Here is a 56082-nt window from a genome sequence, read left to right on the forward strand (position 1 = left end):
TAAAATGACGACCAGGTAGTGTTACCCATGTCTCTAGACATGTGTTACCTATGTCTCTGTGCTATACAATACCGACATCCACGAGAAAAAACTGGCCGAGGATGCGCTGCAGGACGCCAACCGGCGCAAGGACGAGTTCCTGGCGATGCTGGCCCACGAACTGCGCAATCCGCTGGCGCCGATCAGCGCCGCCGCCCAGGTGCTGCGCATCGCCCCCGGCGACGCCGCCAAGGTGCGCAGCTTCGCCGAAGTGATCGGGCGCCAGGTCAACCATATGACTTCGCTGGTGAACGACCTGCTGGACGTGTCGCGGGTCACGCGCGGCATGGTGCAGTACGAGAAGGCGGAAATCGACCTGCGCGGCGCGATTCTGAGCGCGGCCGAGCAGGTGCATCCGCTGGTCGAGGCGCGCCGCCACCTGCTGTCATTGACGCTGGGGCCCGATGAAACCAAGGTGCAGGTGCTGGGCGACCGCGCGCGCCTGATCCAGGTGTTCGCGAATCTGCTGACGAATGCCGCCAAGTACACGGCCGCGGGCGGGCGCATCGGCGTGGCGCTGGAACTGGACGACGCGCACGCGCGCGTGACCGTCAGCGACAACGGCAGCGGCATCGACGCCGCCCTGCTGCCGCATGTGTTCGACCTGTTCACCCAGGGCGCACGCACGCCGGACCGGGCCCAGGGCGGCCTCGGGCTGGGCCTGGCGCTGGCCCGCACCATCGTGCTCGCGCATGGCGGCCGGATCCAGGCCCTGAGCGAAGGCGCCGGCCGCGGCAGCCGCTTCGCGGTCGAACTGCCGCTGGCCGCAAGCGCCGCCGCGGACGAGGATGGCGGGCCGGATGGCGCGGGCGCGGCGCCGGGCAGCCCGCTGTCGCTGATGCTGGTCGACGACAACATCGACGCCGTCACCATGCTGGCCGCGCTGCTGGCCGCCGCCGGCCACAGGGTCGAAAGCTTCAGCGATCCGCGCAGCGCGCTGGCCGCGGCGCCGGCGGCCGCGCCGGATGTTTTCATCCTCGACATCGGCATGCCCGGCATGGACGGCTACGAGCTGGCGCGCCGCCTGCGCGCCCAGCCGGCCTGCCGCGGCGCCCTGTTCATCGCCCTGACCGGCTATGGCCAGCAGGGCGACCGCGAACTGACGCGCCAGGCCGGCTTCGACCACCATTTCGTGAAACCGGTGGATGCGGGGCAGCTGCTGGCGGCGCTGCGCCGGCGGGCGCCGCGCCGGCGCTGAGGATCAGGCCGGGCCGCGCGCGACGGCGCGCACCTGCCTGGTGCGCGGCAGCAGGGCCCGCTCTATATGTTCGAGGGCCAGCTGCGGAAGCGCGGCGCCGCACATGAAGATGTCGACGGCGGCGAAGCCGGCTTCCGGCCAGGTGTGGATCGAGATATGCGATTCGGCCAGCAGCAGCACCCCGGTCACGCCCTGCTCCGGGCCGAAGGCGTGGAAGTGACCGTGCAGGATGCGCGCGCCGGCCGCCCCGGCGGCGCCGCGCAACAGGGCTTCGATGCCGGCGGCGTCCTGCAGCGGGCCCGCCGGGATGCCGTGCAGGTCGGCCAGCAGATGGGTCCCCGCGGCCTGGAAAACGCCGCTCATTTGTGCCCGCCGCCGCCGGAATACCCGCCGCCATAGCTGCCGTAGCCGCCATGCGAGCCCGAACTCCAGCTGCTGCCGCCGCGGCCCGAGCCGCTGGCGGTATTGATCATGCTGACCCAGCAGGCGAAGGTGGTGACAAGGGTCACGAACAGCGCATAGAGAAAGTACTTATTCATTCTTGATGAACCGGGGCGGCAGCACGAGGGCCAGCAGGCCGATGAGGAGCCAGGGAGCGGCGCCGCTGAAGTCGACGACCAGCGGCACGATGTTCAGGCAGCACAGCCAGATCAGGAATTTGCCGGATTGCGCGCCCACCGTGGCGCCGGCGCCGGCCGGCGCCAGCGGCGACGGGACCGCCCTGGCGTCGAGCCCGAACCAGGCCCGCACCTGGTCGGCGCTGACGCGCGTCGAGCGCGACCAGGTGAATTCCTCGGCGCTCAGTTCGGCCGCCAGCCGGGTCTGGCCCTGCTGGTATTCCGAAACGCGCACGCTGTCGCCGGCCGCCACCTTCCAGTTGAAGGCGCCGAGCGCCAGCTCGACCCTCGCCGTGTAGTCGTACAAATGGGTGTAGGCGGCGCCGTCCAGGCGCACCGACGACGAACCGGCCGCCGCCGGCCAGTCGTCCATCACGTCGGCGCGCCACCAGCCCTCATCCGTCTCGACCAGCCAGGAGAAGCCGGCGCGCGGATTGAACAGCAGGTATTCGCTCCATTGGTTGCCTTCGTCGTCGGCGCGCAGCATGGCGCCCAGCACCTGGACCTGGCGGCCGACGATGGTGGCGCCGCTGCCGAGCGGGATGGTGAAGCGGTGCCGGGCGGCGGCGGCGTCGCCCGCCTTCAGCACCTGCACGGCGGGCGTGGCGGCGTCCAGCTCCGAACGGCAGTTCTGGCAGATCACGTTGGCGGTGACGCCGGGAACGTAGTTGATCGAGGTGCCGCACTGGGGACAAGACAGCGACGATGCCTTGCCGCGGTACTTGCCGGCGCTGGCCATGATCGCCTCGTCGTCGCGCAGCAGCTGGCAGCCCATCTGCTCGAGGGTGACGGCACTGCCGCCATACAGCACGGGCTTGTCGCCGTCCGAATAATCGAGGGTGACGAAGGCGCGGCCCTGGCGCAGGTCGGCGACCCGCGCTTCCCAGCCTTCGCCGACCCGGAACGGCAGCTCGCCCTGGCCGCCGATGCAGCGCGCGATGCGCTTCTCGGCGGCGGTGAAGCTGCCTGCCTCCAGCTCGACTTCGCGGCCGGGCCGGATCATCTCGAAGCCGGGATAAGACCCTTCCAGCGGCCGCTCGGTGGTGATCACGTACAGCCCCGACGAATCGCCCAGCCAGCCGTTGGAACCGTCGTCGAACAGCAGGAACCATTCGTTCCAGATACCGCTTGCGTAGCGCAGCTGGATCCGGCCGACCACCGTGAACGTGCGGCCGCCGGCGCTGCCCGACGTGCCGATCTGGATCGGCGAATAGTCTTCCAGCACCTCGGACATCTTGCCCAGGTCGCGCACCGAGCCGGCATCCTTGACCACGGTGGCGCGGCAGAACTCGCACACCGCCATCACGGAGGCGTGCGACCTGAAGGCGAGCGGCGCGCCGCAGCTGGGACAGGCGATGGTCTGCAAAGCGGTTTGCATGCGTCCTGGCTTAGCCGATCAGCTTTTTCAGCAGTTCGGCCTTGGTGCCGTCGTAGTCGGCCTGCGAGATCAGGCCCTTGTCGAGCAGGCCCTTGAGCTTGCCGAGGCGGTCCTCGATCGACTCGCCGGCCGGCGCGGCCGGCGCGGCCGGCGGTGCGAACGCCCCGCTCAGCCCCTGGGCCATGGCCTGGCCGACCGCCATCCCGGCGCCCACGCCGGCGCCGATGCCGGCCACGCCGCCCTCGTTCTGCGCCGCCAGCGGAATGCTGCTGGCCACCTGGAACTGGGTGTAGGCGCCCATCTGGCCTTGCGACAGGGTGCTCTTCATGCCGGCCGAGATCCGCTCGTCCAGCGCGGCCTGCAGTTCTTCCGGCAGGCTGACGCTGGCGACGTTGAACTCGTCCAGCTCGATGCCGTAGCGCGCGAAGGCATTACTCAGGTCGCCGCGCACCTGCTGCGCCATCAGCGCCTGGTTGGCGGCCATGTCGAGGAAGGCCACCTGCGAAGAACCCAGCGAGGTCGCCATCGTCGCCAGCATGATGCCGCGCAGCTGGTCCTCGACCTGCTCGCGGGTATAGGCCTCGCGCGTGCCGCTGATCTCGGTGAAGAAGCGGCGCGGGTCCTGGACCCGGTAGGAGAACATGCCGAAGGCGCGCACACGGACCATGTCGAAGTCCTTGTCGCGGATCGTGATCGGCTGCGGCGTGCCCCACTTGCGCCCGGTCTGCACGCGGGTGCTGAAGAAGTAGACGTCCGACTTGAACGGGGAATCGAACAGCTTGTCCCAGTTCATCAGGTTGGTAAGAACCGGCAGCGTGCGGGTGTTCAGGGTAAAGGTGCCGGGCGTGAAGACGTCGGCGATCCGGCCTTCGTTGACGAACACCGCCACCTGCGACTCGCGCACCACCAGCTGGGCGCCGTTCTGGATTTCGAAATCCTGCATCGGGAAGCGCCAGGCGAGCACGCCCTCGCTGTCCTCGTTCCACTGGATGACGTCAATAAACTGCTTCTTGATGAATGAGCCGAGAGACATGACAACTTCCTCCTTAGGATATGCAACCCGCATTCACGATACCGATCGACAGCGAGATCGCGCCCAGCAAACCGCCGAAGGCGCAGTTGTTCGCTTCGATCTGGTCCTTGGCCATGCGCAGCAGGCGGGTGGCGATGACATACACGAGCAGCTGCACGACCAGGGCGCCGAAGGCCCAGCCCGCGAACTGGTAATAATCCATGGTGTGCACCAGGCTGGAGGCGATGGTCGCCGAAAAGCCCAGCAGGCTGCCGCCCAGCGACAGCGCGGCCGCCGCATTGCCCTGGCGGACCAGCAGCACTTCGTCATACGGCGTGACGCGCGTGTACACCACAAAAAATGCCAAAACCAGTGCGACAGCCGTAAAAAGATGCAGCAGATAGTTTAGGATGGCGGGCAAACTATTCTCCCAAGAAATAGTCAAAGAGACAAAAAGCATCTTAGCGCAAAGAGCGGTAATGACCAAAAAAATTCTGATCCTGTCGGTATTCGTTGTCGCTTCCTGCGGCCTGGCCTACGAACTGATCGCCGGCGCCCTGTCCAGCTACCTGCTGGGCGACTCCATCCTCCAGTTTTCGACCATTATCGGCTGCTATCTGTTCGCGATGGGCGTCGGCGCCCACTTCTCGAAGTACGTGAAGGACGAGGCCGTGCTGGAACGCTTCATCGACATCGAACTGGCCGTCGGCCTGATCGGCGGCGTGTCGGCGGCCATGCTGTTCATGACTTTCTCGTGGATGGCCGCACCCTTCCGCACCCTGCTCTACGTGCTGGTGTTCCTGATCGGGATGCTGGTCGGGATGGAAGTGCCGCTGGTGATGCGGGCCCTGAACGCGCGCCAGACCGAGTTCTCGGAACTGGTGAGCCGGGTGCTGACCTTCGACTACCTGGGCGCGCTGGCGGTGTCGCTGTTGTTCCCGCTGGTGCTGGCGCCGCAACTGGGCCTGGTACGCACCGGCTTCCTGTTCGGGATGCTGAATATCGGCGTGGCCTGCTGGACCCTGCACACCTTCCGCAGGGAGCTGACGAATGTGCTGGGCCGCGCGCTGCGCGCCGGCGCCGTGCTGTTCGTGCTGGCGCTGGGCTTCGGCCTGTCCGAGCGCATGGTGGCCTGGGGCGAGCACGGCCTGTTCGGCGACGAAGTCGTCTACTCGACCAGCACGCCCTACCAGCGCCTGGTGATCACGCGCTGGAAGGACGACCTGCGCCTCTACATCAACGGCAACCTGCAGTTCTCCTCGCGCGACGAATACCGCTACCACGAGGCGCTGGTGCACCCGGCTCTCGCCAGCCTGCCGTGGGCGCGCAGCGTGCTGGTGCTGGGCGGCGGCGACGGCCTGGCCCTGCGCGAGATCCTGCGCTACCCGAACATCCGGCAGGTCACCCTGGTCGACCTCGACCCCGCGATGACGCGCGCCTTCACCACCCGCCCGGAACTGGCGGCGCTGAACAAGCATTCCTTCTCCGACCCGCGCGTCAAGGTCGTCAATGCCGACGCCGCGATCTGGCTGCAGCAAAGCGGGGGCATGTTCGACGCCGCCATCGTCGACTTCCCGGACCCGTCCAGCTTCGCCCTCGGCAAGCTGTATTCGGTGCCCTTCTACGGCATGCTGAAGAAGCACGTGGCGGAGAACGGCCTGATCGTCGTGCAGTCGACCTCCCCCTTCTTCGCCCCGCACGCCTACTGGACCATCGACGCCACCCTGCGCGAAGTCGGCCTGCACACCCAGCCCTACCACGCCTACGTCCCTTCGTTCGGCGAATGGGGCTTCATCCTTGCGTCGCCGCGCGAGGGCTACACGCCGCCGGCCGGCTACGGCCTGCCGATGCGCTTCCTCAACGCGGACACCACGCGCGAGATGTTCGCCTTCCCGCCCGACATGCAGCGCCAGAGCATGGCGCCGAACCGCCTGAATACCCAGTCGCTGGTGCGCGAGTTCGAGCACGACTGGCGCAACGTGATCCGCTGATGGACCGCCGCAGCTTCATCCGCACCGCCGGCGCCGCCGGGCTGGCCGCCGGCGCCGGCGCCCTCGGCTTCGCGCGCTGGCAGGAGATCCCCTCGACCCTCGACTACGTCGGCCGCGCCGAGGGCCACTACCTGCGCGACCGCCATGCGGTGCCGCCGCCTTCGCGCATCATCGACACCGACGTCGCCATCCTCGGCTCCGGCATCGCCGGCCTGTCCGCGGCCTGGAAGCTGGCGCGCGCCGGCCACAAGGATTTCCTGATGGTCGACGGGCCGCAACCGGACGGCAACGCGGCGGGCGGCCGCTTTCATACCGATGCCGGCGAGCTGGCCTACCCGACCGGCGCCCACTACCTGCCGCTGCCCTCGCCCGAATCGACCCATGTGCGCGAGATCCTGGCCGACCTCGGCATCATCCAGCGCGATCCGTTTGCCGAGCAGCCAACCTACGACGAGCGCTTCATCCTGCACGGGCCGGAAGAGCGGCTGCTGTTCAATGGCGCCTGGCAGGACGGCTTCCTGCCCACCGATGGCGTGGCGGCCTGGGAGCTGGCCGAGCACAAGCGCTTCTTCGCCGAAGTCGAGCGCCTGCGCGCCTTGCGCGGCGCGGACGGGCGGCGCATCTTCGTGTTCCCGACCGCGATGTCGTCCGAGGACCCGGCATGGCAGCGGCTCGACGGCATCACCCTGAAGCAATGGCTGGACCGCGAAGGCTACCGCGCGCCGACCCTGCACTGGTACCTGAACTACTGCTGCCGCGACGACTACGGCACCCGCTACGACAAGGTCTCGGCCTGGGCCGGCCTGCACTACTACTGCAGCCGCTGGGGCAAGGCCGCGAATGCCGGCAACGGCGCCTGGCTGACCTGGCCGGGCGGGCTGGCGCCGCTGGCGCGGGCGATGGCCACGCGCTCGGGCGTGAAGCGCCATGCCGGCACCGTGGTGAAGGTCAAGCGCAACGGGAACAAGGTCGAGGCGCTGTGCTTCACGCTGGAGAACGGCGTGGCGCGCAGCTACCTGGTGCGGGCGCGCAAGGCCATCGTCGCGATGCCGCTCTACGTCGCCTCACGCGTCGTCGAGGACATGGCCGGCTACGGCTTCGACGCGCGCCGCGATACGCCCGCCTACGCACCCTGGATCGTCGCCAACTTCCTGATGAAGGATTTCCCGCGCGAGCTGCCGCATGCGCCGCTGTCCTGGGACAACGTGGTCTACCAGGAACCCGGCCTGGGCTATGTGGTGTCGACCCACCAGGACATCCGCGTCGCGCCGCCCGCGAAGACCGTGTTCTCGGCCTACCTGGCGCTGTCCGACCGCACGCCGGCTGATGCGCGCAAATGGATGATGCGGGCAAGCCCGGACGAACTGGTGGAAGCCGCCGGACGCGACCTGAAGACGGCCTACGGCTGGACCTTCGCGCCCTGCGTCGAACGGGTCGAGATCACCCTGCGCGGCCATGCGATGGCGGCGCCGATGCCGGGCTTTCGCAGCAATGCCGGCGCACGCGCCCTGCGCGAGGCCGATGGACCCATCCTGTTCGCGCATGCCGACCTGTCGGGCTTCTCGGTGTTCGAGGAAGCCGCCTGGTGGGGCATCCTGGCGGCCGGGCGGGCGCTGGCCTGAACCAGCCTAGCTGCGGTCGACGATCTTCGTGATCCCGCCCGCGCCGAAACTGAACTCGGAGCGGCCGTTCATTTCGAGCAGCGTCCCCGCCGGCGGGCCGTCCGGGACGCCGGCCGCCAGCTTGCCGCGCCAGGCGATGTCCGCGACCACGGTCTCGCCGTCCAGCGCCAGTCCGGTCACCCGCTGCTCGCGTTCCGAAAACATGGCCTTCGACTGCTCGGCCAGCGCGCGGAAGGCGTCGATGCCGCTGGTCTCCGCGGTCAATTGGCCTCCCGCGAAGTTCTCGAAGCGGACCGCCGGGTCGAGCTGGGCCAGCATGGCCTCGATCTCGAACGCGTTGTAGGCCGCCAGGTAGCGGGCGATCAGGTCCTTCTGCCACTGTTCGATCATGGGTCCTCCCGATTAGAACTGCCACATCACGGCCGAGGCGTCGTCGGCCTGCTTGACGGCCAGGCCGGCGCCGCCGGACGCCTGCTCGTGCGCCCGTAATTCGGCCAGCAGGGCAGCCGGTCCGCGCTCCGCGCAAGCCCGCAGCAGGCTGGCGTCGGTGTACAGGCCATAGGCATCCACCAGCCGGTAAAAACCATCGGTCATCACCAGCAGCGTCGCGCCCTGTTCGGCACGCGCCGCGTAACGGCGCGCGCCGAACGGACCGGCCGGCGCCAGGCACAGGCTTTGCGGCGGCACGGCCGTGTTCTGTTCCTCGCGGCGGCGCCTGAGCATGGGCAACAGGCGTTCGCGCCGCGCCGCCGGATCGTCCACGCCTTCGCGAACCAGCGCGGCGATGGCGTCCTGCACCACGGCTTCCTGCGGATTGGTCCACGGGTCCAGGTCCTGCACGCTGCCATCGGGGCGCCGCAGCAGCGCCTTGCAGTCGCCGAGACAGTAGACGATCAGCTCCGACGCGGCGCCCAGCGGCATGATGCGCACCCAGGTCATGGCCGCGATCGGCCAGGCATGCACCGGCACGGCCAGGCCGCCGGTGCGGTCCTCGAATTCGGCGCGCACCGCGTCCACCGCACCGCGCACCGCCTGCTCCTGCGATGCACGCGCCGCCAGCGAGCTGCCGAAGGCGGCGATGAAACGCCGCACGAACCAGGCGACGTCGCCGCCCTCGCTGCCGATGTAGTCCCGCTGCGCCACCGAACTGGCGCCGTCCAGCACCACGATGTCCGCCAGGCCACCCCGCTCGAATACCACGGCATGATCCTCGTTGGTATGCCCTGCGGCGCCAGAGGATACGGATGTCCAACTCATTCCTTGCACTCCCAAATCATTGCCTTAACTATAAAGCAATTTCCACTTGGAATGTTAAAGGATGGTGAGGACTAGCCGGCGCCGGTGCGGCGCGGTGCCGTGCTCCCACAGGCAGATGCCCAGCCCCGGACCCTGCGACCGCCTCGGCGGCGGCGGGCGTGATGTCCGTGGTGCCGCGCCCGGCGGTCGCGAATGCGAGGATGGTCTGGCAAGTCATGGCGTCTCAGCTTATCATCGGCGCGTCGACGCCGCCAACGCGGCCTTCACCGCCCGGAGCCTTGCCATGCACATGCACATGACGCTGACGCAGTCGCTGTTCGCCGCCGCCCTGCTGGCCGGTCCGGCATCCACGCCCGCCGGGCCGGCGCCCGCCGCCGTGGTGGCGATCCGCTACGATCTCGACGAGATCTCGGCCGAACGCATCCAGGAAGCCGTGGCCGAGCCGCTGGCACGCAGCCTGCGCGACGTCGCGCGCATGAAAAACATGGTCACCACGGCGACCCATCGGCTGGCCGAAGCGGAACTGGTCTTCGAGGACGGGGCCACCGAGGCCGATCTCGCCGATATCGTCTACCGGCTCGACCGCCTGCGCCTCGACGCCGGCATCGCCATCGAGCGCCGCTCGGTCGCGCTCAAGCCTTGTCGACTTTCATGCTCAGACGGAAGCCGCGCACCGTGAGATAGCTGCCGTCGGCCTGCTTTTCGTTACGGCCGATGGCCAGCGTCATGGACTCCCCCAGTTTCGCCAGCATGCGCGGCGACGCCGCCGGCTTGCCGTCGCAGACCAGCTGCATCTGCACGCTGACGGTGGCGCCCGCGCCTTCCGTCAGCGCCAGATCGGCTTCGCAGTCGTGCCCCTCGCCGTCGCGCAGGCCGGCCAGGCGCTGCGTGCCCGCGGTCAGGACTTCCTGGTGCCGCGCCGGGCCGCCGTCGATGCTGAGGTCCATCGCCAGCCGGTACTGGCCGCTGCCGGCAACCGTTGCCGCCTTGCCGGTGGCCGCCCAGGCCAGGCTCGCGCCGGCCACGGTGAGGCCGGCCAGCGCCGCGGCGACGGCGATGCGCGCGCGGCGCGGGGAAACGTGGTCCTGCAAATGCATGATGCGCTCCTTGATGGGTGAGATGGCCTGCATGGTGCAGCCGACCGGCAGGCTGGCGGTCGCGATCGTCTTGAGTAAAGCATTCGCGTAGGCGCGCGGCGCATGCAGGCCGCTGCCCAGCACCGCGCTGTCGCAGGCCAGCTCCTGGTCCGCCAGGAAGCGCCGGCGCGCGGGGCCGGCCAGCGGATGGAACCAGAACAGGCAGGACAGGAGCGCCGCCAGCGCGTTCCACCACAGGTCGCCGCGGCGCGCGTGGACACGCTCGTGGGCCAGCACCGCGGCCTGCTCGGCGGCGTCGTAGCGCCGTGCGAAATCGGCTGGCAGCACGATGCGCGCACCGAACAGGCCAACCAGCAGCGGCCCCGCGTCCGGGCGCATGCTCAGCCAGGCGCCGCCCGGGCCGGGCCGCAGCGGGCCGAGGGCGCGCAGCAAGGCGCGCTGGCGCAGCATCTGCGCGGCGGCGCCGCCGATGGCGCCGGCCAGCCAGACGAGCAGGACGGCAGGGACGCAGGCGGTGCGGGCCGCCGGCAACGCCGCGGCCACGGTCAAGGCATCGTTCGCGGCCGGCGCCATGACGAGGGCCGTCGCCGGCGCCGCCACTTCGTGCGGCGGCCAGCAGCACAGCGCCAGCCCTAGCGGCAGCGCCAGCCACAGCGCGTAGACGGCGCCGGCGCCGAGCCGCGCGCGCAGGAATCGCCGCAGCGCCATCGGCAGCCCGGCCAGCAGCGTGAACACGAGGGTGGCCACGCCCAGGCGCAGCACCAGGCCGGCAAGGACGTCGGGACTCATTGTTCGAGTCCGTCGATCAGCTTGCGCAGCTCGGCCAGGTCTTCCTTGCTCAGTGCATGGCGTGCGCTGAAGTGGGCGACCAGGGGCGCGACCCGCCCGCCGAACAGGCGCTCCAGCACCGAGCGGCTCTGGGCGTCGACCCAGTCGGCGCGCTGCAGCACCGGCGAGTACAGATAACGCCGGCCCTCGTACTCCGCGCGGATCACGCCCTTTTTCAGCAGCCGGCTCAGGAAGGTCTTGATGGTCGCCTCCTGCCACTGGGCGCTGCCGGCCAGCGCGGCGACGATCTCCTCGGCGCTGCGCGGCGCGGCGGCCCACAGGACTTCCATCACGAGGGATTCGGCGTCGGTGATCGGCGGCTGCTGCGGCATGCTTGCTCCGTTTACGTTTGTAATCGAAATTGATGATTACACGCGTAATCGCCGTTGTCAAGCAGGCCGGGACGCCCCGCTCAGTCGCGCTGCAGCTGTGCCAGCAGTCCGCGCGCCTGCTCGGCCTGTGCGAAGCGCATGTCGCCGGCCGCCAGGGCTTCCAGTTCCTTGCGCGCGCCGGCGCGGTCGCCGGTTTTCGCCATCGCCGCCGCCAGGTGATAGCGGATGTCGCGCGCCTTGGGCGCCAGCGCATTGGCCTTCTGCAGCAGCATCAGTCCGCGCGCGCCGTCCGCCTTGGCGGCGCCCTTCTCGACCAGGATCCAGGCCAGGGTGTCCATCACGTCCGGCTGATCGCCGGCTTGTTCGTAGGCGGCTTCCGCGGTCGCCTGCGCGCGCGCGTCGCCCAGCTCCTGGTAGGCCAGCGCCAGGTTATTGAGCGCAACGGCATTGCCTGGCTGCCGCTTCAGCAACGCTTCGAGGCGCGCCGCCGCCTGCCTGAAGTCGCCCTCGGCCATGCAGGTCTGGGCCTTGTAGGCCTGGGCGCGGACGTCGTCCGGATGCGCCGCCAGCCAGCGATCGAAGCGCTGCACCGCCTCAATGCGGCGGCCGGCCTGGCGCAGCGCGTCGTCGATCTTGATCGCCAGCTCGTTGACGGGGCTGAGCTTGAAGGCGCGCTCGTACAGCGCCAGCGCCTGTGCCGCCTGGCGCTTGGACATCAGGATGTCGCCCTGCAGCTGGTAGCCGGCCGCCGCTTCCGGGTGCTTGCGCTGCAGCTGCTCGGCCACGATCAAGGCGATATCGCGCGAGCCTTTGCGCACATAGAGTTCGGCCAGCGCCACCTGGGCGGCGGGGAAGTCGGGCTGGATCGCCAGCGCGCCCTTCAGCGACTCCTCGGCCTGCACCGGCTGGTTCAGCAGCAGCGACAGCGCCGCCACCTGCATCTGCGCCTGCGCCGAGCGCGGCAGCGCGAAGGACAGCTTGCGGTAGGTCTCCAGCGCCTCGGCGCGTTCGCCGTTCGCCAGCTGGCTCTTGCCCAGCAGGTCGAGCAGGTCCGGATTGTCCGGGTGCCCCACCTGCAGGGTGCGCGCCAGCTTGAGGGCCTTTTCCGGCTCGCTCACGCGCAGGTACTGGCCGATCAGGTTGACGGCGGGGCCGACCGCGTTCGGATCGACGGCCGCGGCCTGCTCCAGCCAGCGCGTGGCTTCCTCGGGCTTGCGGGCGGCGTCGGCCAGCGAGGCCAGCATCGTCAGCGCCGGCACGCTGGCCTTGTTCGTCGCCAGGAAGTCGAGCATCTGCCGGCGCGCCTGCTCCGGCTGTTTTTCGTCCAGCGCCAGCTGGGCCAGGTCGGCCGCCGCCGCAAAATACGTCGGGTCGATCGCCAGCGCCTGCCGCAGCGCCGCGCGCGCCTTGTCCGGCTCGCGGCGCGCGATCGCCACCAGGCCTTTCAGTTCGTGGGCCACCGCGTTTTCCGGCTGCACGCGCTCGAGCGCCTGCACCGCCTGGCCGGCGGCGTCGAAGTGCCGCAGGCGCAGCTCGGTGCGGATCAGCGCCACCGCCGCTTCCGCCGAATCGCGGTCCAGCGAGATCGCCGCCTGCAGTTCACGGATTGCGCGCGCGGTGTCGCCATTTTCCAGGCGCGACAGGCCGAGCGAGGTGCGCAGGCTGCTCGAGCCGGGATCGAGGGCGCTGGCCTTTTCGAACAGCTCGGTGGCCTGGTTGAAGTCACGCGAGCGCATCGACGATTCGCCAGCCAGCGCCAGCAGCTGCGCATCCTTGTAGCCGCTGGCCTCGGGGTTGATCAGCATCGGCTCGAGCGCTTCGCGCGCTTCGCGGCTGTGGCCACTGCCCAGCAGGCTGGCGGCCAGCATCTTGCGCGCGTACAGGTTGCCGGGCGTGCGTTCGAGGTAATGGCGGAAATGGTGTTCGGCCAGGTACCAGGAGCCGAGCCGCATGTTGACCACGCCCGCCAGCAGCACGCTGGGCATGTGTTCGGGCGCCACCCGCAGCACCTTCAGCAGCGAGTCGTGCGCCTCCTGCACGCGGCCGCGCGAAAAGTCGAGCAGCGCCTGGGTATAGATCACCAGCACGCTCCCCGGCGCCAGCTTGAGCGCGGAATCCAGCTCGGCCTGGGCCATCTGGAAGCGCTCCAGGCCGATCGCCGTGTAGGCCTTCTCGACGTGGGCCGAACGGTGCTGGGGCTGCAGCGCCAGCACCTTGTCATAGATGTCGAAGGCCTGCGCGCCCTTGCTTTCCGCACGCAGCAGCTCGGCTTCGAACATCAGCGCATCGATCTGCTCCGGATCGTGCGCCAGGATGCGCGCGGGCCAGGCGTGCGCCGCCGCCGGGTCGCCGTTCAGGAACGCGACGCGGCCCATGCCGATCATCGCCGCGCTGTCGTTCGGGCGCAGCTGCAAGGCCTTTTCGTACAGGGCGCGCGCGCGGTCCTGCTTGTCGAGGGCCAGCCAGGCGTCGGCGCGCGGCGCCAGCAGCGCGCCGCGGGCGTCCTCGTCGGCGCCGGTCTGGTCCAGCGCCTTCTGGTATTCGGCCTGCAGGTTCAGCGACCTGGCCAGCAGCGCCAGCGCGGCTTCCTTCGGATAGCCTTGCTGCAGCGCCAGGCGCGCTTCCTTCTCCGCGCTCAGGCCGTCGCCCAGTTCATGGTAGGTGGCGGCCAGCAGATAGCGGGTCTCGGCGTTGCGCGGCTCCTTTTCGAGTGCGTTCTTCAGCGTGATCACGGCGCTGTGCTGGTCGCCGCGCTGGCGGAAGGTCTCGGCCCTGGCGCGCAGCTCGGCGCCGGATTCGCCCTGGCAGGCGGACAGCAGCACCGGCAACAGCAAGGCGGCCAGCAAGGCGGGCATCGAAGCAAGGCGTCGGGATGGTTTGACGGAAGCAGGCATGGCCGATAAGCGCCGCGATTGGCGCTCGAAATCAAAAGCGTATTGTCGGGGCGGCATCCTCGGGCAGGCAAGCAAAATTTCCGGGATGAATCTGCGTAACCACGGATGGGGAACCGCGTCCGGTGACGGAAAACTTTACAGTTGCGTACATCGGACAACTTAACCGTCGGCCAAGTGCCTGATTTACAAGTAAAGTTAATCTGTGGCATGATTAATGCTTGAGTAAAGATAAACACCAGGTTAACGGGGGATCCGTGAAAAAAACACTCAAGTTTGTCCTTGGCGCCATCGCGCTGTTCGCTGCCATGAGCGCCCGTGCGGGCGGCATCAGCGACACGGGCGTCAATGCCTACTGGGGCTCGGATAGCCACGGCTATGGCGACGTGATCGGCGGCAGCACCTATGACATCCAGGGCGCCACCATCACCCGCGTCGGCAACGTGCTGACCATCGCGATCGCCACCAGCTTCGCCGGCCACGCCGGCATGGACGCGAATATCACGCAGAACGGCATCGGCTACGGCGACCTGTTCCTGGCCCAGACCTGGAACCCCTTCGGCACCGACGCCAACCACGTCAACGACAATGACAACAACGGCACCCTGTGGTCCTACGGCTTCGCGCTGGACAACCGCTACAGCAATACCGGCGGCAGCTTCACGCTGTACCAGTTGAACGGCAAGACCAACGACGCCAACGTCATCGATTCCGAAAAGTTCATGAGTTGCAGCCTGGGCAGCGCCTGCTACTACCGCAACGGCCAGGCCACCGCGGTCAACACCAGCAAGTACAACACGAACGTGAAGAATACCGGCATGACCGGCAACTGGACCGTCACCGCGAACAAGGAAATCAAGTTCACGCTCACCCTGGCCTCCACCTCCGACCTGCTGAAATACAGCTCGCTGGCCATGCACTGGGGCGAGACCTGCCAGAACGACGTGATCGAGGGCCAGGTCAGCCTGGTTCCGGTGCCGGGCGTCCTGCCGCTGACCGGCCTCGGGCTCGTGATGCTCGGCCTGTCGCGCCGCCGCCGCCGCGTGCAAGCCGCTTAAATCCTCCTCTTACGCGGGGCCGCCGACGATGCGGTCCCTGCCGCCGTGCTTCGCCTCGTACAGGCGCCGGTCCACCGTCTCGATGAAAGCGCGCACATTGTCGTGCACGCCGGGGACGACCGTGCCCACGCCCATGCTGCAGCTCACCCACTCCGACACCGCTGATCCGCCATGCGGGATCGCGGCCTGCGCCAGCAGCTTGCGGCAGCGCCGCGCCACTTCTTGCGCCGCCAGCACGCCGGTGGCCGGCAGCAGCAGCGCGAACTCTTCCCCGCCCAGGCGCGCGCACAGGTCGCGCGTGCGCGAGGCCGATGCGTCGAGCACCCTGGCCACCTGGCGCAGGCAGGCGTCGCCCTGCGGGTGGCCGTGGCGGTCGTTGTAGGCCTTGAAGAAGTCGATGTCGAGCAGCACCAGCGACAGCGGCTGGGCCGTGACGCGGGCCTTGGTCCATTCCATCTCGAGGATGGTGTCGAACATGCGGCGGTTGGCCACCATGGTCAGGGCGTCCTGGTAGGACAGCGCTTCCAGCTCCTTCTGCAGCTGCAGGATCTTGTCCTCGGCCTTCTTGCGCTCGCTGATGTCGAACATGAAGCCGACCAGCGCCTGCGGGCTGCCGTCGGGATTGCGGACCACGTGCACGACGTCGCGGATCCAGACCATCTCGCCGTCGGCCGTCAGCGCGCGGTAGTCGGCTTCGTGGTCGGCGCCCTGCATCGACTGGGCCACGCAGAAATCCACCGTCTTCTGGCGGTCTTCCTCGTGGATGCGCGAAGCCCAGTCGCCGACCGTCTTCCAGCTGTCCTGGCGCCAGCCCAGCACCTGCTCGATCTGCGGGCCGATGTAGGCGAACTCCATCGTCGCCCACTCGATCTTCCAGGGGATCGCCCTGGTGGATTCGAGAAGGGTGCGGTAGACGTCCGGATCGTTGGAAAAGGCGTTCATGCCGCCGCCTCTTTCAGGGCGCCGGCGTCCAGTTCGGCCAGCGAGGTCGCCAGCGGCGGCAGCTTGTACACCTGGTACTGCTGCATGTACAGATTGCCGGCGCGGACCAGGTTGGCGTCGGCCAGCACATCGGTGAAGTTCGGCATTGTCGGCTCACAAACGAATCGGAGCCGACGATGTTACCGGAATTGCATTGACGAAAGTTAAATGGCGTAAAGATGTATCCGAACCACAACGTTCAATATCTCAGGGCCGCAGACCGTAGCGCTCGATGAAAACCTTGACGCCGTCCGGATGGGCGGCCAGCCAGCGCTCGTACTCGGGCCGGTAGGCTTCCTTGTAGAGCAGGATGAAGATGGCCGGCTCGAGCTCGCCGTCGCGCGCCATTCCCTGCATGGTCAGCAGGGCCGGGTCGGTCATCGGCGCCGCGCCGTTCGCGACGGTCTCGTCGGCGACCGTCATCGCCAGCCGCCAGGCCTGGCGCTCGATCTCGAAAGGACTGGCTCTGGCGCCGTCCTTGGGCTTGCGCGCATTGACTTCCGCCATCGCCAGCGCCAGGCGGATCGCATTGTCCGCCGTGCCCGAGGCTTTCTGCAGATCGCCGTCGATGCTGATGGTGGCCTTGCCGTCGGCGCCGATGCCGACGCTGGCGCCGCGCCGCAGCGCCAAGGGCTTCAGCGGCTTGCCGGCACGGGCGCGCAGGGCGGCCAGCTTGTTCCAGCTCGGCAGCTGGGCGGGATCGGCGGCGATGCCGTTCAGCAGCGCGCCTTCCGCGGCGGCCTGCTTGCCCTGTTCGTACAGCGCGTCGGACAGGAAACGCCAGGCCTGGCCATTGCGCGCTTCGATCTCGGTGGCGCGCACGAACATGGCTTCCGCCCTGGCCCAGTCGTGCTGCATGTACCAGCAATCGCCCGCGCCCACCCAGGAACCCGAGTACAGCGGATCCAGCTTCATGGCCTGCTCGTATTTCTCCAGCGCCGCCGCGAATTTGCGCTGGGCGAACAGCTGCTCGGCCTCGCCCAGCGGCGCAGCCGCCGCCTGGTTCGGCAAACGCAGCGGCGACGGCGTCGCATCGGCCAGCATGCGCAGCACTTCCAGCGCCAACGGATCGTCGGCGGCAAGCTGTAGCGCGGCGCGCGCCAGGCCCTCGGCCTGCTTGCGTATGGCCGGCGCCTGCTCGGGCTTGACCGCATCGACGATCAGCAGGTAGGCATGGGCAGCGGAGGACAGGGGCGCCGAGGCCTTGGGCGCCGCCGCGGACGCGGCCTTGAACTTGGCCATGGCTTCCTGCAGCTTTCCTTGCACGGCCAGCGCACGGCCCTCGCCGACCAGGCTGGCGCAGGCGCCGCTGCAGGCGGCGTCGGCTTCGGCGTGGGCGAGCGGCAGGGCCAGCGCGATCGCGGCCGCCATCAGGATCTTGCGTAGCATGGTGCGGGGGCTTACTGTTGCAGGCGCGGTCCGGAAACCTTGCGGAAATCCGCCAGGTGCGAGGAAGGAATGAGGTTGATCTCGGCCGAATGAAAATGCTCGCACAGCGGACGCAGGGCGCCGGCTTCCGGTTTCCAGCAGGCGGCCTGCTCGCCGTCTTCGTAGATGTCGACGGTCCAGCCGGCGCCGCCGATGGTTTGCACGATGCCGCTGACCCCGCCCTCGAAAGAAGCCGGCAGGTCGAAGGCGACCCGCAGCACGGTCGCATCCGGCAGGCGCGGATACGGCGTCGTATAAAAATCGTAGAGCTCGGCCATCGGCCAGAACAGCGCCAGCACCTGCTTCAGGACGGCCTGGCTGTTGGCGGCGCCCCGCCCGGTGACGACGATGCGCACGCCGAGGCGCAGCCATTCGTCGCTTGCCGTTTCAAAGCGCTCCAGGGTTTCGACGTTCAGCATGGCAGTGCACTCCGGTAGATTGACGCTCGTCATACTACCCGGAGTGCAAGCCCAGATGCTCACAAAAAATCACAAGCCGGCGATTCTCTTGCCGCCGGTTGTAGCTACGCCACGGAAGGCAATTTTGGCAACAGCTTGTCGAGTGTGACCGGATAGTCACGAACGCGCACGCCGGTGGCGTTGTAGATCGCGTTGGCGACCGCCGCGCCGACGCCGCAGATCCCCAGTTCGCCCACGCCCTTGGCCTTCATCGGCGAGGAGATCGGGTCGGTCTCGTCGAGGAAGACCACCTCCTGGTGCGGGATGTCCGCATGCACCGGCACCTCGTACATGGCCAGGTCGTGGTTGATGAAACAACCGATGCGCTTGTCGACCACCAGTTCTTCCATCAGGGCCGCGCCCACCCCCATGGTCATCGCGCCGATCACCTGGCTGCGCGCCGACTTCGGGTTCAGGATGCGGCCGGCCGCGCACACCGCCAGCATGCGCCGCACGCGGGTTTCGCCGGTGACGGCATCGACCCCAACCTCGACGAAGTGGGCGCCGAAGGTCGATTGCTGGTATTTTTTATCGAGGTCGCCGTATTCCATCTTGTCCTCGGCATTCAGCTCGCCGCCTTCGGCCGCCTGGCGCAAGGGAAGCGAGCGACCGCCGCCCGTCACCATGCCGTTCGCGAAGTCCGCACTGGCCGGGTCCAGGCCCAGCTTCGTGGCCACCATTTCGCGCAGCTTGACGCAGGCCGCGTACACGCCGGCGGTCGAGCTGTTGCCGCCCCACTGGCCGCCCGAACCGGCGGACACCGGATAGTTCGAATCGCCGAGGCGCACCACGACCTGCTCGAGCGGCAGCCCCATCATCTCGGCCGCGGTCTGGGCGATGATGGTGTAGGTGCCGGTGCCGATATCGGTCATGTCGGTTTCGACGCTCACCCGGCCGTCGCGCTCCAGGCGCACCCGCGCCGCCGACTTCATCACGAGATTGTTGCGGAAGGCCGCCGCCATGCCGTAGCCGATCAGCCAGCGTCCTTCGCGCATCTGGCCGGGTACCGGATTGCGCTTGTTCCAGCCGAAGCGCTCGGCGCCCTGGCGCAGGCAGTCGACCAGGCGTCGCTGCGAGAATTTGCGCTCGCGCTTTTCCGGGTCGACGCTGGTGTCGTTCACGATGCGGAACATCACCGGGTCCATCTTGAGCTTCTCCGCCATCTCGTCGATCGCGATCTCGAGCGCCATCAAGCCCGGCGCCTCGCCCGGCGCGCGCATCGCGTTCCCTTCCGGCAGGTCGAGTTTCGCCAGGCGCAGCGCGGTATAGCGGTTCGGCCCCGCGTACAGCAGGCGGGTCTGCTGCACCGCGGTTTCCGGCTTGCCGTCCGGGAGGTCGCCGGACCAGCTTTCGTGGGCGATGGCCTCGATCCGCCCTTCGCGCGTGCAGCCGATGCGGATGCGCTGGATGGTGGCCGGGCGGTGCGTCGTATTGTTGAACATCAGGGCCCGCTGCAGCGCCACCTTGACCGGCCGTTTGGCCTGGCGTGCACCCAGCGCCGCCAGCAGCGCCTCGGAACGGAGGAACAGCTTGCCGCCGAAGCCGCCGCCGATGTAGGGCGAGAGCAGATGCACGTTCTCCTCGGGGATGCCGAGGGTCTTCGCCATGTCCTTCTTCCCCCAGTTGATCATCTGGTTGGCGGTGAAGATGGTCAGCTTATCGCCTTCCCACTTCGCGATCGAGGCATGCGGCTCCATCATCGCGTGCGACTGGTCGGGCGTGCTGTAGACGGCGTCGAGCTTGACCGGCGCCGAGGCCCAGGCAGGTTCGAACCTGCCGATTTTCGACTCCGGCTTCTCTTCCTTCTTCGCGATCGGCGCGCCGTCCTTGGCTTTCGCCAGGTCGTATTCCCCTTTGGCTTTCGCGTATTCGACCTTGACCAGGCCGGCCGCGGCGCGCGCCTGCTCGAAGGTTTCGGCCACCACCAGCGCCACGGCCTGGTGGTAGTGCTCGATTTCGGGCCCGCCCAACAAGACGGCGGTATTCATCTTGCCCTTGCCCAGCTTGCCCGCCGTCTCCGCGGTGACGATGGTGATCACGCCGGGCGCGCGTCTGGCGGCGGACAAATCCATGGACACGATGCGGCCCTTGGCGATCGCGCTGCCGACCACCCAGCCGTAGGCCGCGTGCGGGATCGCCTCGTTCTGTTCGTAGGCATAGGGTGCGGTGCCGGTGGTCTTCAGCGGGCCGTCGATGCGGTCGGTGGGGCGGCCGACGACCTTCAGCTGGTCGATCGGATTGGCGCCGGCGGGGGTGGTGAATTTCATCCTCAAGCCCTCCTGGCTTCGAGCAGCAGGCTGTCCAGCGTGCGCTGCACGAGCGTTGTCTTGAATGCGTTGTCGTGGTTGACGCGGGCGTTCGCCAGCAGCTGGTCGGTCACGGCCTTGCCGCCGCGCGGCAGCAGCTGCTCGGCGGCCGGCACGCGCCAGGGCTTGTGGGCGACCCCGCCCAGCGCCACGCGCCCGCCGCCATCGGGCTGGATCACCGCGGCCACCGACACCAGCGCAAAGGCATACGAGGAACGGTCGCGCACCTTCTGGTAGAAGTGCCGTCCGCCCAGCGGCTTCGGCAGGGTCACGGCGGTGATCAGTTCGCCCGGCGCCAGCGCGTGCTCGATGTGCGGCGTGTCGCCCGGCAGGCGGTGGAAATCGGCGATCGGGATCACGCGCCGGCTGCCGTCGGCCTTGACGGTTTCGACCTGCGCGTCCAGCACCCGCATCGCGACCGCCATGTCGCTGGGGTGGGTGGCGATGCAGGCCTCGCTGGTGCCGACGATCGCGTGATGGCGGTTGAAGCCGCCGATGGCCGAGCAGCCGCTGCCCGGCGCGCGCTTGTTGCAGGCCAGGTTCGTGTCGTAGAAGTAGGGGCAGCGGGTGCGCTGCAGCAGGTTGCCGGCGGTGGTGGCCTTGTTGCGCAACTGCGGCGAGGCGCCCGCCAGCAGGGCCCGCGACAGCACGGCGTAGTCGCGCCGCACGCGCGGATCGGCCGCCAGGTCGGTGTTGCGCACCAGCGCGCCCACGCGCAGGCCGCCATCCTCCGCCGGTTCGATCCGGTCCATGCCGATGCCGTTCACGTCGACCAGGTGCGGCGGCGTTTCGATCTCCAGCTTCATCAGGTCGAGCAGGTTGGTGCCGCCGGCGATGAAGCGCGCGTGCGGCGTGGCGATGGCCGCGGCCGCCGCTTCGGCCGGCGTCTTCACGCGCTGGTAGGTAAAGGCTTTCATGCCTTGCCCCCTTCCGCGCCGGCGATGCCGGCGACGTCGGCAATCGCTTCGATGATGTTCGAGTAAGCGCCGCAGCGGCAGATATTCCCGCTCATGCGCTCGCGCATCTCCATCGGCGAGAGCAGCGGACGCGCGTTCAGGTCGCCCGTCACGTGGCTGGGAATGCCGCGCCGGACCTCGTCCAGCATCGCCGTCGCCGAGCAGATCTGGCCCGGCGTGCAATAGCCGCACTGGTAGCCGTCGTGCTTCACGAAGGCGGCCTGCAGGGGATGCAGCTTGTCCGGCGTGCCGAGCCCTTCGATGGTCGTGATGTCGGCGCCCTCGTGCATCAGCGCCAGGCTGAGGCAGGAATTGATGCGCCGGCCGTCGGCGATCACGGTGCAGGCCCCGCACTGGCCCTGGTCGCAGCCCTTCTTGGTGCCGGTCAGGTGCAGGTGCTCGCGCAAGAGGTCGAGCAGCGTGGTGCGGGTGTCGACTTCCTTGTCGTAGCGCTGGCCGTTGACGCGCAGCGCCACCCGCGACAGCACCGGCGCCGGCGTCCTTGCGTCCTTCGGCGCGCCGCCAGGGGTCTGGGCGCCGGCCGCGCCGGGCAAGGCCGCCGCCGTTGCCGACAAGGCGCCCGCGATCAGCAGATCGCGCCGCGCCGCATTGATATCTGGATGGTCGTCCATGGTTTTGCTTCCTTTCCTCTTGGGTCGCGCCGCCATCTTAAGACGATTTGACGAATTTGCCGCACACGGTTCAGAAACTGCCGCCTCGCTGCACCAGCGGTGCGCAAAGACCTGCGTCATTTCCGGTAGAATTGCTCGTTTGACCACGACCGGACGCCCATCACGATGACCCACCGCGACGCTTTCCTCGCCAACGGCGGCGACGCCGGCGCACGCACGCTTGCGCAGGACTGGCGCGCCCACCCGCTCGGCCCCGTGCAGGACTGGCCGGCCGCGCTGCGCATGTCGCTCGGCATGGTGCTCGGCTCGTCCTTCCCCTCCTTCATTGCCTGGGGCGAAGAGCTGTTCGTCTTTTACAACGACGCCTACGCGCCCATGCTGGGCAACAAGGAGGGCGCGATCGGCCGTCCCCTGCCCCAGCTATGGTCCGAGGTCTGGGACACCATGGCGCCGCTGGCGCGCCGCGTGCTGGACGGCGAGGCCCTGTTCTTCGAGAACTTCCAGCTCACGGTCGAGCGCAAGGGCTTCCCGTAACAGGCCTGGTTCACCTTCTCGTACAGCCCTCTGCGCGACGAAACCGGCGCGGTGCTCGGCCTGCTGTGCACCGTGATCGAAGCGACCGACAAGGTGCTGGCCCTGGCGCGCCACAAGGAAGCCGAGGAGCGCTACGCCCTCAGTCTGGAAGCGTCCGGCAATATCGGCACCTGGGCCTATGAGCTCGACACCGGCGCCACTTTCGTCGACGAACAGTTCGCGCGCCTGTTCCAGGTCGACGCCGCGCTGGCCCGCGCCGGCACCGACCTGGCGCGCTTCACCGGCATGATCCACCCGGACGACCGGCCGCGCGTGGTGGCGGCGATCGAGCGGGCCATCGTCACCGACACCCTGTACGACATCGAATACCGGATCCCCCAGCTGTCGCGCGAGGACATCTGGGTCAACGCGCGCGGCAAGGTGTTCCGCGACGTCGCCAGCGGCAGGCGCCGCTTTGCCGGGGTGGCGGTCGACATCACGGAGCGCAAGAATAACGAGCTGGCGCGCCAGGAGAGCGAACGGATCGCCTCCGAGGCGCTGCTGCGCGAACTCGAGAACCGCCGCCGCCTGGACGTGCTGCTGGACGCGGCACCGGTCGGCATCGTCTACGTCGATGCGAAAGGCAATCTGCTGCTGGCGAACCAGACCAATCGCAGCATCTGGGGCGACCACCCCGCCCCCGGCAAAACCTTGGGCTACGACGAGTGGAAAGGCTGGTGGCCGGCCGGCACGCCAAAGGCCGGCCAGCCGATCGGCGCGGCCGACTGGCCGATCTCGCGCGTGCTGCTCGGCGAAGACGTCGGCGGCGGCGTCGCCGAGATCGAACCCTTCGGCGCGCCCGGGACCCGGCGCACGATCCTGATCCGCACCGCCGCGATCCGGAACGGAGACGGCGTGATCGTCGGCGCGGTCGCCGCCAACCTGGACATCAGCGCCCAGGTGGCGGCCGAGCGCGCGATGAAGGACAGCGAGGCCAGGTTCCGCTCGGTCGCCAACGTGATTCCGCAGATGGTATGGTCGGCGCCCGCCAGCGGCGGCAACGACTACCTCAACACGCGCTGGCCGGAATTCACCGGTCTGCCGCTGGAACGCTTCGCCGGCTACGGCTGGAAGGAATACATCCACCCGGATGATCTGCCGGCGCTGGTGACTGCCTGGCAGCGCAGCAGCGACGGCGGCGCCCCCTTCGAAGTCGAGCATCGCCTGATCCACCACTCCGGCCAGTACCGCTGGGTGCTGAACCGCGCCGAACCCATGGCTGGCGACGACGGCGCCGTGGTGCGCTGGATGGGCACCCTGACCGACATCCACGACAAGAAGCGCAGCGAGGAAGAGCTGAAGGCGGCGGCGCGCCGCAAGGACGAGTTCCTGGCGATGCTGGCGCACGAGCTGCGCAATCCGCTGGCGCCGATCAGCAGCGCGGCCCAGCTGCTGGGCCACGTGGCCGCCGACGAGAACAAGGTGCGCCAGGCCAGCGACATCATCCTGCGCCAGGTGCGTCACCTGACCGGCCTGGTGGACGACCTGCTGGACGTCTCGCGCGTGACCCGCGGCCTGGTGGAGCTGCAGCGCGAGCGGGTCGACCTGAAGGCGGTGATGGCCAGCGCGGTCGAGCAGGCGCGCCCGCTGGTGGAGGCGCGCCGCCACCACCTGGACCTGGCGCTGGATGCCGCCCCGGCCTGGGTCGACGGCGACCGCATCCGCCTGGTGCAGGTGGTCGCCAACCTGCTCAACAACGCCGCCAAGTACACCCCGCAGGGCGGCGCGCTCGCGCTGTCGCTGGAAGTGGCCGGCGGCCAGGCAAGCATCGCGGTGCGCGACAACGGCATCGGCATCGGTCCCGAACTGCTGCCCCAGGTGTTCGAGCTGTTCACCCAGGCCGAGCGCACCCCGGACCGCGCCCAGGGCGGACTGGGACTGGGCCTGGCGCTGGTGAAATCCCTGGTTGGCCTGCATGGCGGCAGCGTGCAGGCGGAGAGCGGCGGGCCGGGCATGGGCAGCACCTTCCGCATCCGGCTGCCGCTGGCGCAGGCGGGGCGCGCGGCCGCGGCCGGCGATGGCGCCGCGGAAGCGCTGTACGCGCAGCACGAACGCAGCATCCTGATCGTCGACGACAATGCCGACGCCGCCGAGTCGCTGGCCGAGATCCTGCGCGCCCTCGGCAACCAGGTCGCGGTGGCCCATGATCCGCGCCAGGCGCTGGCCTTGGCGGAACACGACTGGCCCGAGGTCTTCATCCTCGACATCGGCCTGCCGGACATCGACGGCTACGCGCTGGCGCGCCGGCTGCGCGCAATGGCCGAAGGACAGCCCGCCCGGCGGCCGGCCCTGTACCTGGCCCTGACCGGCTACGGCCAGGCGCACGACAAGGTGTTGTCGAAGGCGGCCGGCTTCGACCGCCACTTCGTCAAGCCGGTGGACCTGGAGGCGCTGCTGGCGGCGCTGTCGGAAGCGCCGGGCCGGTAGGGTGGGCACGGGGTGCCCGCCCTACTACTAAAAATTCAGCGCGGACGGCCGAGCGCCTGCAGGACCTTCAGCACATCCCCGTGCGCCGCCGCCCAGCCGCTCTGCGCCAGCAGCGGCGCGCACTGCGCGCAGGGCTCGAAGGGATTGCAGGCGTGGTCGATCTCGACATAGCGCGCGCCCGTCACCAGCTTGGCGGCGCGCGCGTCGGTGCGGCCGGAGGCCGGCTCGCCATCCTTGGACAGCCAGCGCTCGAAGGGCTCGAGCGCGACCCCGTTGGGCACGTACCAGCGCTTGCGGGTGGGATTCCAGCGAGCGCCGAGCTCGCGGGCCTGGTCTTTTTCCGCGTACGGAACATTCAGAAACGTCATGCCGCCATCATACCATCCAGGCGCGCCAGGACGGCCTCGAGGTCTTCCAGCCTGTAGGGCTTGGCGACGATCCAGAACGGGAAACCGATGGCGTCGCGGTCCGGGGCGCCGTAGCCGGAGGCGAAGGCCACCCGCAGCGCCGGCTGCGCCTCGACCGCCAGCTGCGCCAGGTCGACGCCGGACTTGCCGGCCAGGTCGATGTCGGTGAACAGCAGGTCGAAGCGGCATTCCTGCAGCAGGCCGGCGGCGGCGTCGAGGGTCGTGGCGCCGCTCACCTCGTGGCCCAGGGCTTCGAACAGGCTGCAGGTCATCTTCATCAGGTCCGGATTGTCTTCCGCCACCAGGATGCGGCGCCGGACCGGTCCGGGCTTCACCGCGCCCGCGGGCGGGGCGGCCGGGATGCCGCGGTTGGCCAGCAGGTGCCGCACCTTGCGCGCCAGCTGGTCGCGGCCGTAGGGCTTGGACAGCAGCTCGACGCCCGGATCGAGGCGGCCGCCGTGCACGATCGCGTTCTGCGTGTAGCCCGAGGTGAACAGCACCGCCAGCCCCGGCAGGTGGGCCTTGGCCTGGCGCGCCAGTTCCGGACTGCGCAGCGGTCCCGGCATCACGACGTCGGTGAACAGCAGGTCGATCGGCATGCCGCTCTGGACGATCACCAGGGCCGCGGTGGCATTGTCCGCCTTCAGCACGCGGTAGCCCAGGCTGCCCAGCATCTCGACCACGGTGCGCTGCACGGCCGGGTCGTCCTCGACCACCAGCACCGTCTCGATGCCGCCTTCGGCCGGGCCGCCGGTCAGGCGGGTCACGCTGGTTTCAAGCTCGAAGCTGCGCGGGAAGTAGAGCTTGACGGTGGTGCCGTGGCCGACTTCGGAGTAGATGCGGAAGTGGCCGCCGGTCTGCTTGACGAAGCCGTAGGCCATCGACAGGCCCAGGCCCGTGCCCACGCCTTCCGGCTTGGTCGTGAAGAAGGGTTCGCAGGCGCGCTCCAGCACCTCTTTGCTCATGCCGCTGCCGGTGTCCGACACCGCGATCAGCACGTACTGGCCGGGCGTGATGTCCGGCTCGGCCGCCACGTAGGAATCGTCGAGCAGCGCATTGCCGATCTCGATGGTCAGGCGGCCGCCGCCCGGCATCGCGTCGCGCGCATTGATGGCCAGGTTCAGGATCACGTTTTCGAGCTGGTTGGGGTCGACCACGGTATTCCACAGGCCGCCGCCGCGCACGGTCTCGATCTGGATGGTCTCGCCCAGCGCGCGCCGCAGCAGGTCGTCCATGTCGCTGACGATGCGGCCCGGGTTCACCACCACCGGCTGCAGCGGCTGGCGCCGCGCGAAGGCCAGCAGCTGCGAGGACAGCTTGCCGCCGCGCTCGACCGCCTGCAGGGCCGTCTCCAGCAGCTGGCGGCTGTCGGCGCCGGAGGTCCGGCGCTGCAGCAGCTCGAGGTTGCCGCCGACCACCTGCAGGATGTTGTTGAAATCGTGCGCCACGCCGCCGGTCAGCTTGCCGATCGCTTCCAGCTTCTGCGAGCGCTGCAGCGCATGCTGGGCCGCCGACAGCTCTTCCGTGCGGGCGCTGACCAGCGACTCCAGTTCCAGCTGGTGCCGCGCCAGCTCGTCCTGGGCCTGTTTCTGTTCCGTCACGTCGCTGCCCTGCACGAAGATGCCGATCACCGCGCCCATCGGATCCAGCACCGGCTGGTAGATGAAGTCCAGGTGACGGGTGGCCGTGGCGCCGTCCGGGCCGCTGCGCAGCTCGACCGGCACGGCGCGCCCGATGAAGGCTTTGCCGGTGCGGTAGACCTCATCCAGCAGGGCCGGGAAACCCTGCGCCTCCACTTCGGGCAAGGCGATGCGGATCGGCTTGCCGATCAGTTCGCGGCCGCCGGTCAGGGTGCGGTAGGCGGCATTCGCCAGCTCGAACACGTGATCGGGGCTGCGCATCACGCAAATGAAGCCGGGCGCCTGTTCGAACAGGCGCTGCAGGTGCATCTTGTCGCCCTGCAGTTCGTTGGCCAGCTTGAGGGCCGAATGCGCTTCGGCCAGGGCCGCGGTGCGCTGCTCGACCATGCGCTCGAGCTCTTCCTGCTTGCGGCGCAGGCTTTCGGCCGCCAGCACGCGCTCGGTGACGTCGTTCCCCTGCGAGAAGATGCCGACCACGGCCCCGCTTTCGTCGACGATGGGCTGGTAGACGAAGTCGATGTAGCGCAGCACCGCCTCGCCGCCGCTGGCCGGGATCACCCCCAGCGGCAGGGCGGTGCCGACGAAGGCCTGGCCGCTGGCGAACACCTGGTCGAGCAGCTCGAAGAACTGCTGGCCTTCCAGCTCCGGCAGCGCCTCGCGCACCGGCTTGCCGATGATGTCCTTGAAGCCGGCCAGGCGGTGGTGGGCGTGGTTCTGCAGCTCGTAGACGTGCTGCGGCCCACGGAAAAAACAGACAAAGCCCGGCGCCTGTTCGAACAGGCGCAGCAGCTCCCGGTAGGGGCGGCTGATCTTTGCCTGTTCGAGGGCGGATTCGGTGGCCAGGGTCGGGGAATGCGGGGCAGTCGGGAGAGGGCTCATGTGAACTGCAAAATGGATAGACCCTCAATGTTACCTTTTTGCAGTCCCCCTCACAACCAGCTGTCGTACTCGCAACACACTCAGCGCTGCATGCCCCAGCGCCGCACCGTCAGGCGTTCGAGCGCGTCGAACACGATGTGCTCGAACAGCAGGCCGATCACGATCACCGTCGCCAGCCCGGCAAAGACCTTGTCGGTGAACAGCTCGTTACGGCTCTGGAAGATGTACCAGCCCAGGCCGCCCTTGCCCGAGGTCGTGCCGAACACCAGCTCGGCCGCGATCAGGGTGCGCCAGGCGAAGGCCCAGCCGATCTTCAGGCCGGACAGGATGGCCGGCAGCGCGGCCGGCACCAGGATCCGGGTGACCATGCGCAGGCCGCCCAGGCCGTAGTTGCGGCCGGCCATGCGCAAGGTGTCCGGCACCGCGCGGAAGCCCGTATAGGCGTTCAGCGCCAGCGGCCACATCACCGAATGCACCAGCACGAACACCAGGCTGCCCTTGCCCAGCCCGAACCACAGCAGGGCCACCGGCAGCAGCGCGATCGCCGGCAGCGGATTGAACATGGCGGTGAGCGTCTCCAGCAGGTCGCGCCCGAGGCGGCTGGACATCGCCAGGGTCGTCAGCAGGAAGGCGCCGAGCACCCCGGCCAGGTAGCCCTGCAGCAGCATGCCCAGCGACACGCCCACGTAGCGCGGCAGCTCGCCGGACGCGATGCCCCCGCCGAAAGCCCTGGCGGTCTGCAGGAAGCCCGGCAGCAGCAGCTCGTTGTCGGCCGCCCGCGCCGCCCACTCCCACAGCGCCGCCAGCGCCAGCAGCAGCAAGCCTTTGCGCAGCCAGCCGGCCTGCAGCAGATGCGCCGGCAGTCCGGCGCCGGCGCTGACGGGCCGCAGCGCGGGGACCGGCAAATGGCGCTGCGGCGGCAGCTCGTATTCGGCGCGGACCACGGGATCGAGCCGCGCGCTCATGAGTGCACCGCCACGGCTGTGCCCGCCCCGGCGTCGCAAGCGCTGCGCTGCAATTCCTCGCCGAACAGCAGGCCATGGATGCGCTGCGCCGCGGCCTGGAACTCCGCGCTGCCGCTGCTTGCGAGGCCGAACTGGTGGCTGTTGACCTCCGCCCGCACGCGGCCTGGATGCGGCGACAGCAGCAGGATGCGGTTGCCGACCACCAGCGCTTCCTCGATCGAGTGCGTCACGAACAGCATCGTGAAGCCGGCCTCCTCCCACAGCGCCTGCAGTTCTTCCTGCATGCGCCGGCGCGTCAGCGCGTCCAGCGCGGCGAAGGGTTCGTCCATCAGCAGGATGTCGGGCTGCATCGCCAGCGCGCGGGCAATCGCGACCCGCGCCTTCATGCCGCCGGACAGGGTGTGCGGATAAGCATCGGCAAAGCGTGACAAGCCGACCTTGTCCAGCCAGTGCAGCGCGCGCGCGCCCGCTTCCTTGCGCTTCGCGCCGCCGGCCAGCAGCGGGAACATCACGTTCTGCTGCACGGTCTTCCACGGCGGCAGCTGGTCGAATTCCTGGAACACGACGATGCGGTCCGGCCCCGGCTTGACGATGCGGCGCCCGCGCAGCAGCAGGCCGCCGGATGCGGGCTGGACGAAGCCGCCGACCGCCTTCAACAGCGTCGACTTGCCGCAGCCCGAAGGCCCGAGCAGGACGAAACGGTCGCCCGCATAGACGTCGAAGCTGACCTGGTGGGTGGCGCGCACGATGCCGGCGCCGGAGGCGTAATCGATGCTGAGGTCCTGGACGCGCAGCAGCGGCGCCGGCAAGGGTTGCTCCTGCGCCGGTGCCTGGAAGGGATAGACGTTCATGCGGCGCCCTCCCCTCAGCTGCCGGCGGCCAGCGCCGGGTGCTCGAAGAAATAGTCGCGCCAGGAGGCGGCTCGGGTCTTGATCGCGCCCGCCTGGTGCAGGAACTGCGCGAGTCCCAGCGTGTTCTGCGGCGCGACCTTGAACTCGATCTGCGGATTCCGGATCACCTTCAGCAGGAAGGCGCGGTCCGTTTTGGCCCTGGTCACGCGCAGGTAGGCGTCGGTCGCCAGCTCCGGGTCCGCCGCGATCAGCTGCGCCGCCTCGTTCAGCGCGTCGACGAAGGCGCGGTAGGTTTTGGGGTTCTCCTTGACCCACTTCTCGGTGGCGTACAGCACGGTCGAGGAACTCGGGCCGCCCAGCACGTCGTAGGAATTGAGGACGATGTGGGCCTTCGGATTCCCCGCCAGTTCCTGGTCCTGGAAAGGCGGGTTGCCGAAGTGGCTGTTCAGCTCCGTCTGGCCGGCGATCACGGCGGCGGTGGCGTCCGGATGCGGCACCGATTGCGTCAGGCGGTCCAGGCGCGTGTACTGCGCCGTGCCCCATTTTTTTGCAGCGGCCATCTGCAGGATGCGCGCCTGCACCGACACCGTCACCGCCGGCAGCGCGATGCGGTCGGCGTCGCTGAAGTCGGCGATGGTCCTGACCTTCGGGTTGGTGCTGACCAGGTAGTAGGGGAAGTTGCCGAGCGAGGCGATGCCCCTGACGTTCTGGCGCCCGCGGGTGCGGTCCCAGATGGTGAGCAAGGGCCCGACGCCGGCGCCGGCCACGTCGATGGCGCCGGACAGCAGCGCGTCGTTGACGGCGTTCCCGCCGGACAGCTGCACGACATCGACCTTGACCGGCACGCCCTGGAGTTTGGCGTGCTTCTCGATCAGCTTCTGGTCTTCGGCCACATTCAATAACAGGTAGACCAGGCCGAATTGCTGGGCGATGCGCAGCTGGCCCTCGGCGCGAGCCGGGGCGGCGAAGGCGGTGGCGGTGGCGAGGGCCAGCGCGGACAGGCCGGCGGCGAATTTCTGGAACGGGATGCGCATGGTGGTCTTCTTCTCTTCAAGGTGTTCAGAACGGGACGTCGCCTTCGATCGTGGTGCGGTACAGCTTGCGGCGCTGGTCTTCGGGACAGCCGGCCGCCAGGTGCATCAGCGAGCGGTTATCCCAGAACACCATGTCCTGCGGCTGCCATCGGTGCCGGTAGATGTGCTCCGGGCGGGTGCTGTGCGCGAACAGCGCGTCGAGCAGCGCGCGGCTTTCATCTGCCGGCAGGCCGACGATGCGGGTCGTGAAGTGCTCGCTGACGAACAGCGCCTTGCGTCCGGTCTCCGGGTGGGTGCGCACCACCGGATGCACGACCGGTTTGACTTCGCCGATCTGGGCCTGGGTCAGGGCCGGACGCCAGGGATAACGCTTGCGGAGGTCTTCGTAGCGGGCCAGGTAGCTGTGCTCGGCCTTCAGGCCTGCGACGGCGCGCCGCAGCTCCGCGGGCAGCTGCTCCCAGGCCGTGTGCTGGTTGGCGAACAGGGTGTCGCCGCCTTCCGCCGGCAGTTCCTGGGCATGCAGCATGGAGCCGAGGCTGGGGGTCGCTTTGTACGAGAGGTCGGAATGCCAGAAGTGGCCGGCGTCGCCCAGCCCGATCGGCTGGCCGTTCTCGCGGATGTTCGAGATGACCAGCACTTCCGGGTCGGAGGCCAGCTGGAACTGGCGCAGCACGTGTATCTGCAAGGGCCCGAAGCGGCGGCTGAAGGCCACCTGCTGGCCGGGCGTGATGTTCTGGTCGCGGAATACCAGCACGTGGTAATCCAGGTGGGCACGGTGCAGGCGCGCGAAGTCCTCGTCAAGCAAGGGCTGGGACAGGTCGAGCCCCAGCACTTCCGCGCCCAGCGGGGCGTCGAAGGGCTTGATGGCGAAGTGCTGGCGGGTCTGTACGAGTTGTTCGAGGACGGCGGACATGGGATCTTCCGGATGAGTCGAGATGCGTCCAGCTTATGCCCGCACCGCTGGATCGCCAACGAAGCATTTCGAGGAAGCTCATGCGGATTCCGCCGCCAGTCATGCGACATCCTGTTCAGTATTTTGCTAAGGTGACAAGCGCCTACCGCGTCCGCGTATGGACGCTCACACTAGAAAGGAAGCATCATGCATGCGCAAAACCACCCATCCCGATTCAGCATCACATCGGCGATATTCGATGTGCTCGACCCGATACCGTTTGGTTTCTTCGTCGGCGCGCTCATCTTCGACATCCTGTACTCGAACACCTTCACCGTGCTGTGGGTGAAGGCCGCGGCCTGGCTGATCAGCATCGGACTGGTGTTCGCCATCATTCCCCAGCTTATCAACCTCGGCCGCACCTGGTTCGGCAAGGCGCGCGTACGTACGCGCAACCTGGCCCTGAACTTCTGGCTCCAGGTGATCGCGATCGTGGCGGCCCTGTTCAACGCCTTCGTGCACAGCCGCGACGCCTACGCCACCATGCCCGCCGGCGTGTGGCTGTCCATCGTCACGGTGCTGGCGATGGTGATCGGCAGGATCGTCCTGGCCGCGGACACCGTTACTTACAAGGAGGTCCGCCATGGACAAGCGTAATCGCAAACTGCCGCTGGCGCTGGGCGTGGCGGCCGCACTGTCGCTGCTTCTTTCCGCCTGCGGCGAAAAGGCCCAGATGAACATCTCCCAGCAGGTCGGCGGCAATCCGTCCATGCCCAAGCCGCAGGACTTCCTGGTGCCGCCGATGCAGGTGCCCGATGGCGTCGGCTGGAAGGGCGACGCCAGGCCGCAGGTGGTCGCCGGCCTGCAGATCGAAAAGATCGCGTCCGGCCTCAAGCACCCGCGCCAGCTGCTGGTGCTGCCGAACGGGGACGTGCTGGTGGTGGAAGCCAACGGCCCCGGCGAGGAAGCCGTCACGACGCCGAAGCAGGTGATCGCCGGGAAGGTCAAGAACCAGTCCGGCAAGGGCGGCAAGGGCGGCAACAGCGTGACTCTGCTGCGCAGGAAGCCCGGCGGCAGCGGCGAGTGGGACAAGTACGTGTATATCGAAAAGCTGCACTCCCCGTTCGGCATCCAGCTTGTCGGCGACACCCTGTACATCGCGAACACCGGCAACATCATGAAATACCGCTACACGCCGGGTGAAACCAAGATGTCCGACCCCGGCGTCGAGCTGGGCGACCTGCCGAGCACCGTCAACCACCACTGGACCAAGGCGCTGCTGGCCAGCCCCGACGGCAAGCACCTGTATGTGGGCAGCGGCTCGAACAGCAACATCACGGAAAACGGCATGGAAGTGGAATACCGCCGCGCCGCCGTGCTCGAGGTCGACGCCGCGACCGGCGCCAGCCGCGTCTTCGCTTCGGGCATCCGCAATCCGACCGGCCTGGGATGGGAGCCGCAGTCCGGCAAGCTGTGGGCCATCGCCAACGAACGCGACGAGATCGGCGCCGACCTGGTCCCGGACTATCTGACCTCGGTGCAGGAAAAAGGCTTCTATGGCTGGCCTTACAGCTATTACGGCCAGCACGTCGACCGCCGCGTCCAGCCGCAGCGCCCGGACCTGGTGGCGAAGGCCATCAAGCCGGATTACGCTCTCGGCTCCCACGTCGCCGCGCTGGGCCTGCTGTTCTACACCGGGAACGGCCTGCCGCAGTACAAGGGCGGCGCCTTCGTCGCCGAGCATGGCAGCTGGGACCGCACGCCGCTCTCGGGCTACCAGGTGGTCTACGTGCCCTTCGCCAACGGCATGCCCAGCGGCCCCGCCCAGCCGGTCGTGACCGGCTTCCACTCGGCCGACGAGAAGCAGCTGTTCGGCGCGCCGGTCGGCATGGCGCAGGATGCGGATGGGGCGCTGCTGATTGCCGACGACGTGGGCAATGTGGTCTGGCGCGTCACCAGGAAGTAAGCTAGGGTGGGGTGATTGATGCCGGGGGCATCAATCACCTGCCCACGCATCAGGTTCGCGTCACATGGGCGCCGCACGCGGGCACGGTGTGCCCGCCCTACCGTTTCGCGAGCTTCACCACATCGCCATCGGCCAGCCCGTCCGGCGGGCTGTCGATGATGCGGTCGGCCTTGGTGACGCCCTCTCCCAGCTCGATCACGTTGCCGAAGTCGCGCGCGATCGTCACCTTCCTGATCCGCACCTTGTTGGCGGCATCCAGCACCGCCACCTGGGCGCCGTTGCGGCCCATGATCAGCGCGCCGGGCGGGATCGCCACCGCATTGCCTGCGCTCGCCGCCTGCTCGAAAGCGACGGTGGCGAAGGCGCCCGGCACCAGCTCGGCCTTGGGATTCTCGACCGCCAGCTGGACCAGCATGGTGCCCGATCCCGCATTGATGGCCTGGGCCAGCGACTGCACCCTGGCCTGGTAAGTCACGCCCGGGCGCTCCGGCACCGACACGCGGGCCAGGCTGCCCGGATGGATCTGCGCCACCTGGCGCTGCGGCACCTGCACGTAGACGCGCAGGCGGCGCAGGTCGGACACCACGAACAATTCGCTGCCGGCGGCGCCGCCGGAACCCGCGTTGACCAGCGCACCGACGTCGGTGTTGCGCGCCGTGACGACGCCGTCGAAAGGCGCGCTCAGCTGGGTATAGCGTTTCAGCGCCTGCTGGCGCTCGACGCTGGCCTGCAGCGCCGCCACGCTGGACTGCTTGGCGATGTAGTCGCCCTGCTTCTCGTCCGCTTCCTGTTTCGACACCGCGTTCTGCGCCACCAGCGACTGCCAGCGCCTGGCCGTACTCTCGGCCAGCGCCAGGTTGCTGCGCGCGACCGCCAGCTGGGCCTGGGCCTGGCGCAGGTCCTGGTCCAGGTCCGGGGTCTCGATCGTGGCCAGCACCTGCCCGGCTTTCACGGGCGCGCCGATGTCGACGCGCCAGGACTTCAGGTAACCGGACACGCGCGCATAGATCGGCGCGCGCGACCAGGCTTCGATGCGGGCCGGCAGTTCCATCGGCGCGCCCGCCATGTCCTTCATGGCGACCAGGCTCACCGTCGGCACCGCCCGTTCCGCGGCCGCTTCCTTGAGCTGCTGGGCCTGGAAATGGCGGGTGGCGAGGCCGCCGATCACCACGGCGGCGGCCACCGCCAGCGCGATCGCGCCGATCACCAGCGGACGTTTGTTCGTAGATTTAGCTTGCATGAGCGGGAACTCCGGATTGGGGTGGCAGGCCTGCATCCGGCGCGCGCAGCTTGCGGCGGCCGTGGACCAGGCTGAAAACGACGGGAACGAAGACCAGGGTGGCGATGGTCGAGAACACCAGGCCGCCGATCACGGCGCGGCCCAGCGGCGCGTTCTGCTCGCCGCCCTCGCCCAGGCCCAGGGCCATCGGCAGCATGCCGATCACCATGGCCAGGGCGGTCATCAGCACCGGGCGGAAGCGCACGAAGCCCGCCTCCAGCGCGGCCGCCGCGGCGTCGCCCAGTTCTTCGAGACGCTCGCGCGCGAAGCTGATCACCAGCACGCTGTTGGCGGTGGCCACGCCCATGCACATGATGGCGCCGGTCAGCGCCGGCACCGACAAGCTGGTGTGGGTCGCGAACAGCATCCAGACGATGCCGGCCAGCGCCGCCGGCAGCGCCGAGACGATCACCGCCGGGTCGGTCCAGGACTGGAAATTGACCACGATGAGCAGGTAGATCAGGCCGACCGCGCCCAGCAGGCCGAACAGCAGGCCCGAGAAGGCACGCTCCATGGTGCGCACCTGGCCCAGCATCTCGACCGTCGCGCCCTTGGGCAGGTCGGCCTTCGTTTCGTCGAGCACCTTCCGGATGTCGGCGGCGACGGCGCCGAGGTCGCGGTCCTGGGTGGTGGCGTGGATCTGCACCATGGGCGTGACGTCGTACTGGCTCACCAGGGCGCTGCCGTTGCCGCGTTCGAAGCGCGCGATCCCGCCCAGGGTGGCGGCGTTGGCGTTGGCGCCGTTGCCCACCGGGAGATTCGCCAGCGCCGACAGCGAGTCGAGCTGCACCTCGGGCGTCTGCATCACGATCGGATAAGTGACGCCGGTGGCCGGGTTCAGCCAGTAGGTCGGCGCCACCTGGCTGGAACCGGCCAGGTTCACCACCATGCTGTTGGTGACGTCGCGCGTGGTCAGGCCGAGCAGCTGGGCCTGGGTACGGTCGACCTCGACCTTGAACAGCGGCGCGCGGTTCGACTGCTGGATGCGGGCGTCGGCCACGCCGGGAATCGCGCGGATGCGCTTCAGGAGCTGGTTGGCGTAGCCGAAATTGGCGTCGATGTTCCGGCCGCGCACCTGCACGTCGATCGGCGCCGGCGAGCCGAAATTCAGGATCTGGCTGACGATGTCGGCCGGCGGGAAGGAAAAGGCGGTGTCCGGGAATTCGCGCGGCAGCACCTCGCGCAGCTTGCGCACGTAGTCGGCGGTCGGCGCGTGGTCCTCTTTCAATGCGATCTGGAAGTCGCCGTCCTGGGTGCCGATGGTGCCGGTGTTGTTGTAGGTGAGGTTGATGCTGGACGCGGGCTTGCCGATGTTGTCCACCATCGTCACGATTTCCTTGCCCGGGATGACGCGGCGGATCGCCTCTTCGATCTTCGCGAAGCGCTTGGCCGTCTCTTCGACGCGGGTGCCGATCGGAGCCCGGGCATGCAGCAGCACCTGGCCCGAATCGACGGCCGGGAAGAAGTTACTGCCCAGGAAAGGCAGCAGCAGGAAGGACAGCGCCACCACCGCGATGAAGCCGGTCAGGAAGGGTCGGCGGCGCCGGATCGCATGCTGCAGGATGCCGTGGTAGCGGTGGCGCAGGCCTTCGAAGCGGGACTCGAAGCCGCGCTGGAAGCGCTGGAATGCGTTGGTCGGCTTGTGCGCGTGCTCCTCGCGTGGGTCGTGGGCGCGGAGCAGCCAGTTGGCCATGGTCGGCACCAGGGTGCGCGACAGGATGAAGGAGCAGACCAGCGCGAAGATCACCGCCTTCGCCATCGGCACGAACAGGAAGCGCGCCACGCCATCGAGGAAGAACATCGGGATGAACACGATGCAGATGCACAGCAGCGACACCAGCGCCGGCGCCACGATCTGCTGGGCGCCGTCCAGGATCGCCGGCTCCACCGCCTTGCCCTGCTCCAGGTGCCAGTTGATGTTCTCGATGGTGACGGTGGCGTCGTCGACCAGGATGCCGACCGCCAGCGCCAGGCCGCCCAGGGTCATCAGGTTCAGCGTTTCGCCGCTCGCGGCCAGCGCGATGATGGAGCCGAGGATGGACAGCGGGATCGAGACCGCGATGATCACGGTCGAGCGCCAGCTCCCCAGGAACAGCAGGATCATGACGCTGGTGAGGGCCGCCGCGATGGCGCCCTCGGTGGCCACGCCCTTGATCGCGGCGCGCACGAACACCGACTGGTCGTTGATCGGCACCACCTTCAGCGCGTCCGGCAGGCTGGGCGCCAGCTGCCGCAGCTTGGCGCGCACGCCGTCGACGATCGCCAGCGTGGACGCCGAGCCGTTCTTCAGGATCGACATCAGCACCGAACGGCCGCCGTCGACGTGGACGATGTTGGTCTGGGGGGCATTGCCGTCGTGGACGTCGGCGACGTCGCCCAGGTAAATGGTGGCGCCGCCGGCGACCTTGACCGGCAGGCGCGCCAGGTCCTCGATCGCGGACGGCGCGTTGTTCAGCTGGATCGTGTATTCGAGCGCGTCGATCTTCTGGCTGCCGACCGGGGTCAGCACGTTCTGCGCCGCCAGCGCGTTGGCGATGTCCTGGGCCGACAGGCCGCGCGCCTGCAGGGCGTCGGGCTTGACGTCGACCTGCACCTGGCGCTGCTTGCCGCCGTAAGGGAGCGGGATCGCGGCGCCCGGCACCGTCACCAGCGGCGTGCGGATGGTGTTCAGGCCGAGGTCGAACAGCTGCTGCTCCGACAGCCCCTTGCCGGACAGGGCCAGCTGCAGGATGGGCACGGTGGCCGCGTTGTAGTTGATGATCAGCGGCGGCGTGATCCCGGCTGGCATCTGGCGCGCGGCCGATTGCGAGATCGCCGTCACCTGGGCGTTGGCCACCGCGATGTCGACGCCCGGCTGGAAAAAGATCTTCACGACGCTGATGCCGGCGTAGGTGTTGGCCTCGATGTGCTCGATGTCGTTGACGGTGGTGGTCAGCGAGCGCTGGAACAGGGTCGAGACCCGTCCCGCCATCTGGTCCGGCGGCAGGCCCGTGTACTGCCAGGCGACCGCGATCACGGGCATTTTGATGTCGGGGAAGATGTCGGTGGGCGTGCGCATCGCGGCCAGCGGGCCGATGATGAGCAGGGTGAGCGCCAGCACGACGAAGGTGTAGGGTCGGCGCAGCGCGACGCGGACAAGGCCAAGCAGCATTGAATACTCCGGACAAGGGCAAACCAGCGGGCCAGACGGGCGCCAAACAGCCGCCATCTTCCTGTAATGACAGCCCAACTGCCGTGAAGCCGTGGTGCAAACCCGATAATATGCGCGAAAACCAGAGGGCTGGCTAGGGCTGCGGGCCACAAACGCCAATGAATTCCACGCATGAATACGCTGCGGGGCGCCTTTGTCAATACGATGCCCCGGCGATGCCGTCGCGCGCCGCGCCGCCGCGTCACAATCGTATTGAAAGTCTGGCGGAACGGGGTGTCTGCGCGGCTGTGCTATCGTCCCCTGCATCGTATTCGCCAGGAGGAAGACAGGATGAACCGATTCAGGGATAAGACCGTACTCGTCACGGGCGCCGCTTCCGGCATCGGCCTGGCAAGCGCCCGCCGCTTCCTCGACGAAGGCGCCCGTGTCGTCATGCTCGACATCGATGAAGCCAGCCTCGAAAAAGCCGCCGCCGGACTGCCGCAGGACCGCGTGCTGGTGCAAATCGGCGATACCGCCGACAAGCAAACGGCAGATGCAGCCGTCAAGGCGGCCGTCGACCGCTTCGGCGGCCTGCATGTCCTGATCAACAATGCCGGCGTCGCCACCGAGGGCGACATCATGCAGACCAGCGAAGAAGACTTCGCGCACGTCATGGCCGTCAACGTGGGCGGCTACTTCCACATGGCCAAGGCGGCGATGCCCGAACTGGTGAAAGTCCGGGGTTGCATCGTCATGACCTCATCCGTCTCGGGACTCGGCGGCGACTGGAATACCTTCGCCTACAACACCTCGAAGGGCGCGGTCAGCAACATGGTGCGCGCGATGGCGCTGGACGCGGGCAAGGACGGCGTGCGGGTGAATGCGGTCAATCCCAGCTTCACGAAAACCGGCATGACCGAGGACATGCTGAAGGATAAGGAGCTGGTCGCCAAGTTCAAGGAACGCATGCCGCTCTGCTCGCCCGAGGATCCCGAAGGCGTCGCCGCGGCGATCGCATTCCTCGCGAGCGAGGATGCGCGCCTGATCACCGGCGTGAATTTGCCCGTGGATGCGGGTGTGACGGCCTCGAACGGGCAGCCGCCGATGTGAGACCCCGGCGGCTCATCGATGAAGCCTCTTCAAGCCTCGCCGTCGACGATCACCCGGTCCCGCCCGCCGCGCTTGGCCGCATACAAAGCCTTGTCGGCGGCTTCGATCAGGGTCTTCGCCTCCTCCAGCCGCCCCTTCTCCATGCTGGCCACGCCGATGCTGAGCGTCACGTACGGACGCACGGCGGTCGGCGCATGCGGCAGGTTCAGCGAAGCCACGTAATCGCGGATGCTTTCCGCCAGCTGGCGGGCCTGGGCCGCGTCGGTGTCCGGCAGGATCGCGGCGAACTCCTCCCCGCCGTAGCGCGCGGCGACGTCGGCCGGGCGCTTCAGGCGCGAAGCCAGCGCCTGCGCCACCGAGGACAGGCAGCTGTCGCCGGCCTGGTGGCCGAAGTGGTCGTTATAGGCCTTGAAGGAGTCGATGTCGGTCAGCAGCAGCGACAGCGAACCGCCGAGGCGCTGGGCGCGCCGCAGCTCGCGGTCGAGGGCGACGTCAAAGTAGCGGCGGTTGGCGATGCCGGTCAGGCCATCGACGTAGGAACGGGCGCGCAGCGATTCCGCATGGTCGAGCAGGCGCTTCTCGCGCTCGACGGTATTGCTCACGTCGCGGATCTCGACCAGGCAATAGGTCTCGCCGTCCTCGCGGAAGGGCGAGACCGTCACCGCCTGCTCGATCAAGGGGCCGTCGAAGCTGCCGGCGGCGCGCAGCGGGAATGGGCTGCGCTGCTCGGACTGGGGGATCGCGGTCGTGATGTCTTCCGCCAGTGCGGCCAGGACCGCCGCCTCCACGCGCGAGCCGCGCAGCTCGGGAAAGACCTCGAACAGCGGCCGTCCCATGACGCGGGCGGCGGCGCGGCCGCAGCGCGGCGTCAGCCAGCTGTTCCACAAGACGATGTGCCGGCCGGCGTCGAGCACGATGACGCCGCCATTGACGAGGTTCAGGACGCGCGAGGCAATGGCCTCTTGATTGGAAGTGATCACTTGGCAGTTCGGTAAGGAATCGACTGCCGGATCATACCGGAACTCAGCCGTGCAGAACAGCTCGCAGGGTACGTGAAAGATCCTCGGCCGAATACTTGGCGACGTAGGCGTCGGCGCCGACTTTCTTGACGTGCTCTTCATTGGTCGTGCCCGACAGCGAAGAGTGGATCACCACCGGCAGGCTGGCGAAACGCTGGTGCGTCTTGATCTTGCGGGTCAGCGTGAAACCGTCCATCTCCGGCATCTCGAGGTCGGTCAGCACCGCGGCGATGCGGTCCTGCACGGTCTTGCCCTCGGCTTCGGCGGCGGCGGCGATGGCGTTCAGCTGTTCCCAGCATTCCTTGCCGCTCTTGGTCATGATGAAAGGCAGGCCCATGGCGTCCAGGCCCTGCTCGATCAGGGCGCGCGCCACCACCGAATCGTCGGCCGCCAGCACCACGGAGCCGGGCTTGACGACGATCCTGCTGCCGACCGCCTGCTGCACCGCGCGCGCGTCCTTTTCGTCGGGCGGGCTGAGGTCGCGCAGGATGGTTTCCACGTCCAGCACCTGGGCCAGGCGGGCCGGCTGGCCTTCGCTCGGCTCGAGGCGGGCGATACTGGTCACCATGCCGCTGCCGGCGCTATGCTCCGACGACATCACCTGGCTCCAGTCCAGGCGCACGATCTCCTCCACGCTCTCGACCGCGAAGGCCTGGGTGGTGCGGGCGAATTCCGTGACCAGCATGATGTTCAGGCCGGTGACCGGCTTGACGCCGGCGATGCCAGGCAGGTCCAGCACCTGGATGATCTGGCCGCGCAGGTTGACCACGCCCAGCACGTGCTTCGGCGAGCCGGCGATCGCGGTGATCTCCGGCATCGCCACGATCTCGCGGATCTTGAACACGTTGATGCCGAACAGCTCGCTATGCTGGCCCTTGTCGTCGCCGCCGAGGCGGAAAAGCAAAAGCTCGAATTTATTGGTGCCGGTAAGGTTGCTGCGCTCGTCGACTTCCTGCTGAACCGATTTCATGTCTCATCCCGAAAAGTAGTGATTCCCCCGGGAAACGATTCTAGTGGCGAAGCTGCCGCCTGTGTCAGTACATGGCAAACTCTTGCTCAATTTCATCAGTTCCTGTTCCAAAAAACCACGGATTCTCACAAACATCCGGCCTGCCGCGCGCTCCCGTCGTTCCCGCGCAGGCGGGAACCCAAGTTTGTGCGCGTTATCGAGGTGCGGGCAAAACTTGGATCCCCGCCTTCGCGGGGATGACGGTTAAACATCGGCGGCGGCGAACGTCATTGGCCAATCGACAAGGCCAGGGTTTCTTTTACTTCTTCCATCACCACATACGACTTGGACTGCGCCGAATCCGCCAGATGCAGGATCTCTCCCAGCAGGCGCCGGTATTCGGACATCTCGGGAATCCGCGCCTTGATCAGGTAGTCGAAATCGCCCGACACCAGGTGGCATTCCATCACCTCGGGAATGCCGAGCATGGCGCGGCGGAAGCGCTCGAAGGCTTTTTCGGACTTCTGCAGCAGGGTGATCTCGACGAAGACCAGGATCTGCAGCCCCATCGCCTGCGGATTGACCCGCGCATAGTAGCCGGCGATCACGCCGTCGCGCTCCATGCGCTTGACGCGTTCGATGCAGGGCGTCAGCGACAGGCCGACCCGCTCGGCCAGGTCCTTCATCACGATGCGGCCGTCGCCTTGCAGGATGGACAAGATGTGGAGGTCGATCTTGTCGAGCACCCGGTTCGATTCTTTTTGAACGCGCATGAAGTTTCACCAAATCTGGAAGTAAATATAGGAACTAATTTGCCTATATCAGATATACGATAGCAATCTTTTCCGATTCATCCAATCTATTTTTCGAGAGCATTATGCGAGTCATCGTACTGGGAAGCGGTGTGGTCGGCGTGTCGACCGCGTATTACCTGGCCAAGGCCGGCCACGAAGTCACCGTGATCGACCGCCAGCCGGGCGCGGCGCTGGAAACCAGCTTCGCCAACGCCGGCCAGATCTCCCCCGGCTACGCCTCGCCCTGGGCCGCACCCGGCATCCCGATGAAGGCCTTCAAGTGGCTGTTCCAGCGCCACGCGCCACTGGCGATCCGCCCGGACGGCTCGCTGTTCCAGCTGCAGTGGATGTGGGAGATGTTCAAAAACTGCGACGCCGGCCGCTATGCGGTCAACAAGGAACGCATGGTGCGCCTGGCCGAGTATAGCCGCGACTGCATCCGTGAACTGCGCAGCGAGACCGGCATCGACTACGAAGGCCGCCAGCAAGGCACCCTGCAGTTGTTCCGCACCCAGGCCCAGTTCGACGGCGCCGCCAAGGACATCGAGATCCTGCGCCAGGCCGGCGTGCCCTTCGAAGTGCTGAACCGCGAGCAGCTGGCCGGCGCCGAGCCGGCCCTCGCCAATGTGCGCGACAAGCTGGTCGGCGGCCTGCGCCTGCCGAACGACGAAACCGGCGACTGCCAGATGTTCACCACTAGGCTGGCCGCGATGGCAGCAAGCATCGGCGTGCGCTTCGAATATGGCGTCGACATCCGCGCCATCGAATCGCAGGGCGACCAGATCACCGGTGTCCGCACCGACAAGGGGGTCTTCACCGCCGACCGCTACGTGGTGGCGCTGGGCAGCTACTCGCGCCTGCTGATGAGGCAGTTCTTCCGCGTCCCGGTGTACCCGCTGAAGGGCTACTCGATCACGGTGCCGATCACCGACGCCGCCCAGGCCCCGGTCTCGACCATCCTCGACGAGACCTACAAGATCGCCATCACCCGCTTCGAAAACCGCATCCGCGTCGGCGGCATGGCGGAAATCGCCGGCTACAGCAAGGCGCTCAACCCGCGCCGCCGCGAGACCCTGGAGATGGTCGTGACCGACCTGTTCCCGGGCGGCGGCGACGTGTCGAAGGCCAGCTTCTGGACCGGCCTGCGCCCGATGACGCCGGACTCGACCCCGATCGTCGGCGCGACCCCGCTGCGCAACCTGTTCCTGAATACCGGTCACGGCACCCTTGGCTGGACCATGGCCTGCGGTTCGGCCAGCGTGATCGCGGATCTGGTGAGCGGCAAGGTCCCGGCCATCCACACCGACGACCTGGCGATCTTCCGCTACGCCGGCCAGCGCCCGTCCGCACCGCGCGCCGAATTCGCGAAGGCCTGATGGTGGCGGATGTCTTTGGAGTCGATGCGGCCCGCGCCGGGTCGCTGCTGACGGTCGACCTGGACGCGGTGCGTTCGAACTGGCGCCTGCTGCGCGACACCGGCGCGGGCGCCGCCTGCGCCGCCGTGATGAAGGCCGACGCCTATGGTCTCGGCATGTCCGTGGTGGCGCCGGCGCTGGCCAGCGAAGGCTGCCGCGTGTTCTTCACCGCCCACCTGGACGAAGGCATGCGCCTGCGGCCGATGCTGCCCGAGGATGCGGCCATCTACGTGCTGCATGGCCCGCCGCCCGGCGGCGCCGCCGATTTCGTCGAACACGGGCTGCTTCCCGTCCTGAACGATCCTTCCCAGATTGCCGAGTGGCGCGCCTTGTGCCGCAAGCTGCAGCGCCGCCTGCCGGCCGCGCTGCAGTTCGATACCGGCATGTCGCGCATGGGCCTGGCCCCGGCCGACGCCGAGCGGCTGCTGGCCGATCCGGCCTGGAAAGACGAGCTGCAGCCGGTGCTGGTGATGAGCCACCTGGCCTGCGCCGACGAGCCCGCGCACGCGATGAACCAGGTTCAGCGCGAGCGCTTCGCCGCCCTGCGCGCGCGCCTTGCCGGCATCCCGGGCAGCCTGGCGAATTCCTCGGCGGTGTTCCTGGGCCCGGGCTTCCACCACGATCTGCTGCGTCCCGGCGCCGCGCTGTACGGCATCAATCCGCAGCCGGGTTCACCGAACCCGCTGCGCCAGGCGGTCGGCCTGCGGGCGCGCATCGTGCAATCGCGGCAGGTGGCGACCGGCGACATCGTCGGCTATGGGGCGCACTTCGTGGCCGACGGGCCGCGTCGGATCGCGACCATCGGAATCGGCTATGCGGATGGGTGGCTGCGCTCGCTGTCCGGGCGTGGCCATGCTTTCATCGATGGGCAGCGCGTGCCGTTTGCCGGAAATGTGTCGATGGATAGCATCACGCTGGATGTGACCGGAATTCCCGAAACGCGGGTGCAGCCGGGTTGCGAAGTGGAGCTGCTGGGGGCACACCAGACCGTTGATGATGTGGCGCGCGAGGCGGGGACGATCGGGTATGAGGTGTTGACGCGGCTGGGCAGCCGTTTCCACCGCGAGTACCGCTAAGCTCAAAACCGTCATCCCCGCGCAGGCGGGGATCCAAGTGCTGTCGGCGTCCCGTCAACGCATACAAACTTGGGGGGCTAATGCCGGGGGCCCTAGCCCGCCTTCGCGGGAACGACGTCAGAAGAGGTCTCCCTGCGGACTGGTCAAACGCGCAAAACTGTCATCCACGAACGGCAAAATCGCATCCGCCACCGGTTCCAGCTGCTTGCTCAAATAGTGCTCATAGTCGATGGGCGAGCCGCTCCCGGCCTCGCGCACGTCGAGCGGTTCGGGGCCGGCAGTCGTCATGACATAGCGGATCCAGCCACGATTCCGGTATTGCGGCGGCCGGCCCTGCCGCACATGGTATTCGTCGGCAATGCGCGCCGCGCGCACATGCGGCGGCACGTTCTTTTCGTACTCGTCCAGCGCGCGCCGTAGCCGCTTGCGGTAGACCAGCTGCCCTTCCAGCTCTCCGTTCAGGGTGCGCGCCACATAGTCGCGCACATAGTCTTCGTAGGGCTGCTCCTTGAAGATGCGCTCGTACAGGCCCTGCTGGAATGCCTGGGCCAGCGGCGTCCAGTCGGTGCGCACCGTTTCCAGGCCCTTGTAGACCATCTCGTCGCCGCCGTCGGCGCCGGTGGCCATGCCGGCGTAGCGCTTCTTGCTGCCTTCGTCGGAGCCGCGCACCGTCGGCATCAGGAAGCGCCGGAAGTGCACGTCGTATTCCAGCTCCAGCGCGCTTTCTAGCCCCAGTTCGTCCCGCAGCGTCGTGCGCCACCAGGCGTTCACGTGGTCCACCAGTTCCCGGCCGATGCGGCGCGCGTCCTCGTCCGCATGCGGCTTGCCCAGCCAGACGAAGGTCGAGTCGGTGTCGCCGTAGATCACCTGGTAGCCGCGCTCCTCGATCAGCTCGCGCGTGCGGTGCATGATGCGGTGGCCGCGCATCGTGATCGACGAGGCCAGGCGCGGGTCGAAGAAGCGGCAGGCCGGCGTGCCGAGCACCCCGTAGAAGGCGTTCATGATGATCTTCAGCGCCTGCGACAGCGGCGCGTTCTTCTCGCGCTTGGCCGCTTCCCTGCCCGCCCACACGCGCGTGACGATGCCGGGCAGGCAGTGTTTGCTGCGCGAGAAGCGGCCGCCGCGGAAGCCCGGCACCGTGTCTTCCTCGGGCTCGGCCAGGCCCGCCACCAGGCCGACCGGGTCGATCAGGAAGGTGCGGATAATCGACGGGTACAGGCTTTTGTAGTCGAGCACCAGCACCGAATCGTAGAGGCCGGAGCGCGAATCCATGACGAAGCCGCCGGGGCTGTCCTCGGCCGCGACGTCGCCGATATTCGGCGCGACGAAGCCCTGGCGGTGCATCAGCGGGATGTACGAATGCTCGAAGGCCGCCACCGAACCCCCGCTGCGGTCGGCCGAGAGGCCCGTCACGCTGGCGCGCTCCAGCAGGAAGGCCATCAGGTTGGTCTTCTCGAAGATGCGCGTGACCAGCTCGCAATCCTTCAGGTTGTAACGGGCCAGCATCGGCTTGTCCTCGGCGAACATGCGGTCGATCTCGGCCATGCGGTCGTAGGGATTGCCGATCTCCTTGCCCTCGCCCAGCAGGGTCTGCGACACCGACTCCAGGCTGAACGAGGGGAAGCTCCAGGTGGCCGAGCGCAGCGCCTCGATGCCGTCGATGACCAGGCGGCCGGCGATGCCGCCGAAATAGAACTCGCCGCCGGCGCGCTCGCGCCACTCCATCGGACTGCCGTCGCGGCCCAGGCGCAGCGGGCGCCCCATCTGCTCGGCGTGCTTCTGCAGCACGCGCAGGTCGAAGCCGATCACGCTCCAGCCGATGATGGCGTCCGGGTCGTGGCGCACGAACCATTCTTCGATCCGGTCCAGCAGCGCCAAGCGGGTGTCGCAGTATTCGTAGTCGAAATCGACGATGCCGGCGTCGCCGTTCGGCGGCCCCAGCATGTAGACCTGGCGCTGGCCGCAGCCTTCCAGCGCGATCGAACGCAGCTCGCCCTGGAAGGTGGTCTCGATGTCCAGCGAGACCGTGCGGATGGCCGGACGGTAGTCGCCGTCGGGTTTCAGCTGGCCGTCCAGCAGCAGCTGCGTATCCCTGGCGTCCGGCGTTCCCGCAAACAGCACAGGCGCGGTGATGAAGCGCTCCATCAGGTAGCGCTCGGGCGGGCGCACGTCGGCCTCGTAGACGTCCACGCCCTGCTGGCGCAGCTTCTTCTCGAGCGCCAGCAGCTTGCGGTACTGGCGGCAGTACAGGCCCAGCACCGGGCGATGCTGGAAATCGGACAGGCCCAGTTCGCGCAATTCGGCGCCCTTCTCGCCGCGCAGCACGAATTCCACGGCTTCGCGCTGTTCAGCCGGAATGAAGGCCACCGCACTCTGGCCGCCCACGCGCACGCGGCGCGGACCGTGTTCGGTGGCGAGCCAGAACTCCAGCTCGACGCCGGTATCGAGATCGCGCCAATGGCGGGTCAGCAGGAAGCCGCGCGGATGAACGTCGGGGTCGGCCAGCTCGCTCATGGCGCGAAGGAGACGCTGTCGCCGCGGTAGCGCGCCAGTTCGGCCTCGCTGAAACCGGCGCGGCGGCGCGCTTCCAGGTTGAACGGGCCTTTCAGGACCGGCGCCTTGTAGTGCAGCGCCAACGCCTCATAGGTGGCGATCGGCTCCAGGCCGCGTTCCCGGCACAGGCCCAGGTACCAGCGGTTGCCGATCTCGACGTGGCCGACTTCGTCGCGCAGGATGATGTCGAGGATTTCCGCCGCCGCCAGGTCGCCGGCCTGGGCCAGCTTGGCGCGCAGCGGCGGGATCGCATCCAGCCCGCGCGCCTCCAGCGTGCGCGGCACCAGAGCCATGCGCGCGAGGATGTCGCCGCGGGTTTTTTCGACCATCTCCCACAGGCTGTCGTGGCCGGCAAAATCGCCGTAGGCGTGGCCCAGCGTGCCCAGATGCGCGTCCAGCAGCGAGAAGTGATACGCCTCTTCCTTCGCCACCCGCAGCCAGTCCGCGTAGTAGGCCGGCGGCATGCCGGGGAAGCGCCAGACGGCGTCCAGCGCCAGGTTGATGGCGTTGAATTCGATATGGGCCAGGGCGTGGACCAGCATCGCGCGGCCCTCGGGCGTGGCCATGGAGCGGCGCCCGACCAGGCGCGGCGGCACCAGTTCGGGCTTGCCGGGGCGGCCGGGGATGGCGCCGGCGGGTTCGAAGCTGGCGGCGGGATCGGCGGCCAGGCTGCCGTCGGCATGCGCCCGCGCCAGGGCCGCGACGCCCTCGCATTTTGTGTGCGGGTCCGTTTGCAGCAGGTGGATCAGTGCGCCTGCGCGCAGCTCGAGCGGAGCGGACATCGTGAATGAGGTGGTGCGTAAAAGGCGCAGTGTACCAAATCCAGACTACCGGCCGCTCGGAGGCCTGCAATCAGCGCACGGCCTCGGGCTGGGGAAGAACGGCCTGCGCGGCGGCTTCGGGCGGCTGGACCGCGCGCGCTTCCTTGCGCTTGAGCGCATAGCGGTTCAGGCCCGCCATGTGCACCCGGCACAGGTAGTCTTCCCAGTCGATTGCACGGGCGTCGACCGGGTACAGCGCGCGCGACGCATCATCGAAGCGCCGGGCCAGCGCCAGCAGCCCATCGTTATGGAAGCGGTAGCGCGGCCGGGCGTAGAAGGAAAAGGTGATCGCCAGCAGGCGCGTGGTGCGCAGCTTTTCCATGGCGGGCGTCTCGCCCGGCCGGCCCGCCAGGCGGCGCAGGCCGCTCCAGGCCATCGCCCCCAGCGCCACGCCGGCCATCGCCAGCCGGAAGCGGACATTGCCGACCACGCGGAAGCGGTGCTTCGGCTCCTTGTGGAACAGCTTGTCGTACTGCCGCCAGTTTCGCTGCGCCTCGCCCTGCAGCAGGCGGATCAGTTCTCCGACCAGGATCGGCTGGCTCGAACCGCTGCAGCTCTGGTAGATGCGGTGCCCGGCCGGCGCCTGGATCGCTTCGGCGGCCGCCATCAGGATGCCGTTGGCGACCAGGTCGGCCGGGATCACGTCGATGATGCCTTCCGGCCGCGCCGGGAAGAAGCTGGTGCGGCCGCGCGCATAGGCCAGGATCACCGCGTCGGCCACCTTCACGCCTTCGAGCCAGCCGGGCACGGGGCCCTGCAGCGTGCTTTCGATGATGGCCGGGCGCACGATGCTCATGGCGCGGCCCTGCATGCCCTGCACGGCCAGTTGCTCGCCCATCCACTTGGTAAAGGTATAGGTGTCGTTCCAGCCGTGGCGGTTGGCTTCGCGGATGCCGAGCGCGGTCAGGGCCGCCTCCAGCCGCTCGCGGTCGCGGGTCCGCTCGCGCACGCGGGCGATGCGGCGCTGCAGGCCTGCGACCAGCGCCTCGATATCGTACTGGCCGTTCTTGCGGCGCGGGATGGCCGTGCGGCCGGCCGGTTCGGCCAGTCGCTCGAAGATGTCGCCGCGCCGGTAGCCGTGCACGTAGCAGGTCGAAACCTGCACCAGCGGCGCACTGGCCGCGCGCGCCAGCGCCGTCAGGTGGTGCAGGCTGAGGGTGTTGATGGCCAGGGCCTGGTCGAGCGGCTCGCGGAAGTTGACGCTGGCCGCCGCATTGATCACCAGGTCGGTGCGCGCCGCCAGTGCATGGAAGCCGCCGGGGTCCAGGCCGAAATGCGGCTCGGTCACTTCGCCCGTCACGCATTCGACGCGCTCGGCGAAAAAGCGCTCCAGCCAGGGGCCGCGCTCGGCGCGCAGCGTGTCGAAGATGGAAGACGTGGCGACCTGGCGCCGGAAGCGTTCATGGGCGTCGCCGTCCCTTCCGCCGCGGACCAGCAGGATCACCGCTTCGATGTCGGGCACGCTGCGGACCAGTTTTTCGAGCACGACCTTGGCCAGGAAGCCGGTGGCGCCGGTCAGCAGGATACGCTTGCCGGACAGGGCGGCCGTGACGCTCAGTTGAGTAGTCATGATTGCTCAGATGATTCGAGTAAGGCGGAACATGGCCGTCATCGCCAGCGCCGGCATGGCGCTGCGGTGGCAGCAATAGGTCTTTTCGATGCGGCCCTGGAAGCGCGACTTGGCGAATTCCAGGCCCTTGAAGTTGTACAGGAAATCCATGCGCTCGCGGATCACCGACATGGTGGCGCGCAGCAGCCGCGACTCCTGTGGCTCGACCCCGCCATCCGTCTGCAGCGGCACCAGGCCGAGATCGACGTAGGGCACGCCCTCTTCCCTGAACACGTCCAGCGCATGCGCCATCAGCGCGTACCACAGGCCCTGGCGGAAGTTGGCGGAGGAACGCGAGATGTTCGGCACATAGCCCGCCAGGCGGCCGTCTTTATAAATGGGGTCGAAGAAGATGAAGCCGACCGCTGCGCCCTTGCAGTTGAATGCATAGAAGTAGCGCGTGCCTTCCCGATAGTCGATCAGCATCGGCCGGATCAGGAAACGGATCTCGTTGTTCTTGCAGCGCCGGGTGCGGATCCAGGCCTCCGAGATGCGCTTGACGTCGTGGTCGAAGCCGCCCTCGCGGATTTCGATGCCCTGGGCGCGGGCGCCATTGACGGCGGTGCGGATGATCTGCTTGCGCGCGCCGCGCAGGCTCCAGTCGGCCAGCCCGATCTTGGCCTCGCTGCCGAACTGGGTGCCGTAGTAGCCGTGGCGGCCGTGCAGGTGATCCACCACCGCCTTGCCGACCTGGACGAACAGGGCGCGCGGGAAGCGCTCGAGGAAGCGGTCCAGCATTTCCTCGCGCTGCCCGGGCGCGCACACCGGATCGCCCAGTGCGAACTGCATGCCCCAATGCTGGGCGTAGGCGATGTAGCCGATGCCGGGCAGCTCGAAATAGGCCATGTCCGGCTGCATGGTCGAAAAGGACATCGGATGGCTGCCGTACTGTTTCAGCCAGGCGACGCGGCGTGCGAGGTCGGCGTGGGCAAGCGCGTCGGCCTGCGTGGCGGCCGGCCGCGCGAGTGCGATGGCGGTGTCGGTCATGAAGTCTCCGCTAGGGTTGCAAGCGGCCTGCCGTCCGGCCGCGGCTTGCGGCGGGTCGGCGGGCCTTCAGGCTCGGGAATACTCGGAAAAGCCGGCCTCAGGCCGGTTTCTCGCCCAGCACGGACCAGTAACAGTTCAGCAGCAGCAGCTTGTAGTGCTTCTGCTCGTGGATGCGCAGTCCCAGCTTTTTCATCCACTCCGGGTAGTTGTAGATGTTGTGGAAGGCGTTCCCGGCGAACAGCCAGAAGAAGCCGACCGCGCCATACCAGTACAGGGTCTTCACCAGGCGGCTCAGGACGTTCCCGGTCGGGAAGGAGAAATCGCCGACCACCACCCGGGCGCCCGGCTTGCCGAGGCGGATCAGGTGCTGCAGCACCCTGACCATCATGTCTTCATGGAAGACGTTGAGGAAGAAGTTGGCGACGACCATGTCGTAGCGTTCTTCCTCCTCCACCTTCATGATGTCGCTGTGGACCTGGCGGATGTTCAGCGCCACGCCCTCCTTCACCAGGTTGGCCTGGAATTTCTTCAGCATGGTCTCGGACAGGTCGACCACCGTCACCTCGGCGCCGCGCTGGGCGGCATACACGGCATCCCGGCCGTGCCCGACGCCGGCGAACAGCACCTTGTCGCCGGGCTGCAGGCGGTCGAGCATGGCGATCTTGCACTTGTGAATGGACTTGCCGCTGTAGAAGGCGCTCAGCCAGTCGTAGATCGGCCCTACCAGCTTGTATTTGTCTCTCACGCTATGCCTCCCTTATATTTTTCATAAGAGTAAGCGAAAGCGTCAAACCTCCACGGTTTAGTCGCTGGCTTTACGAGCCAACATTCTGGCTTTCTGAGTCAGCCTCCTCAGTGCACCCGGCGCCGGCGCACCGTGGAAGTCCAGTTCTCGAGGTCGACCTCCTCGCGCATGTCGGCGCAGGCGGCCAGCAGTTTGGCGATCTCGCCTTTCGTCAGGCCGGCGTTCAGGGTCAGGCGCACCAGCGCGCGGTTCTTGGGCGTGGCCGGGGCGCAGAACACGGCGCCCTGGATGCCGCGGTTCTCCAGCGCCTTGCGCAGCACCAGGGTCCTGGGCTCGGTGCCGACCTCCAGCGCGATGATCTGCTCGCTGCCCTCGTCGACGCAATAACCGAGCCGTCCGAGGCCGGTGCGCACCTCCCCGGTGATGCGGCGTAGCGCGGCGCGGCGGGCGTCGGCGCGCTCGACGAAATCGATGGCGGCGTCGAACCAGGCCAGTTCATGATTCAGCATGCACGAACTGAAGATGGCCGGGCGCGACTCCGACAGGAAGTAGGGTTTGAAGCGGCTCGAACAAGTGATGATGCCGGCGCGGCCGGCGAAGGCCTTGGCCAGCGAGGCGGTGCGGAAGTGCACGCGCTCCTCGAGCCCGGCCGCGATCACCAGGCCGGCGCCGCGCGGCCCATGGGTGCCCAGCGAATGGGATTCGTCGACCACCAGCACGCTGCCGGTCTTTTCGGCCAGCGCCACCACGGCGTGCAGGGGCGCCAGGCTGCCGTCGGTGCTGTACAGGGCGTCGACCACGATCACGCCGGCGCCATGCTTGTTCAGCTGCCGCTCCAGGTGCTCCATATTGTTATGCAGGAAGGGCACCGCCTTGCCGCCGCCCAGCGTCACGCCATCCCACAGCGAGGCATGCGCCATGATGTCGAGGTAGACCGGCACGCCCGGCTCCGAAATGCTTTGCAAGAGGCCGACGTTGGCCGCCCAGCCCGATTGGGCCAGGATGGTCTCCTGGGCGCCCAGGAAGTCGGCGAATTTTTCTTCCAGCCGGTGCTGCTGGCTGCCTGACTGCAGGTAGACGGCGGACATCAGCGACTGCCCGCCATCGCCGGTCAGGACGCGGGCCTGGGCGTCGAGCAGCGCGGGTTCGTTCGCCAGGCAGAGGTAGTCGTTGCCAGCAAGCATCACGGCGCCTGGCCCCTGGCGCTTCCAGACATGGACATGCTCGCCCCCCATCAACTGTTCGATGCGGGTCACATGGTGGGCGTCCATGCGCCGCGTGACGAAGGCCGGCATCTGCAGGCTGGCGGTGGGACGAGGCTTGATCTGGATGGTGTTAATGGTGGACATGTTTTCCTCCGGGAAAAATTTTATTGTGTCCCTGCACAAGGCTTCTTCGCGTCTCTCCGCCGCAGAATTGACCGAGATCAATCTGGACTGAGCGTTTTCCGTCAAGCTCACCCAAGGGTTGAGTGAGATCAATTTCGAATTTACAAGTATTGAAAACAAACGGTCTACGACCGGGAGCTACCGAGTGAAGAGCCTGCTGTACAGGAGTGTCGCGAGCATGAGCGCGCCGATCGTGGCGCGTTATCGCCTGAGCCGGCCCGCCCTGCTCGCGTGGCTGCTGCGCCAGGAGCAGCAGCAGGCGTATTCCGTCATGCGTCTGCACTTCCTGGCCTGGCTGGGGTGCATCGGCATGCCCTTGTACTACCTCATCTGGACAACCTGGTTCCCCCAAAAGTTCGAGAGCCTGGACCTGCGTGTGATCGGTTTTGTGCTGTGTCTGCCTGCACTGTTGGCGCCCCGCAAAATCAAGGGGAATTGGCTGCGGGTTTACGAATTCGTCAGCGTGACCTATGTGATGCCCTTCTTCTTCAGCTTCATGTTCCTGATGAACCACGGCTCCGCGGTCTGGGGCGAATCGCTGCTGGTGGCGCTGATCGCACTGTTCCACTTCGACTGGCTGTTCGCGCTGGCCTCCTGCGCGCTCGGGGCGCTGGCCGCCTGCGTGCTGTACGTGGCGGTCGGCGACCCGGACGCCATGCGCTCCGGGTTGAGCGCCTTCCCGCTGGCGCTGGAACAGATGCCGATCTACGTCTTCACGATCGTGATCGTGTCGGTGACCAAGGTCGGGCGCCGCGTGCTCGCGCGCGAGAAGCTGTCCGGCATGTCGCAGGCGCTGGCGATGGTGTCGCACGAGCTGCGCACACCGCTGATCAGCATCGCCGCCAACGTGCGCGGTATCGGGCGGGCGCAGGCCGGCCAGGAAGCCGGCGTGCCGGAAGCGCTGGGGCGCATCCAGTTCGAGGTACGCCACATGAACCAGATGATCGACCTGTTCCTGTTGTCGGCGTCGGCCATGAGCCAGCAGCTGGCGCCGTCCGAGCGGCTGTCGATGTCGGAAATGGTCGAGGCGGTGATCCTGCGCTATCCCTTCGCCAACGAAGAGCAGCGGCGCCTGGTGGACGTGGTGGTGCGCAAGGACTTCGCCTTCCTCGGCCGCGAGGAGTTGGGCGCCGTGGTGCTGCTCAACCTCCTGCGCAATGCCCTCAAGGCGGTGGCGCGCGCCGGCAAGGGCAAGGTGCGCATCATCGTCGACGGCGCCCGGAAGCGCCCGCGCCTGCTGCTGATGGACAGCGGCTGCGGCATCGCGGCCAGGCAGCTGCCCTACATCTTCGAGCGCTTTTACTCCTGGCCGCCGAACACCGGCTCGGGCATCGGCCTGGCCCTGTGCAAGGACATCGTGCACGCCTGGCACGGCAAGATCCGCTGCCGCTCGCGCGAGAAGATCTATACCGTCTTCGCGCTCGAGTTCCCGCCGGAGCGCCGCGCGACGATGCGCAACGCGGGTCCGCCATCCGCACTGGCTTCCTCACCGCGCCCCTGACGACCGAGGCTTACATGACTATTCCGATCTACCAGCACCCGACCATGACCGTCCTCGTCGACGACAGCCCCAGCTTCATCCATAGCCTGCGCTACCAGCTCGGCCCCGGATTTCCCAGCATCGGCTTTTCCGACACCGGCGCCGCGATCGCCTGGCTGCGCGAGCACGGCGCCGCGCCGGCAGCGCTGGCCAGCCTGCTCTCGCCCAGCGTCGACACCTACACCTTCTCGCCCCAGCCCTACAACATCGCCCTGCACGTCGAGCAGGTCTGCGGCATCCGCAACCAGGCGCAGCGCTTCATGACGCCCTCGGTGCTGGTGGTCGATTACTCGATGCCGGGCATGAACGGGATCGAGTTCTGCGAGGCGGTGCGCGAGCTGCCGTGCCGGAAGATCCTGCTGACCGGGGTCGCCGACGAACGGGTCGCCATCGAAGCCTTCAATCGCGGCCTGATCGACCGCTACCTGCGCAAGAGCGACGCCCATGCCCTCGACCGCCTGGAGGCCGAACTCACCCAGCTGCAGGAGGGCTACTTCCTGGCCCAGTCGGAAGCCTTGCGCATGCTGCTCGCGCTGCACGACTACAGCTTCGTCAACGACCCCGCCATCTGCGGCCTGGTGCGCGAACTGGGCGCGCGCCACAAGATCGTCGAGCACTACCTGTTCAAGACCCCGCCCGGCTTCCTGATGTACGACCGCGACGCCCGCCCCTGGCTGCTGGCCGTCGAGACCGAGCAAGGCATGCAGGCCCACTACGAGATCGCCCTCGACGGCGGCGCGCCGCCTTCGCTGCTGGAGGCGCTCGAGCAGCGCCGCGTGGTGCCGAACTTCAGCGACGGCGACGGCATGTACTCGCCGGTGCGGCACAAGGAATGGCACCGTTTCTCCTCGCCGGCCCTGACCTGCCACGGCCGCGAACTCTATTACTGGGCCATGTTCGCGCTCGATCCCGATGTGCTCGGGGGGCACGTGGACTCGTTTGCCGAGTTCTTGCGGCGCTATCCGGGGACGGCCTGATCGGTGCCAGGGTGGCGGCGATTGTGGACCAGACGCGACCGTCGCTCTGGTGGCTGGGGTGCAGGGTTGGCGTGAAGCCCCGCGTCGGTTAGTTGCAAATTAATGGGCGGACAGACGCCGAAAAAGCCGCTCATCCCTTGCGCGCGGCGCGGCTGCCGAGCACCAGCCCGATCCCGCCCAGGATCGCCAGCGCCGCCACGCCCAGCCGCAAGGTGAACGCCTCGTCCAGCAGGACCACGCCGCCGAACGCGGCAATCAGCGGCACCGACAACTGCACCACGGCCGCCCGCAGCGAAGTCAGGTGGCGCAGCGCCGCATACCACAGCACATAGCCCAGCCCGGACGTCAGCGCTCCCGAGGCCACGGCCAGCCCCAGCCCACGCGCGTCCGCATGCGCGCGCCCCGCGAACACCAGCGCCAGCAGGACGCCGAGCGGCGCCGCGCGGATGAAGCTGGCGGCGGTGGCGGCCAGCGGGTCCCTGGCGCCGCGTCCGCGCAGCGAGTAGCCGCCCCAGGCCATGCCGGCGCCCGCCATCAGCACCGCCCCCGCCGGCGAAGGCGCGGCGGCGCCCGGCAGCAGCAGCACTCCGAGACCGGCGGCCGAGATGGCCAGGCCCAGCCAGCCCGGCGGCGCGAAGCGTTCGCCGCCCAGCAGCCCTGCCCCCAGCATGGTCAGCTGCACCGCGCCGAACAGGATCAGCGCCCCGGTCCCGGCGGGCAGCGACACATAGGCAAAGGAGAACAGCGCGACATAGGCGAACAGCTGGACGGCGGCGCGCCAGTCCGCGCCGCCTGCAAGAGACTGGCGGCGCAGGCGCATGACGAGGACCAGCACCAGCGCGCCGGCCGCCAGCCGCACCGCGCCGAAGGAAGCCGGGTCGATCCGGTCCTGCTGCAGCGCCAGCCGGCACAGCAGCGAGTTGGCGGCGAACGCCAGCATCGCCGCCGCGGTCAGGCCGGCGGCGGCGAAGG

The 56082-nt window shown here is 68.1% G+C and carries 49 protein-coding genes (1 of these 49 only partly in view); 14 read left to right on the forward strand and 35 right to left on the reverse strand.

What is annotated here, in order from left to right; genetic code table 11:
* Positions 1-58 precede the first annotated feature (58 nt).
* On the forward strand, positions 59-1237 hold the full coding sequence (locus ACFPO9_RS09215; protein ID WP_379769760.1) for a hybrid sensor histidine kinase/response regulator: 1179 nt from the start codon (positions 59-61) through the stop codon (positions 1235-1237).
* Positions 1238-1240: 3 nt separating this feature from the next.
* Here the strand turns inward: ACFPO9_RS09215 and speD are convergent, their stop codons facing one another.
* The 5 genes from speD to ACFPO9_RS09240 are packed head-to-tail and all read right to left on the reverse strand — an operon-like array spanning position 1241 to position 4665.
* A complete protein-coding gene (gene speD / locus ACFPO9_RS09220) occupies positions 1241-1600 on the reverse strand; it encodes an adenosylmethionine decarboxylase (RefSeq protein ID WP_379769762.1) in 360 nt (119 codons plus the stop codon).
* Positions 1597-1776: a hypothetical protein gene (locus ACFPO9_RS09225; protein WP_379769764.1), complete on the reverse strand. Its 180-nt coding sequence runs from the start codon at positions 1774-1776 to the stop codon at positions 1597-1599. The genes speD and ACFPO9_RS09225 overlap by 4 nt, the downstream gene beginning before the upstream one ends.
* Positions 1769-3232: a DUF4178 domain-containing protein gene (locus ACFPO9_RS09230; protein ID WP_379769767.1), complete on the reverse strand. Its 1464-nt coding sequence runs from the start codon at positions 3230-3232 to the stop codon at positions 1769-1771. The genes ACFPO9_RS09225 and ACFPO9_RS09230 overlap by 8 nt, the downstream gene beginning before the upstream one ends.
* A gap of 10 nt (positions 3233-3242) precedes the next feature.
* Positions 3243-4265 (reverse strand): SPFH domain-containing protein, encoded by a 1023-nt coding sequence (locus tag ACFPO9_RS09235; protein ID WP_379769769.1) that lies wholly within the window; start codon positions 4263-4265, stop codon positions 3243-3245.
* 13 nt (positions 4266-4278) lie between these two features.
* Positions 4279-4665, reverse strand: a complete 387-nt coding sequence (locus ACFPO9_RS09240) for a DUF350 domain-containing protein (protein WP_379769772.1) — start codon at positions 4663-4665, stop codon at positions 4279-4281.
* Between the two features lie 58 nt (positions 4666-4723).
* Between ACFPO9_RS09240 and ACFPO9_RS09245 the strand changes: the two genes are divergently transcribed.
* A complete protein-coding gene (locus tag ACFPO9_RS09245; RefSeq protein WP_379769774.1) occupies positions 4724-6235 on the forward strand; it encodes a polyamine aminopropyltransferase in 1512 nt (503 codons plus the stop codon).
* Positions 6235-7857 (forward strand): FAD-dependent oxidoreductase, encoded by a 1623-nt coding sequence (locus ACFPO9_RS09250; RefSeq protein ID WP_379769776.1) that lies wholly within the window; start codon positions 6235-6237, stop codon positions 7855-7857. Before ACFPO9_RS09245 ends, ACFPO9_RS09250 begins: the two co-directional genes overlap by 1 nt.
* Positions 7858-7863: 6 nt before the next feature.
* On the opposite strand, the gene ACFPO9_RS09255 is transcribed toward ACFPO9_RS09250, so the two are convergent.
* Positions 7864-8247 (reverse strand): nuclear transport factor 2 family protein, encoded by a 384-nt coding sequence (locus tag ACFPO9_RS09255; RefSeq protein WP_379769778.1) that lies wholly within the window; start codon positions 8245-8247, stop codon positions 7864-7866.
* Positions 8248-8259: 12 nt separating this feature from the next.
* Positions 8260-9114 carry a protein phosphatase 2C domain-containing protein gene (locus tag ACFPO9_RS09260; RefSeq protein WP_379769780.1) on the reverse strand — a complete coding sequence of 285 codons (855 nt, stop codon included), beginning with the start codon at positions 9112-9114 and terminating at the stop codon, positions 8260-8262.
* Positions 9115-9397: 283 nt separating this feature from the next.
* Between ACFPO9_RS09260 and ACFPO9_RS09265 the strand changes: the two genes are divergently transcribed.
* On the forward strand, positions 9398-9793 hold the full coding sequence (locus tag ACFPO9_RS09265; protein WP_379769782.1) for a hypothetical protein: 396 nt from the start codon (positions 9398-9400) through the stop codon (positions 9791-9793).
* On the opposite strand, the gene ACFPO9_RS09270 is transcribed toward ACFPO9_RS09265, so the two are convergent.
* The 3 genes from ACFPO9_RS09270 to prsT all read right to left on the reverse strand — a co-directional run bounded on the left by ACFPO9_RS09270 (position 9747) and on the right by prsT (position 14265).
* Positions 9747-11000, reverse strand: a complete 1254-nt coding sequence (locus tag ACFPO9_RS09270; RefSeq protein ID WP_379769784.1) for a M56 family metallopeptidase — start codon at positions 10998-11000, stop codon at positions 9747-9749. The two genes, ACFPO9_RS09265 and ACFPO9_RS09270, sit on opposite strands and share 47 nt — an antisense overlap.
* Positions 10997-11371 (reverse strand): BlaI/MecI/CopY family transcriptional regulator, encoded by a 375-nt coding sequence (locus ACFPO9_RS09275; protein WP_379769786.1) that lies wholly within the window; start codon positions 11369-11371, stop codon positions 10997-10999. Before ACFPO9_RS09275 ends, ACFPO9_RS09270 begins: the two co-directional genes overlap by 4 nt.
* 80 nt (positions 11372-11451) lie before the next feature.
* Positions 11452-14265 (reverse strand): XrtA/PEP-CTERM system TPR-repeat protein PrsT, encoded by a 2814-nt coding sequence (gene prsT / locus ACFPO9_RS09280; protein WP_379769788.1) that lies wholly within the window; start codon positions 14263-14265, stop codon positions 11452-11454.
* 254 nt (positions 14266-14519) lie between these two features.
* Here prsT and ACFPO9_RS09285 point away from each other — a divergent pair, with 254 nt between their 5' ends.
* Positions 14520-15320 carry a hypothetical protein gene (locus ACFPO9_RS09285; protein WP_379769790.1) on the forward strand — a complete coding sequence of 267 codons (801 nt, stop codon included), beginning with the start codon at positions 14520-14522 and terminating at the stop codon, positions 15318-15320.
* 9 nt (positions 15321-15329) lie between these two features.
* Here the strand turns inward: ACFPO9_RS09285 and ACFPO9_RS09290 are convergent, their stop codons facing one another.
* From ACFPO9_RS09290 to paoA, 7 genes are all read right to left on the reverse strand, one after another.
* Positions 15330-16262, reverse strand: a complete 933-nt coding sequence (locus ACFPO9_RS09290; protein ID WP_379769792.1) for a diguanylate cyclase — start codon at positions 16260-16262, stop codon at positions 15330-15332.
* A complete protein-coding gene (locus ACFPO9_RS09295; protein ID WP_379769794.1) occupies positions 16259-16408 on the reverse strand; it encodes a hypothetical protein in 150 nt (49 codons plus the stop codon). Before ACFPO9_RS09295 ends, ACFPO9_RS09290 begins: the two co-directional genes overlap by 4 nt.
* Positions 16409-16508: 100 nt before the next feature.
* Positions 16509-17690 carry a tetratricopeptide repeat protein gene (locus ACFPO9_RS09300; RefSeq protein ID WP_379769796.1) on the reverse strand — a complete coding sequence of 394 codons (1182 nt, stop codon included), beginning with the start codon at positions 17688-17690 and terminating at the stop codon, positions 16509-16511.
* 11 nt (positions 17691-17701) lie between these two features.
* Positions 17702-18148 carry a hypothetical protein gene (locus ACFPO9_RS09305; RefSeq protein ID WP_379769798.1) on the reverse strand — a complete coding sequence of 149 codons (447 nt, stop codon included), beginning with the start codon at positions 18146-18148 and terminating at the stop codon, positions 17702-17704.
* Positions 18149-18252: 104 nt separating this feature from the next.
* On the reverse strand, positions 18253-20454 hold the full coding sequence (gene paoC, locus ACFPO9_RS09310) for an aldehyde oxidoreductase molybdenum-binding subunit PaoC (protein WP_379769800.1): 2202 nt from the start codon (positions 20452-20454) through the stop codon (positions 18253-18255).
* A 2-nt stretch (positions 20455-20456) separates the two neighbouring features.
* Positions 20457-21410, reverse strand: coding sequence for an FAD binding domain-containing protein (locus ACFPO9_RS09315; protein WP_379769802.1), 954 nt, complete (start codon positions 21408-21410; stop codon positions 20457-20459).
* On the reverse strand, positions 21407-22081 hold the full coding sequence (gene paoA, locus ACFPO9_RS09320; RefSeq protein WP_379769804.1) for an aldehyde dehydrogenase iron-sulfur subunit PaoA: 675 nt from the start codon (positions 22079-22081) through the stop codon (positions 21407-21409). Before paoA ends, ACFPO9_RS09315 begins: the two co-directional genes overlap by 4 nt.
* 165 nt (positions 22082-22246) lie before the next feature.
* On the opposite strand from paoA, the gene ACFPO9_RS09325 reads away from it, so the two are divergent.
* Together ACFPO9_RS09325 and ACFPO9_RS09330 are read left to right on the forward strand one after the other, a co-directional pair.
* Positions 22247-22615: a hypothetical protein gene (locus ACFPO9_RS09325; protein ID WP_379769807.1), complete on the forward strand. Its 369-nt coding sequence runs from the start codon at positions 22247-22249 to the stop codon at positions 22613-22615.
* Between the two features lie 51 nt (positions 22616-22666).
* Complete coding sequence (locus tag ACFPO9_RS09330) at positions 22667-25081, forward strand: hybrid sensor histidine kinase/response regulator (protein ID WP_379769809.1); 2415 nt, start codon at positions 22667-22669, stop codon at positions 25079-25081.
* A gap of 35 nt (positions 25082-25116) precedes the next feature.
* Here the strand turns inward: ACFPO9_RS09330 and ACFPO9_RS09335 are convergent, their stop codons facing one another.
* From ACFPO9_RS09335 to ACFPO9_RS09360, 6 genes are all read right to left on the reverse strand, one after another.
* A complete protein-coding gene (locus ACFPO9_RS09335) occupies positions 25117-25449 on the reverse strand; it encodes a DUF5710 domain-containing protein (protein ID WP_379769812.1) in 333 nt (110 codons plus the stop codon).
* On the reverse strand, positions 25446-28007 hold the full coding sequence (locus ACFPO9_RS09340; protein WP_379769814.1) for a hybrid sensor histidine kinase/response regulator: 2562 nt from the start codon (positions 28005-28007) through the stop codon (positions 25446-25448). Before ACFPO9_RS09340 ends, ACFPO9_RS09335 begins: the two co-directional genes overlap by 4 nt.
* 80 nt (positions 28008-28087) lie before the next feature.
* Positions 28088-28972, reverse strand: coding sequence for an ABC transporter permease (locus ACFPO9_RS09345; protein ID WP_379769816.1), 885 nt, complete (start codon positions 28970-28972; stop codon positions 28088-28090).
* Complete coding sequence (locus ACFPO9_RS09350; RefSeq protein WP_379769818.1) at positions 28969-29823, reverse strand: ABC transporter ATP-binding protein; 855 nt, start codon at positions 29821-29823, stop codon at positions 28969-28971. The genes ACFPO9_RS09345 and ACFPO9_RS09350 overlap by 4 nt, the downstream gene beginning before the upstream one ends.
* Before the next feature lie 14 nt (positions 29824-29837).
* Positions 29838-30857 (reverse strand): ABC transporter substrate-binding protein, encoded by a 1020-nt coding sequence (locus ACFPO9_RS09355; RefSeq protein ID WP_379769820.1) that lies wholly within the window; start codon positions 30855-30857, stop codon positions 29838-29840.
* Between the two features lie 25 nt (positions 30858-30882).
* Entirely contained in the window at positions 30883-31770 is an 888-nt protein-coding gene (locus ACFPO9_RS09360) for a TauD/TfdA dioxygenase family protein (protein WP_379769823.1), read from the reverse strand.
* A 186-nt stretch (positions 31771-31956) separates the two neighbouring features.
* Between ACFPO9_RS09360 and ACFPO9_RS09365 the strand changes: the two genes are divergently transcribed.
* Together ACFPO9_RS09365 and ACFPO9_RS09370 are read left to right on the forward strand one after the other, a co-directional pair.
* Positions 31957-32406: a hypothetical protein gene (locus tag ACFPO9_RS09365; protein ID WP_379769825.1), complete on the forward strand. Its 450-nt coding sequence runs from the start codon at positions 31957-31959 to the stop codon at positions 32404-32406.
* Complete coding sequence (locus ACFPO9_RS09370) at positions 32393-33715, forward strand: PQQ-dependent sugar dehydrogenase (RefSeq protein WP_379769827.1); 1323 nt, start codon at positions 32393-32395, stop codon at positions 33713-33715. Before ACFPO9_RS09365 ends, ACFPO9_RS09370 begins: the two co-directional genes overlap by 14 nt.
* A 97-nt stretch (positions 33716-33812) precedes the next feature.
* Here the strand turns inward: ACFPO9_RS09370 and ACFPO9_RS09375 are convergent, their stop codons facing one another.
* Positions 33813-34955 carry an efflux RND transporter periplasmic adaptor subunit gene (locus ACFPO9_RS09375; RefSeq protein ID WP_379769829.1) on the reverse strand — a complete coding sequence of 381 codons (1143 nt, stop codon included), beginning with the start codon at positions 34953-34955 and terminating at the stop codon, positions 33813-33815.
* A complete protein-coding gene (locus ACFPO9_RS09380) occupies positions 34945-38142 on the reverse strand; it encodes an efflux RND transporter permease subunit (RefSeq protein ID WP_379770996.1) in 3198 nt (1065 codons plus the stop codon). The genes ACFPO9_RS09375 and ACFPO9_RS09380 overlap by 11 nt, the downstream gene beginning before the upstream one ends.
* Before the next feature lie 333 nt (positions 38143-38475).
* Here ACFPO9_RS09380 and budC point away from each other — a divergent pair, with 333 nt between their 5' ends.
* Complete coding sequence (gene budC, locus ACFPO9_RS09385; protein ID WP_379769831.1) at positions 38476-39237, forward strand: meso-2,3-butanediol dehydrogenase; 762 nt, start codon at positions 38476-38478, stop codon at positions 39235-39237.
* 29 nt (positions 39238-39266) lie between these two features.
* Here budC and ACFPO9_RS09390 read toward each other — a convergent pair whose 3' ends face one another.
* From ACFPO9_RS09390 to ACFPO9_RS09400, 3 genes are all read right to left on the reverse strand, one after another.
* Entirely contained in the window at positions 39267-40217 is a 951-nt protein-coding gene (locus ACFPO9_RS09390) for a diguanylate cyclase (protein ID WP_379769834.1), read from the reverse strand.
* 43 nt (positions 40218-40260) lie between these two features.
* Positions 40261-41226, reverse strand: coding sequence for a chemotaxis protein (locus ACFPO9_RS09395; protein ID WP_379769836.1), 966 nt, complete (start codon positions 41224-41226; stop codon positions 40261-40263).
* 266 nt (positions 41227-41492) lie between these two features.
* Positions 41493-41978 carry a winged helix-turn-helix transcriptional regulator gene (locus ACFPO9_RS09400; RefSeq protein WP_379769838.1) on the reverse strand — a complete coding sequence of 162 codons (486 nt, stop codon included), beginning with the start codon at positions 41976-41978 and terminating at the stop codon, positions 41493-41495.
* Positions 41979-42082: 104 nt separating this feature from the next.
* Between ACFPO9_RS09400 and ACFPO9_RS09405 the strand changes: the two genes are divergently transcribed.
* Both ACFPO9_RS09405 and alr read left to right on the forward strand, forming a co-directional pair.
* The gene (locus tag ACFPO9_RS09405) at positions 42083-43375 is read left to right on the forward strand and encodes a D-amino acid dehydrogenase (protein WP_379769840.1); all 1293 of its coding nucleotides are present in this window, start codon (positions 42083-42085) and stop codon (positions 43373-43375) included.
* Positions 43375-44490, forward strand: coding sequence for an alanine racemase (gene alr / locus ACFPO9_RS09410; protein WP_379769842.1), 1116 nt, complete (start codon positions 43375-43377; stop codon positions 44488-44490). The genes ACFPO9_RS09405 and alr overlap by 1 nt, the downstream gene beginning before the upstream one ends.
* A gap of 117 nt (positions 44491-44607) precedes the next feature.
* Here the strand turns inward: alr and ACFPO9_RS09415 are convergent, their stop codons facing one another.
* From ACFPO9_RS09415 to cqsA, 6 genes are all read right to left on the reverse strand, one after another.
* Positions 44608-47004, reverse strand: coding sequence for a DNA polymerase II (locus tag ACFPO9_RS09415; RefSeq protein WP_379769844.1), 2397 nt, complete (start codon positions 47002-47004; stop codon positions 44608-44610).
* Positions 47001-47825 carry a ferritin-like domain-containing protein gene (locus ACFPO9_RS09420; protein ID WP_379769846.1) on the reverse strand — a complete coding sequence of 275 codons (825 nt, stop codon included), beginning with the start codon at positions 47823-47825 and terminating at the stop codon, positions 47001-47003. The genes ACFPO9_RS09415 and ACFPO9_RS09420 overlap by 4 nt, the downstream gene beginning before the upstream one ends.
* 70 nt (positions 47826-47895) lie before the next feature.
* Positions 47896-49434: a fatty acyl-CoA reductase gene (locus ACFPO9_RS09425; RefSeq protein ID WP_379769849.1), complete on the reverse strand. Its 1539-nt coding sequence runs from the start codon at positions 49432-49434 to the stop codon at positions 47896-47898.
* 6 nt (positions 49435-49440) lie between these two features.
* The gene (locus ACFPO9_RS09430; protein ID WP_379769851.1) at positions 49441-50460 is read right to left on the reverse strand and encodes a DUF2156 domain-containing protein; all 1020 of its coding nucleotides are present in this window, start codon (positions 50458-50460) and stop codon (positions 49441-49443) included.
* Positions 50461-50557: 97 nt separating this feature from the next.
* The gene (locus tag ACFPO9_RS09435; RefSeq protein ID WP_379769852.1) at positions 50558-51205 is read right to left on the reverse strand and encodes a class I SAM-dependent methyltransferase; all 648 of its coding nucleotides are present in this window, start codon (positions 51203-51205) and stop codon (positions 50558-50560) included.
* 107 nt (positions 51206-51312) lie between these two features.
* A complete protein-coding gene (gene cqsA, locus ACFPO9_RS09440; protein WP_379769855.1) occupies positions 51313-52554 on the reverse strand; it encodes an alpha-hydroxyketone-type quorum-sensing autoinducer synthase in 1242 nt (413 codons plus the stop codon).
* 217 nt (positions 52555-52771) lie between these two features.
* On the opposite strand from cqsA, the gene ACFPO9_RS09445 reads away from it, so the two are divergent.
* Both ACFPO9_RS09445 and ACFPO9_RS09450 read left to right on the forward strand, forming a co-directional pair.
* Positions 52772-54094: a sensor histidine kinase gene (locus ACFPO9_RS09445; protein WP_379769857.1), complete on the forward strand. Its 1323-nt coding sequence runs from the start codon at positions 52772-52774 to the stop codon at positions 54092-54094.
* 14 nt (positions 54095-54108) lie between these two features.
* The gene (locus ACFPO9_RS09450) at positions 54109-55110 is read left to right on the forward strand and encodes a response regulator (RefSeq protein ID WP_379769859.1); all 1002 of its coding nucleotides are present in this window, start codon (positions 54109-54111) and stop codon (positions 55108-55110) included.
* Between the two features lie 130 nt (positions 55111-55240).
* Here the strand turns inward: ACFPO9_RS09450 and ACFPO9_RS09455 are convergent, their stop codons facing one another.
* Positions 55241-56082: the 3' portion of a DMT family transporter gene (locus tag ACFPO9_RS09455; protein WP_379769861.1), read on the reverse strand. The gene runs 34 nt beyond the window's last position; 842 of the gene's 876 nt are visible here — the last part of the coding sequence; the start codon falls outside the window, past its right edge; it ends in the stop codon at positions 55241-55243.

Source organism: Massilia aerilata, from assembly GCF_042656905.1.
Lineage (GTDB): Bacteria > Pseudomonadota > Gammaproteobacteria > Burkholderiales > Burkholderiaceae_D > Telluria > Telluria aerilata.

What these genes read in the sequence shown, in the direction of transcription:
- speD (WP_379769762.1), bottom strand. Translation starts at nt 1,600, where the DNA reads ATGAGCGGCGTTTTCCAGGCCGCGGGGACCCATCTGCTGGCCGACCTG.
- ACFPO9_RS09225 (WP_379769764.1), bottom strand. Translation starts at nt 1,776, where the DNA reads ATGAATAAGTACTTTCTCTATGCGCTGTTCGTGACCCTTGTCACCACC.
- ACFPO9_RS09230 (WP_379769767.1), bottom strand. Translation starts at nt 3,232, where the DNA reads ATGCAAACCGCTTTGCAGACCATCGCCTGTCCCAGCTGCGGCGCGCCG.
- ACFPO9_RS09235 (WP_379769769.1), bottom strand. Translation starts at nt 4,265, where the DNA reads ATGTCTCTCGGCTCATTCATCAAGAAGCAGTTTATTGACGTCATCCAG.
- ACFPO9_RS09245 (WP_379769774.1), top strand. Translation starts at nt 4,724, where the DNA reads ATGACCAAAAAAATTCTGATCCTGTCGGTATTCGTTGTCGCTTCCTGC.
- ACFPO9_RS09250 (WP_379769776.1), top strand. Translation starts at nt 6,235, where the DNA reads ATGGACCGCCGCAGCTTCATCCGCACCGCCGGCGCCGCCGGGCTGGCC.
- ACFPO9_RS09255 (WP_379769778.1), bottom strand. Translation starts at nt 8,247, where the DNA reads ATGATCGAACAGTGGCAGAAGGACCTGATCGCCCGCTACCTGGCGGCC.
- ACFPO9_RS09260 (WP_379769780.1), bottom strand. Translation starts at nt 9,114, where the DNA reads ATGAGTTGGACATCCGTATCCTCTGGCGCCGCAGGGCATACCAACGAG.
- ACFPO9_RS09265 (WP_379769782.1), top strand. Translation starts at nt 9,398, where the DNA reads ATGCACATGCACATGACGCTGACGCAGTCGCTGTTCGCCGCCGCCCTG.
- ACFPO9_RS09270 (WP_379769784.1), bottom strand. Translation starts at nt 11,000, where the DNA reads ATGAGTCCCGACGTCCTTGCCGGCCTGGTGCTGCGCCTGGGCGTGGCC.
- ACFPO9_RS09275 (WP_379769786.1), bottom strand. Translation starts at nt 11,371, where the DNA reads ATGCCGCAGCAGCCGCCGATCACCGACGCCGAATCCCTCGTGATGGAA.
- prsT (WP_379769788.1), bottom strand. Translation starts at nt 14,265, where the DNA reads ATGCCTGCTTCCGTCAAACCATCCCGACGCCTTGCTTCGATGCCCGCC.
- ACFPO9_RS09290 (WP_379769792.1), bottom strand. Translation starts at nt 16,262, where the DNA reads ATGAACGCCTTTTCCAACGATCCGGACGTCTACCGCACCCTTCTCGAA.
- ACFPO9_RS09295 (WP_379769794.1), bottom strand. Translation starts at nt 16,408, where the DNA reads ATGCCGAACTTCACCGATGTGCTGGCCGACGCCAACCTGGTCCGCGCC.
- ACFPO9_RS09300 (WP_379769796.1), bottom strand. Translation starts at nt 17,690, where the DNA reads ATGCTACGCAAGATCCTGATGGCGGCCGCGATCGCGCTGGCCCTGCCG.
- ACFPO9_RS09305 (WP_379769798.1), bottom strand. Translation starts at nt 18,148, where the DNA reads ATGCTGAACGTCGAAACCCTGGAGCGCTTTGAAACGGCAAGCGACGAA.
- paoC (WP_379769800.1), bottom strand. Translation starts at nt 20,454, where the DNA reads ATGAAATTCACCACCCCCGCCGGCGCCAATCCGATCGACCAGCTGAAG.
- ACFPO9_RS09315 (WP_379769802.1), bottom strand. Translation starts at nt 21,410, where the DNA reads ATGAAAGCCTTTACCTACCAGCGCGTGAAGACGCCGGCCGAAGCGGCG.
- paoA (WP_379769804.1), bottom strand. Translation starts at nt 22,081, where the DNA reads ATGGACGACCATCCAGATATCAATGCGGCGCGGCGCGATCTGCTGATC.
- ACFPO9_RS09325 (WP_379769807.1), top strand. Translation starts at nt 22,247, where the DNA reads ATGACCCACCGCGACGCTTTCCTCGCCAACGGCGGCGACGCCGGCGCA.
- ACFPO9_RS09335 (WP_379769812.1), bottom strand. Translation starts at nt 25,449, where the DNA reads ATGACGTTTCTGAATGTTCCGTACGCGGAAAAAGACCAGGCCCGCGAG.
- ACFPO9_RS09340 (WP_379769814.1), bottom strand. Translation starts at nt 28,007, where the DNA reads ATGAGCCCTCTCCCGACTGCCCCGCATTCCCCGACCCTGGCCACCGAA.
- ACFPO9_RS09345 (WP_379769816.1), bottom strand. Translation starts at nt 28,972, where the DNA reads ATGAGCGCGCGGCTCGATCCCGTGGTCCGCGCCGAATACGAGCTGCCG.
- ACFPO9_RS09350 (WP_379769818.1), bottom strand. Translation starts at nt 29,823, where the DNA reads ATGAACGTCTATCCCTTCCAGGCACCGGCGCAGGAGCAACCCTTGCCG.
- ACFPO9_RS09355 (WP_379769820.1), bottom strand. Translation starts at nt 30,857, where the DNA reads ATGCGCATCCCGTTCCAGAAATTCGCCGCCGGCCTGTCCGCGCTGGCC.
- ACFPO9_RS09360 (WP_379769823.1), bottom strand. Translation starts at nt 31,770, where the DNA reads ATGTCCGCCGTCCTCGAACAACTCGTACAGACCCGCCAGCACTTCGCC.
- ACFPO9_RS09365 (WP_379769825.1), top strand. Translation starts at nt 31,957, where the DNA reads ATGCATGCGCAAAACCACCCATCCCGATTCAGCATCACATCGGCGATA.
- ACFPO9_RS09370 (WP_379769827.1), top strand. Translation starts at nt 32,393, where the DNA reads ATGGACAAGCGTAATCGCAAACTGCCGCTGGCGCTGGGCGTGGCGGCC.
- ACFPO9_RS09375 (WP_379769829.1), bottom strand. Translation starts at nt 34,955, where the DNA reads ATGCAAGCTAAATCTACGAACAAACGTCCGCTGGTGATCGGCGCGATC.
- budC (WP_379769831.1), top strand. Translation starts at nt 38,476, where the DNA reads ATGAACCGATTCAGGGATAAGACCGTACTCGTCACGGGCGCCGCTTCC.
- ACFPO9_RS09395 (WP_379769836.1), bottom strand. Translation starts at nt 41,226, where the DNA reads ATGAAATCGGTTCAGCAGGAAGTCGACGAGCGCAGCAACCTTACCGGC.
- ACFPO9_RS09400 (WP_379769838.1), bottom strand. Translation starts at nt 41,978, where the DNA reads ATGCGCGTTCAAAAAGAATCGAACCGGGTGCTCGACAAGATCGACCTC.
- ACFPO9_RS09405 (WP_379769840.1), top strand. Translation starts at nt 42,083, where the DNA reads ATGCGAGTCATCGTACTGGGAAGCGGTGTGGTCGGCGTGTCGACCGCG.
- alr (WP_379769842.1), top strand. Translation starts at nt 43,375, where the DNA reads ATGGTGGCGGATGTCTTTGGAGTCGATGCGGCCCGCGCCGGGTCGCTG.
- ACFPO9_RS09415 (WP_379769844.1), bottom strand. Translation starts at nt 47,004, where the DNA reads ATGAGCGAGCTGGCCGACCCCGACGTTCATCCGCGCGGCTTCCTGCTG.
- ACFPO9_RS09420 (WP_379769846.1), bottom strand. Translation starts at nt 47,825, where the DNA reads ATGTCCGCTCCGCTCGAGCTGCGCGCAGGCGCACTGATCCACCTGCTG.
- ACFPO9_RS09425 (WP_379769849.1), bottom strand. Translation starts at nt 49,434, where the DNA reads ATGACTACTCAACTGAGCGTCACGGCCGCCCTGTCCGGCAAGCGTATC.
- ACFPO9_RS09430 (WP_379769851.1), bottom strand. Translation starts at nt 50,460, where the DNA reads ATGACCGACACCGCCATCGCACTCGCGCGGCCGGCCGCCACGCAGGCC.
- cqsA (WP_379769855.1), bottom strand. Translation starts at nt 52,554, where the DNA reads ATGTCCACCATTAACACCATCCAGATCAAGCCTCGTCCCACCGCCAGC.
- ACFPO9_RS09445 (WP_379769857.1), top strand. Translation starts at nt 52,772, where the DNA reads ATGAGCGCGCCGATCGTGGCGCGTTATCGCCTGAGCCGGCCCGCCCTG.
- ACFPO9_RS09450 (WP_379769859.1), top strand. Translation starts at nt 54,109, where the DNA reads ATGACTATTCCGATCTACCAGCACCCGACCATGACCGTCCTCGTCGAC.